43 protein-coding genes (2 of these 43 only partly in view) are annotated in these 57,671 nt (G+C 36.0%); 26 read left to right on the top strand and 17 right to left on the bottom strand.

Annotated features, from left to right (window positions below; all coding sequences use genetic code 11):
- The 3 genes from K350_RS0114945 to K350_RS0114935 form a co-directional block, all read right to left on the bottom strand.
- Nucleotides 1-926 carry the 5' end (the start) of a TonB-dependent receptor plug domain-containing protein gene (locus K350_RS0114945; RefSeq protein ID WP_028980601.1) on the bottom strand. The gene continues 1,264 nt to the left of window position 1, outside the view, so only the first 926 of its 2,190 coding nucleotides appear in the window; it begins with the start codon at nt 924-926; the stop codon falls past the left edge of the window.
- Nucleotides 927-1,349: 423 nt separating this feature from the next.
- The gene (locus K350_RS28960) at nt 1,350-3,005 is read right to left on the bottom strand and encodes a GAF domain-containing protein (protein WP_051313171.1); all 1,656 of its coding nucleotides are present in this window, start codon (nt 3,003-3,005) and stop codon (nt 1,350-1,352) included.
- Between the two features lie 31 nt (nt 3,006-3,036).
- Nucleotides 3,037-3,555 (bottom strand): YfiR family protein, encoded by a 519-nt coding sequence (locus K350_RS0114935; protein ID WP_028980600.1) that lies wholly within the window; start codon nt 3,553-3,555, stop codon nt 3,037-3,039.
- A gap of 378 nt (nt 3,556-3,933) precedes the next feature.
- Here K350_RS0114935 and K350_RS0114930 point away from each other — a divergent pair, with 378 nt between their 5' ends.
- The 6 genes from K350_RS0114930 to K350_RS0114905 are packed head-to-tail and all read left to right on the top strand — an operon-like array spanning nt 3,934 to nt 9,829.
- Nucleotides 3,934-4,761: a CheR family methyltransferase gene (locus K350_RS0114930; protein ID WP_037575765.1), complete on the top strand. Its 828-nt coding sequence runs from the start codon at nt 3,934-3,936 to the stop codon at nt 4,759-4,761.
- A gap of 7 nt (nt 4,762-4,768) precedes the next feature.
- Nucleotides 4,769-5,365 carry a chemotaxis protein CheB gene (locus K350_RS0114925; protein WP_028980598.1) on the top strand — a complete coding sequence of 199 codons (597 nt, stop codon included), beginning with the start codon at nt 4,769-4,771 and terminating at the stop codon, nt 5,363-5,365.
- Nucleotides 5,362-6,117, top strand: a complete 756-nt coding sequence (locus tag K350_RS0114920) for a GAF domain-containing protein (RefSeq protein WP_028980597.1) — start codon at nt 5,362-5,364, stop codon at nt 6,115-6,117. Before K350_RS0114925 ends, K350_RS0114920 begins: the two co-directional genes overlap by 4 nt.
- A gap of 18 nt (nt 6,118-6,135) precedes the next feature.
- A complete protein-coding gene (locus K350_RS0114915) occupies nt 6,136-8,838 on the top strand; it encodes a PAS domain S-box protein (RefSeq protein WP_156027051.1) in 2,703 nt (900 codons plus the stop codon).
- A 42-nt stretch (nt 8,839-8,880) separates the two neighbouring features.
- Nucleotides 8,881-9,423 (top strand): SiaB family protein kinase, encoded by a 543-nt coding sequence (locus K350_RS0114910; protein WP_028980595.1) that lies wholly within the window; start codon nt 8,881-8,883, stop codon nt 9,421-9,423.
- Nucleotides 9,424-9,466: 43 nt separating this feature from the next.
- Entirely contained in the window at nt 9,467-9,829 is a 363-nt protein-coding gene (locus K350_RS0114905) for a DUF1987 domain-containing protein (protein WP_028980594.1), read from the top strand.
- Between the two features lie 32 nt (nt 9,830-9,861).
- Here K350_RS0114905 and K350_RS0114900 read toward each other — a convergent pair whose 3' ends face one another.
- A complete protein-coding gene (locus K350_RS0114900; protein WP_028980593.1) occupies nt 9,862-11,220 on the bottom strand; it encodes an MBL fold metallo-hydrolase in 1,359 nt (452 codons plus the stop codon).
- Nucleotides 11,221-11,308: 88 nt separating this feature from the next.
- On the bottom strand, nt 11,309-14,245 hold the full coding sequence (locus K350_RS0114895; protein WP_028980592.1) for a T9SS C-terminal target domain-containing protein: 2,937 nt from the start codon (nt 14,243-14,245) through the stop codon (nt 11,309-11,311).
- A gap of 209 nt (nt 14,246-14,454) precedes the next feature.
- Here K350_RS0114895 and K350_RS0114890 point away from each other — a divergent pair, with 209 nt between their 5' ends.
- The 4 genes from K350_RS0114890 (at nt 14,455) to K350_RS0114875 (ending at nt 17,907) form a co-directional block, all read left to right on the top strand.
- Entirely contained in the window at nt 14,455-15,489 is a 1,035-nt protein-coding gene (locus K350_RS0114890; protein WP_028980591.1) for a PorP/SprF family type IX secretion system membrane protein, read from the top strand.
- A 158-nt stretch (nt 15,490-15,647) separates the two neighbouring features.
- On the top strand, nt 15,648-15,986 hold the full coding sequence (locus tag K350_RS0114885; protein WP_028980590.1) for a TM2 domain-containing protein: 339 nt from the start codon (nt 15,648-15,650) through the stop codon (nt 15,984-15,986).
- Nucleotides 15,976-16,386 (top strand): DUF2752 domain-containing protein, encoded by a 411-nt coding sequence (locus tag K350_RS33110; RefSeq protein WP_028980589.1) that lies wholly within the window; start codon nt 15,976-15,978, stop codon nt 16,384-16,386. The genes K350_RS0114885 and K350_RS33110 overlap by 11 nt, the downstream gene beginning before the upstream one ends.
- A 297-nt stretch (nt 16,387-16,683) precedes the next feature.
- Nucleotides 16,684-17,907 carry a DUF418 domain-containing protein gene (locus K350_RS0114875; protein ID WP_028980588.1) on the top strand — a complete coding sequence of 408 codons (1,224 nt, stop codon included), beginning with the start codon at nt 16,684-16,686 and terminating at the stop codon, nt 17,905-17,907.
- Nucleotides 17,908-18,003: 96 nt separating this feature from the next.
- Here the strand turns inward: K350_RS0114875 and K350_RS0114870 are convergent, their stop codons facing one another.
- Nucleotides 18,004-19,611 carry a Na+/H+ antiporter gene (locus K350_RS0114870; RefSeq protein WP_028980587.1) on the bottom strand — a complete coding sequence of 536 codons (1,608 nt, stop codon included), beginning with the start codon at nt 19,609-19,611 and terminating at the stop codon, nt 18,004-18,006.
- Between the two features lie 39 nt (nt 19,612-19,650).
- The gene (locus tag K350_RS0114865) at nt 19,651-20,328 is read right to left on the bottom strand and encodes a DUF4241 domain-containing protein (RefSeq protein WP_051313169.1); all 678 of its coding nucleotides are present in this window, start codon (nt 20,326-20,328) and stop codon (nt 19,651-19,653) included.
- Nucleotides 20,329-20,511: 183 nt separating this feature from the next.
- Here K350_RS0114865 and K350_RS0114860 point away from each other — a divergent pair, with 183 nt between their 5' ends.
- The 7 genes from K350_RS0114860 to K350_RS0114830 all read left to right on the top strand — a co-directional run bounded on the left by K350_RS0114860 (nt 20,512) and on the right by K350_RS0114830 (nt 28,093).
- Complete coding sequence (locus tag K350_RS0114860; protein ID WP_028980585.1) at nt 20,512-20,853, top strand: YciI family protein; 342 nt, start codon at nt 20,512-20,514, stop codon at nt 20,851-20,853.
- A 152-nt stretch (nt 20,854-21,005) separates the two neighbouring features.
- Nucleotides 21,006-21,590: a Crp/Fnr family transcriptional regulator gene (locus tag K350_RS0114855; RefSeq protein WP_028980584.1), complete on the top strand. Its 585-nt coding sequence runs from the start codon at nt 21,006-21,008 to the stop codon at nt 21,588-21,590.
- Between the two features lie 134 nt (nt 21,591-21,724).
- Complete coding sequence (locus K350_RS0114850) at nt 21,725-23,104, top strand: T9SS type A sorting domain-containing protein (RefSeq protein ID WP_028980583.1); 1,380 nt, start codon at nt 21,725-21,727, stop codon at nt 23,102-23,104.
- 404 nt (nt 23,105-23,508) lie between these two features.
- Nucleotides 23,509-24,084 carry an RNA polymerase sigma factor gene (locus tag K350_RS0114845; protein ID WP_037575762.1) on the top strand — a complete coding sequence of 192 codons (576 nt, stop codon included), beginning with the start codon at nt 23,509-23,511 and terminating at the stop codon, nt 24,082-24,084.
- Entirely contained in the window at nt 24,068-24,664 is a 597-nt protein-coding gene (locus K350_RS0114840) for a hypothetical protein (protein WP_028980581.1), read from the top strand. The genes K350_RS0114845 and K350_RS0114840 overlap by 17 nt, the downstream gene beginning before the upstream one ends.
- A complete protein-coding gene (locus tag K350_RS0114835) occupies nt 24,649-25,482 on the top strand; it encodes a hypothetical protein (protein WP_028980580.1) in 834 nt (277 codons plus the stop codon). The genes K350_RS0114840 and K350_RS0114835 overlap by 16 nt, the downstream gene beginning before the upstream one ends.
- Before the next feature lie 85 nt (nt 25,483-25,567).
- Entirely contained in the window at nt 25,568-28,093 is a 2,526-nt protein-coding gene (locus K350_RS0114830) for a T9SS type A sorting domain-containing protein (protein ID WP_162144179.1), read from the top strand.
- Between the two features lie 82 nt (nt 28,094-28,175).
- On the opposite strand, the gene K350_RS28955 is transcribed toward K350_RS0114830, so the two are convergent.
- The gene (locus K350_RS28955) at nt 28,176-30,515 is read right to left on the bottom strand and encodes an arylsulfatase (RefSeq protein WP_051313166.1); all 2,340 of its coding nucleotides are present in this window, start codon (nt 30,513-30,515) and stop codon (nt 28,176-28,178) included.
- A gap of 417 nt (nt 30,516-30,932) precedes the next feature.
- Between K350_RS28955 and K350_RS0114815 the strand changes: the two genes are divergently transcribed.
- From K350_RS0114815 to K350_RS31310, 5 genes are all read left to right on the top strand, one after another.
- Nucleotides 30,933-32,579, top strand: a complete 1,647-nt coding sequence (locus tag K350_RS0114815) for a hypothetical protein (RefSeq protein ID WP_156027050.1) — start codon at nt 30,933-30,935, stop codon at nt 32,577-32,579.
- Between the two features lie 472 nt (nt 32,580-33,051).
- A complete protein-coding gene (locus K350_RS28950; protein WP_028980576.1) occupies nt 33,052-34,065 on the top strand; it encodes a serine hydrolase domain-containing protein in 1,014 nt (337 codons plus the stop codon).
- Between the two features lie 40 nt (nt 34,066-34,105).
- Nucleotides 34,106-34,927, top strand: coding sequence for a hypothetical protein (locus K350_RS0114805; RefSeq protein ID WP_028980575.1), 822 nt, complete (start codon nt 34,106-34,108; stop codon nt 34,925-34,927).
- An 82-nt stretch (nt 34,928-35,009) separates the two neighbouring features.
- Nucleotides 35,010-35,507 (top strand): DUF3859 domain-containing protein, encoded by a 498-nt coding sequence (locus K350_RS0114800; protein ID WP_028980574.1) that lies wholly within the window; start codon nt 35,010-35,012, stop codon nt 35,505-35,507.
- A gap of 281 nt (nt 35,508-35,788) precedes the next feature.
- Nucleotides 35,789-36,610 (top strand): LuxR C-terminal-related transcriptional regulator, encoded by an 822-nt coding sequence (locus tag K350_RS31310; RefSeq protein WP_028980573.1) that lies wholly within the window; start codon nt 35,789-35,791, stop codon nt 36,608-36,610.
- A gap of 166 nt (nt 36,611-36,776) precedes the next feature.
- On the opposite strand, the gene K350_RS31305 is transcribed toward K350_RS31310, so the two are convergent.
- Complete coding sequence (locus K350_RS31305; protein WP_028980572.1) at nt 36,777-40,265, bottom strand: Ig-like domain-containing protein; 3,489 nt, start codon at nt 40,263-40,265, stop codon at nt 36,777-36,779.
- A 1,014-nt stretch (nt 40,266-41,279) separates the two neighbouring features.
- Here K350_RS31305 and K350_RS0114780 point away from each other — a divergent pair.
- Entirely contained in the window at nt 41,280-42,827 is a 1,548-nt protein-coding gene (locus K350_RS0114780; protein ID WP_028980571.1) for a T9SS type A sorting domain-containing protein, read from the top strand.
- Between the two features lie 139 nt (nt 42,828-42,966).
- On the opposite strand, the gene K350_RS0114775 is transcribed toward K350_RS0114780, so the two are convergent.
- Nucleotides 42,967-44,283, bottom strand: a complete 1,317-nt coding sequence (locus K350_RS0114775) for a leucine-rich repeat-containing protein kinase family protein (protein WP_028980570.1) — start codon at nt 44,281-44,283, stop codon at nt 42,967-42,969.
- A 554-nt stretch (nt 44,284-44,837) separates the two neighbouring features.
- Between K350_RS0114775 and K350_RS0114770 the strand changes: the two genes are divergently transcribed.
- Nucleotides 44,838-46,679: a T9SS type A sorting domain-containing protein gene (locus tag K350_RS0114770; RefSeq protein ID WP_081671015.1), complete on the top strand. Its 1,842-nt coding sequence runs from the start codon at nt 44,838-44,840 to the stop codon at nt 46,677-46,679.
- A gap of 161 nt (nt 46,680-46,840) precedes the next feature.
- On the opposite strand, the gene K350_RS0114765 is transcribed toward K350_RS0114770, so the two are convergent.
- From K350_RS0114765 to recQ, 6 genes are all read right to left on the bottom strand, one after another.
- Complete coding sequence (locus K350_RS0114765) at nt 46,841-49,576, bottom strand: T9SS type A sorting domain-containing protein (protein ID WP_028980568.1); 2,736 nt, start codon at nt 49,574-49,576, stop codon at nt 46,841-46,843.
- Nucleotides 49,577-49,865: 289 nt separating this feature from the next.
- Nucleotides 49,866-50,444 (bottom strand): hypothetical protein, encoded by a 579-nt coding sequence (locus K350_RS0114760; protein ID WP_156027049.1) that lies wholly within the window; start codon nt 50,442-50,444, stop codon nt 49,866-49,868.
- A 239-nt stretch (nt 50,445-50,683) separates the two neighbouring features.
- Nucleotides 50,684-51,382, bottom strand: a complete 699-nt coding sequence (locus K350_RS0114755; RefSeq protein WP_028980566.1) for a LytR/AlgR family response regulator transcription factor — start codon at nt 51,380-51,382, stop codon at nt 50,684-50,686.
- On the bottom strand, nt 51,379-52,464 hold the full coding sequence (locus K350_RS0114750) for a sensor histidine kinase (RefSeq protein WP_081671014.1): 1,086 nt from the start codon (nt 52,462-52,464) through the stop codon (nt 51,379-51,381). Before K350_RS0114750 ends, K350_RS0114755 begins: the two co-directional genes overlap by 4 nt.
- Before the next feature lie 91 nt (nt 52,465-52,555).
- On the bottom strand, nt 52,556-52,768 hold the full coding sequence (locus tag K350_RS0114745) for an LSm family protein (protein ID WP_028980564.1): 213 nt from the start codon (nt 52,766-52,768) through the stop codon (nt 52,556-52,558).
- Between the two features lie 245 nt (nt 52,769-53,013).
- Entirely contained in the window at nt 53,014-55,146 is a 2,133-nt protein-coding gene (gene recQ / locus K350_RS0114740) for a DNA helicase RecQ (protein ID WP_028980563.1), read from the bottom strand.
- 191 nt (nt 55,147-55,337) lie between these two features.
- Between recQ and K350_RS0114735 the strand changes: the two genes are divergently transcribed.
- A complete protein-coding gene (locus K350_RS0114735; protein ID WP_028980562.1) occupies nt 55,338-56,729 on the top strand; it encodes a deoxyguanosinetriphosphate triphosphohydrolase in 1,392 nt (463 codons plus the stop codon).
- 176 nt (nt 56,730-56,905) lie between these two features.
- Here the strand turns inward: K350_RS0114735 and K350_RS0114730 are convergent, their stop codons facing one another.
- On the bottom strand, nt 56,906-57,382 hold the full coding sequence (locus K350_RS0114730; protein ID WP_028980561.1) for a nucleoside deaminase: 477 nt from the start codon (nt 57,380-57,382) through the stop codon (nt 56,906-56,908).
- A 183-nt stretch (nt 57,383-57,565) separates the two neighbouring features.
- Between K350_RS0114730 and K350_RS0114725 the strand changes: the two genes are divergently transcribed.
- Nucleotides 57,566-57,671: the 5' end (the start) of a Crp/Fnr family transcriptional regulator gene (locus K350_RS0114725; protein WP_028980560.1), read on the top strand. 458 nt of this gene lie beyond the right edge of the window; only the first 106 of its 564 coding nucleotides appear in the window; its start codon is at nt 57,566-57,568; its stop codon lies beyond the right edge, outside the window.

Below are 57,671 nucleotides of genomic sequence, written 5' to 3'. Positions count from 1 at the left end.
GAGCCAGCACTAATTCCATACCATGCCCTGTTTTGATTATATCCGCTAGCTAAATGTATTTTGATATCTTCAGCTGGTCTAAGATTAACATTTAAATTACCTGCAGTTTTCTCAAGGGCAAGATCAGGGTTAGGAAGGTATTGCTTTCTGCTATCAGGGTTCTTATATGATTCAGTTGATGATGAATCCAGGTTGGTTATGAATTGTCTTTTTTCAAAATCATAAAAATCAACAGTACCTCTATGTCTGTTTTGATAATTAAAGGAACCTGATACATCAATTTTCTCGGATGGTTTAAAGCCTATATAAGCTTGACCTATATAAGTCCCAGGAGCACCTGCTTGTGCATGCGCGGTAGCTGAAATACCATTTTTGTCAAGGCTCTTGGTAATGATATTAATTACTCCGGTAACGGCATTAGGACCATATAAAGGGGCAGAAGGACCTAATACAACCTCAATTCTTTCAATATCTATAATGTCGATAGGAAGGTTTTGCCAATATGTGCCGCCTTGTAAATAATCGAATACAGGCCTGTTATCAATCATTACAAGAATGAATCTATTTGTATTGTTATATTGGTGAGTAGGAAGGTTGTCCATTCCTCTGATAGTTACATCATATGCGCCATTTGACATTTGTTTTACAAACAAACCTGGACAAAGTCTTAGCGCTTCGGGGATAGAAGTAGCTCCAGAGTTGAATATTTCTTTTCTCGTAACTACAAATGATGATAACGGAGCCTCAAATGCTTTCTCTTCAGATCTTGATGCTGAAACAATTTTAACATTCATCAAATCTTCGAGTGATATAGCTGTAATATCTTCTGATTGTTGAAATGTGCTGTCAGTTTGAGCATAGGAGATGGCGGGGATAGCCATAGCTAAGGCAGCAGATAATATGCAGTTCTTAAATTTTGGATTCATTATACGCGTCAATTAAATAAGTAAATAAGTAAATTTTGGGTGTTTGGGTTACATACTGATTATGTGTAAATATTTATAGTTATACTGGTGAAATATTTGAGATAATCATATTTCTTTAGCGCTTGATTTAACAGGCAACAAGAAGTGGCCAAAGTTCTAAAACCTTTGTAACATCAGGCGATATTTAATTAGGAGTTAACCAACTGGACATGATTTTTTTCTCCTGAATTGTTGGCAATCCAAAATAATATTCCAGAAAGTTAATTTGAATATGATGCAACTACAGGAGGTGAACAGTATCTATTAAAACTTTAGCTGTTGAAATTAAAAGATATACTGAAGCTTGAAGTTGCACGATGTTTATTGCTTTTAAAATTTTAATGGTTAATAAATGATTTTGCTTAGGTTTTCGATTGATTGATTTTATACTTTGCTCTTCAGGCTATCATTTTCTTTCATCAGTTCAAGTTCATGCGCTTTTAACTGCTGAATAAGAAGGTCAGTGTTTTCCTGTTTTCTTTTCATTTCTTCCTGAGTAGCTTGTAACTCTTCAAGATTTTGTCTGAGCTCTTCTTCCTGTTCATGCATCTGGTTTCTTTGCTTTTGCGATTCTTCCAGAAGTATTTTTGTTCTTTCGTTTATTTTCATAGTTGAAAGGGAAGAGGCAAGAGTTTCACTAAGCTTTTGAATGAATTCAACCTGATAAGGCTGGAATTCATTGAATGATGCGAACTCCATTACTCCGTTTATTGTATCGTTGACTTTTATCGGCACAATCAATATTGCTTTTGGATTTGAATCTCCAAGTCCAGATGTAATAGTTACATAACTATCAGGAACATCAGTGAGGTAGATAAGGTCTCCTTCGATCCATGCTTGTCCTGCAAGGCCTTCCCCTTTACCAATTCGTTTGGTCTGGAATTTTTTCCTGTCAAAAGCATAAACGCTTTTTAATTCAAGGTAAGGATCATTTTCATTCTCATCATTCACAATATATAGCCACCCTTGATTTGCCTGTACATATTTTACAAGTTTGATAAGGAATGTATCAAGCATTTCATTGGTACTATCATAATGATTTCTTAAGATCTCACCGAATGCTGCATAACCTTCATTTGACCAGTTTCTCTGCTTATCTTCTTTTGCAACTTTAACAAGATTGTCTCTCATCGTAATCAGAGCATTGCCAAGTACATCTTTCTCACTTAGCGGAGCAAATTCAGATTCCAGATTCCCTTTTCCAATTTCATTTGCGAAAGTGGCGGTAGTTTTTAGACCCTCTACCATTTTCTGTACATCACCCATCATTTCTCCAATTTCATCATTGGTTATCTTAATGGAAGTATTGTCCAGTTCACCTTTGGAAACTTTATTAACAAGATTGTGCAAAGAGTTGACCGGTTTTATTATTTGACTGGAAAGTCTTATTGTAAGTAAAAATCCAAGTATAATAATAAAGCCAAGCAGAATAAAATTAGTACGAGTCAAAAGTTGCATGTTTTCAATCATGCTTATTTGCTGGTCACTTGTGGTATGTTTAAGTTCATCAAGTATTTTATGTAGATGAACAGAAATACTATTGATGTTTGTTGAAATCTCATCGCTTTTACTTTCGCTTAATATTGGAGTGATGCCATCCTGATAGCTGTCAAAAGTGGCCAGGCTGGTCATAATCTCTTTCTGCATTATGAAAGTTTTGTCGATCTCTTTAATCAGGTTCTTTAAAGAATCTGCTAAGGTCTGGTCTTTCCAGTTTTTTTGAAGCGACGTTAATTTTTCCTTCAGCTGAGGATAATCCTTGGCATGTATCTGCTTAAGCTTAATTTTATCAGGATGATTTTCTATGTCAATTTTAACCCAATTGGTCATTAGATTTTTTGACTGAATAAGCAATAGCTCAAGCTCAGTTAAATGAGTAATACTTGGCTGATCCGTTGTATTTATTTGCTCAGTAGCCTTTTTGTTTTTAGTAAGCAGGTAGCTACTGATCACTCCATATGCACAGAATAAAAAGATGATTGAGAAGAAGCATAAAATTATCTTACCTCTTATTCCTTTAAATATATTACCTGATTTCATTTATTTTTAAATACTATTTTGGGAATGATGTTTAGTCAACTATTCTGGCCAGTTTCTGTAATTCAGAAGAAATCTTTAACCCGTTTTCTGCGGCATTTTTGTTAGAGATTTCGAACTTCACTTTACTGTCCTCTTCAAAGAAGTTTACAATTACTCCATTTTTGGTAGCTGACGGAGAATTACTTACGACTAAAACATGATGTTGTTTCGCTTTAGGTGCAATTTCTGAATATTTTGCTGATTGACTTGATGGCACAAATAATATCTGACATGCATCTACCTCAGCTACGTTATGAATTTCTTTGACGACAACTTTCATAGAGCCTGCCATCTTTCCATTAAGCGCCATCGCTTCTGTGTTCATTGGAGACTTCCCAAATACACCCAAAACAATTTCTCCACCTGGAGAAGGCCATTGGGTATATTTGATGAAATGGAACATCAGACCTGAGTATACCTTGTATTCAGTTTGAGCCTCTGACTTCGTACAGAATAACAGGGTAAAGGCCATGATTACTGCAAGCTTTGCTGGTCTAAAATTGATTTTCATGATTATTATAATATAGTAAGTAATTTGTTACAGGCGGATTTTCCTAACTGTATAGGATTCAAAATTAAATACGAATGGAGTCTGCATTAGTTGTAAAAAAATCTCAAAAGAATTATATTTTTTAATGTGTAGTTAAGCACAATGTAAATTTTTTTTAGATCTGTTTTTGTATGTTTATTGCATTGAAAATCAGTTTGATGAGTGCTCCAGGAAGATGCTTTGTTTTTTTGTTAGTCGGCACAATAATTCAATTTATAGGGACAGTTTTATGGTTTTATCTCACGGTAAATATTTTGAAAGATGATTGTTTAAAATTTATCCCAACTATCTTATCATTCATTCCGTTAGTATCCTCCAAATGTCATTTTTCTCATAACAATGCAAACAGCTCCGGAAATAGGAATAAATGAGCTTAGAAAGCTAATTCAGACAATTATTGAAAGGTTTGATTACGATTTTTCAAATTATTCAGCAGCATCTTTTAAAAGAAGAATTCAACGTTTTATAGAAATAAAACGATTGGGCTCTGTTGAGAATTTGGTTAATAAAATAATATCCGGAGAAATTAAGAAGAATGAATTATTGACAGAAATCTCAGTTAATGTCACTGAGTTGTTCAGAGATCCGTCTTTCTGGAAGCATTTAAGAAAAGTGCTACTAGAACAGAATTTATCACAGAATATCAAAATATGGCAAGTAGGTAGCTCATCAGGTGAGGAAGTATTTTCATTAATGATATTGTTGAATGACTTAAACCTGTTAAATAAAGCAGAAGTAATATCTACTGATTTTAATGTTGGGATAATTGAGAAAGCACAATCAGGATTGATTCCTGGTAAAAGCATGGAGCTGAATACAAGTAATTTTGTAAAGACAGGTTATAAGGGAGAGCTTACCAATTATTTCAAAGCCGAGGGCGAAAATTACAGTCTCACCAAAGATCTTCTGAGTAAGATAAAATTTAAAGAGATCAATCTTGTTAAAGATTCCTTTAACGGAAATGTTGATATCATATTATGCAGGAATATTCTTATTTATCATAACCCACAACTGCAAAATGATATATTAAAAAAACTTCATCAGTCATTAAATATGTCTGGCCTATTGATTCTGGGATCCAGAGAGACGATCGAATGGTCGGAGGTTGCTCCAAAATTTACAATGTTGGGCCCCGAGGAAAGAATTTTTAGAAAGAATAAAGTGTAATCCGGTAATGAAAGAAGTAGATCTAAACAGGAAATATAAAGCTATAGTCATTGGAGGATCAGCTGGAAGTTTTCAGGTTTTATGTAAGATATTAAACAAGCTTCCAGAAGATTTTTCGTTACCAATTTTTATATGTTGCCATAGGCTAAAACATATAAGAAACGGCCTTATAGAAGCTCTCTCTCTGAAGAGCATTAAAGAAGTAAAAGAGCCTGATCATAATGAACCTATTAAAAGAGGGAAAATATATCTGGCGCCAGCAAATTATCACATGAATATTGAGCTGGGTAACTACATTTCTTTATCCACTGAAGAAATGGTTAATAATTCAAGACCTGCAATAGATATAACCTTTGAGACCTGTGCATACGTTTATAAGGAAAAACTTATTGGAATCTTATTAACAGGAGCGAACAAAGATGGTGCTCTTGGAATGAAAAAGGTTAAAGATTATGGAGGGATGACAATCATTCAGGATCCTGAGGAAAGCGTGATTGACACTATGCCAAAGGCTGCTATGAGTGTTACAAAAATAGACCATGTTATGAAAGTAGAAGAAATTATAAAGTTTTTAATAGAATTAAATAAAGTGACTCAGCTATGAAAATGATTTTATCAAAAGTGCATGCTCTGGCGAATATATTGTTTATAGGTTTGGTTGTTTATTCAATTATCCTATTCAATAGTTTTTCCGGAGCTGATAATAATATCCTTTCAATTTTTTATATAACTCTTGCAGCGGGAATTATAAGCATAATTCTGAATTATGTATTGCTCAATACCAAATCATTTAAGGAAGTTGTATATGTGGACAGACTTAAGAACGAATTTATTGTTGATAAGGAAGAAGAAATTTTAAGACAGGATCAGTCTAATATTATTCATGAATTAAAAAAAGAAATTGATGCTATCATGAATAGTAAAATTGGCGGTAAAGATAAAATGGATAAGGCATTGTCAGTAATATGTAATAAAATTGATGCCGGACAATCTGTACTCTTCTTTAAAGATCAAGAAGAAAATAAATTAAAAAGATATTCTTCATATGCTTTGGCATTAGATTCAGCAAATGATATTGAATTTGCTGTGGGAGAAGGACTGGTAGGATTAGTAGCCAAAGAAGGTAAGACATTAGTGATAGATGATCTTAAGGAAAGCTATATGATACCATATTCTGGTTTAGGAACAACCAAGTCTGTTGATGTTATGATTTTACCTTTGCTTAAAAGTGAAGAAATTATTGGAGTCTGGGAGATTTCATTATTGAAAAAAGCAAATGAAAATGATAAAAACCTCATTCAAAATCTAACAACCTTACTGGGTGATTTTTTAGCAGTAGAAGCTCAGTATAACTAATAATTGAAAGTAGATCTTATGTTCAATAAAATAAAATTAAGTTTAGGCAGCAAGATTGTAGTATTCACTACATCTTTGGTGGCAGCTGCGTTATTGTTGATTTCTTATATTCAGTATTCTGTATTTTCCAAAATAGTATCTGAAGCACCAGCTGGAGGAGTGGCAGTGAAAGGATTTTCAGACGATTCTCGTTTGTATCTGATCATAGCTTCTTTGTTTGTAGTTTTGATTACTATCGTTCTTTCATTTTATCTGGTTCGATTTCTTACTCAACCTCTCTTCTCTCTAAAGGAGTATCTTAAGCTGACAGAAGAAGGTATACTTGCTAATGAAATTAATATTAATACCGGTGATGAGATTGGAGAGATGGCTTTAATTACAAATAATATCGTCAGATCTTTAAAACATACTGCACACTTTGCGCACACCATTGGTGAAGGTAATTTGAATACACAATTCAGGCCAGCAAGTGAAAACGATGTATTAGGGAACTCCCTTCTGAACATGCAGAAAAACCTCATAAGTGCAGAGATCAGAGAGAAAGAAAGGAACTGGATTGTTAACGGTATTGCCGAAGTAGGTGAGATATTGCGTAAACATAACTCTATTGATCCTTTAAGTTATGATGTGATAAAATATCTTATTGGAAAGATTGGCGCAATTCAGGGGGCTTTTTATGTGATAGAGGAAGATGATGATAATGAGTTTAAGAAGTCTATCGTGATGAAAAATCTCTATGCCTACAACAGAAAGAAATATAAGTCTGCGAAATTTAAAATGGGCGATGGCTTAGTTGGACAAGCAGCTATAGAAGGAGCTACCATTTTCAGGACTGAGATTCCAAAGGATTATTGCTCTATCACTTCCGGATTAATTATTGACAAAAAGCCAGATTCGATTCTCATTGTGCCCTTGATTACAGAAGAGTTAACCTATGGGGTTGTTGAGTTTGCTTCATTGAGAAAGTTTTCAACGAATGAAGTAAGGTTCATTGAAGAAGTAGGGCCAATTATAGCAAGGACGATCTTTAACATACATGTAAATGAACGTACTCAAAGACATCTTGAGCAATCTCAAAAGATGAGTGCTGAACTTCAACAGCAACAGGAAGAATTGAGGCAGAATGCTGAAGAGATGAGAGCTACTCAGGAAGACCTTCAGTTGTCTAATGAGAAACTTGAAGAACAGATTGAAGAGGTGAATAAAACTCAGAAGAGAATGCAGTCTCTGCTTGAAAATGCATCAGAGGTAATTGCAATCTACGAAAAGAATATGATCCTGAGGTATGTGAGTCCATCTGTAAAGAGGATATTAGGTATAGACCCATCTGACCTTATAAATAAAAAGGATGAAGCCCACATATATGAAGAAGACAGAGTAGCTTATAAGGCAATGTTTGATGAACTTTTGGCAGATCCTGAAAAGTCAATTACAATCCAATACAGATTTATAAAAGATAACGGAGAGCTTATTTGGCTGGAAGCAACAGGTAAAAATCTTCTATCAGATAGAGCTGTGGGTGGAATTATTCTTAATTCACGTGATATCACAGTGAAAAGGAAGGCAGAAATGGAAGAACGCATGAGGAAAAACATGCAGGCGCTTTCTGAAAACTCTCCTGATCTTATCACACGATTGAACTGTGATGGTGTAATCACTTATACAAACCCTGTCATTGAAAACTATACAGGATTAAAACCTTCAGAGTTTATGAATCAATCTCTGGAAACAGTTAGTTCTCAAAATGGCATTGTAGGTGTGTGGAAAGAAATTCTTCAGAATGTAATTAGTACAGAAAATAAACTTCACCTTGAAACTAACTATAATTCACATCTTGGTGAAAGGGTAATGCAGATCAATGCAATTCCTGAATATAATGAAAATAGTCTGGAGTCTGTCCTTGTTGTTTCCCACGATATCACTGAGATGAAGCTTATTGAAAGAGAGATTCAAGCTAAGAACAGAAGCATACATGAAAGTATAACATATTCAAAAAGAATTCAGAATGCTATTATTCCTGATAACAAATCTATTCAGAAAACACTGCCCGGTTCATTTATACTGTACAAGCCAAGGGATATCGTAAGCGGTGACTTCCCATGGTATATGGAAAAAGATAACTCTGTGTTTATATCTGTAGTGGATTGTACAGGTCATGGTGTGCCAGGAGCTATGTTGTCTCTGGTAGGATATTTTCAACTTAATAACATAGTCGAAATGTGTTCCGGATTAAATTCTGGGGCTATATTGGATGAGTTTGATAGAAAGGTTAATGAAACTCTTATAAAGGATACCAATGAAGAGAACATTAAAGACGGAATGGATATCGCATTTTGTAAGATTGATTTGTCTAAAAAGATCGTGGAATATGCCGGAGCTCACAGATCCTTATACCATGTTTCCGATGGAGAATTAACAGAATACAAAGGTGATAAATGGGCTATTGGTGGAGGAGTCTATAAAAACCAGACTCAGTTTACCAACCATAAAATCAAGATGAAAACAGGTGATATGATTTTCTTTTTCTCAGATGGATTCCCTGATCAATTTGGTGGACCTCAAAACAGAAAACTCGGCACTGTGAAAATAAAAGATGCCATCATGAATAATAAAGACAAATCTATGTCTGCAATACATGATGCTTTGAATATTGAGTTTGAATCATGGAAAGGTGAGCATAAACAGACAGATGATGTTCTATTAATTGGTATTAAGTTTTAATAATTTTTATAGAGTTTAAATTAAAGTCGCAATTAATTACGTATGAATTACATTTATAATATTCACAAAACTATGGTAGAAGAAAATATCATACTTGTATACGAAGGGGAGTTTACCCAGGAAATAACAAAAGCTGTATTGTCTATGGCCGAAAAGAAGCTTGATTCTAAAGGTGAAGAAGGCAATATTAAAAGAAAAGTATTCAATGTGATGGTTGAGTGCCTTCAAAATATATGTAAACATTCGGAGAGCTTATCCTTGCCAAATGAAAAGAAAGCTATTTTTATGATTGGTTCTGAAGAGGACTGTTATATCATTACTTCAGGTAATATGATTGCTAATAAAGATATCAAAGGATTGTCAGAAAAGCTTGAGAAGATTAATAGCCTGGATAAAGATGGTTTGAAGAATTTCTACAAAGAATTAATTCAGAATAATGAAATGTCAGATAAAGGTGGTGCAGGATTAGGATTTGTTGATATCGCGAGAAAATCAGGACAGAAACTTGAGTATAATTTTGAGACTGTTGATGCTGATTATTCTTTCTTTTCTTTCAAATCAAAAATTGCGAGAATCAGCGAGTAAATCCTTTTCCTACTTAAACCTATTTGATAATCTTTCTATAATTATGGATACTTTGAATATAAACGGAACTGAAGATACTCCTTCTGTCACATTGGACAAATCTAAAGGAGTATTTGAAATTTCCGGACGCTCACTCCCGGAAGATGCTGCCGGTTTTTTTAAGCCAGTGTTAAGCTGGATCGAAGCATATAAGGAGCAATCTAATCCAGCTACTAACCTTCAGGTTAAACTGGAATATTTTAATACTGCGTCTTCTAAATTAATATTGGACATTTTAACGAAATTTGAAAAAATCCAGGGAGCAAAAATCATCTGGTATCACTTTTCTGATGATGAAGATATGAAAGAGGCAGGACAAGAGTTTTCTGAGCTTGTTGAAATCCCTTTTGAGTTTAAATCTATGTAGGCCAAAGAGTGGGATAAATACCCGCTCTTAATCTACTTTTTCAGGTTATCTATTTTTGGTAGTGCTTCAAGTGATTTTATACTTTCGCTAATATCATATACTTTTTCAATTTGTGTACTTTCAAGTATACTGCTACCAATAGCTGATCGGTATCCTCCTGCGCAGTGCACTGCAATTGGCTTTCCGGAAGGTATGGAATGAACGTTTTCCCTAAGCTTGTTTAGGGGAATGTTTATTGAATTTAAAAAGTACTTTTCTGAAGCGACCTCGTTTGAATCTCTTACATCTATAATGGTGTATTTATCATCTGCTTTGATCACATCTTTAGCTTCTATTTTTTTTGATTGGATACCTGATGGTTTTTGCAAGACTATAGCTCCGGCTATTTTTGATTCGTATCCTATTTTAGCTGTTTTAAGAAGAACTTCTTCCAGTATATTATCATCGCTTGCTATAAGATAAAAGGTTTCGTCTGGACTTATAATAGAGCCTAACCATGTTTCAAATTTCCCTCCATTTGGAATATTAATTGCTCCTTGGATATGTCCACTCTTGAATAAATCTGAACTTCTGGTATCTACTATCAGAGCATCAGTCACAATTTCATTGATGCTTTCTATGTATTTAACTTTTTCAATACTTTCACTTAGTCTAGGAGCCCCAAGTTTGTTTATGAGAACATCGTATGTGAAATATTTCGGAATAAATGGCTGGTTAGCCAGAATAAGTTTTATAAACTGTGACTCACTCATGGATTGAAGAGCGTAATTTTCTTTTCTTTGATTGCCAAGCGTGTCGGAAAGGTTGTCACTCATTGATTTTCCACAGAGAGAGCCGGGGCCATGTGCAGGAAATATGATTATGTTATCCGGTAATTTTAATATTTTATCATGAAGCGAGTGATATAATTTACCTGCCAGTTTTTCTTTTAATGTTGCACTGTCCTTAGAATTCTCTCTTAAATCAGGCCTTCCTACATCACCAATAAAGAGTGTGTCTCCTGTAAATATCGCATAGGGATTTTCTGTTTCATCTTCAAGCAACACTGAAATGCTGTCAGGAGAGTGGCCAGGCGTATTGATAGCTCTTAATTTTATTGCCCCGATTTTTATCTCATCACCATCATCAAAGGTCACATGCTCATAATTGACTTCTGATAATTTACTTGCATAGATTTTTACCTGATGCAAAGAAAATTCTCCATGACTGCTTATGAAATCAGCATGAGGATGAGTTTCAATGACAGCTTTGATTTTGGCATTATATTTATTTTCTAAATGAAAAAAAGGAGATGGGTCCCTTGCTGGATCTATAAGGGCTATTTCTCCTTCACTTATAATAGCGTAGGTGAGCTGTGCCAGACCTTTATCAAAAAAACTTTCTATTTGCATTTGTTAAATTTTAATGATGAAAAGTGTATTCATTCCTAACTGGTGTGTGGCGGCTATGTTAATAATTGATTTAATTCGATTTTCTCAATTATCTTAGCACTGTCACATCTCCAGTTTTTGTCTGGCTTTTAGTTCCGCTAATGCTTTCTCCAGCATAAGTGAGTTTCCAGACATATGCACCTTCCTGTACAGTTTTTCCTCTATACTCTCCATTCCAGGAATTTTCCATTGAATTTGATACAAAGATCAATTCTCCCCATTGGTCAAATATTTCGAGTCTAAAAGAGATGATGTTGGCTCCTGAAATTCTGAATTCATCATTGTTTCCATCATCATTTGGTGAGAATATATTAGGGACAAAGACCCTTGCTTCACAGATATCCTGAACTAATGTATTGACTGTATTTTCGCATCCATGTTCGCTTTTGGCTGTCAAGTAATATATGCCCTCTGTAAATACAGTTATTGATTGAGTTGTCTGTCCTCCAGGAAGCCAAAGATAACTATCTGCTATTCCTCCATCAAGAAGCACAGAATCCCCGTTTTCACTACACAGTGCATAAGTTGGATTTAAACTGACATCTGGAGCCTCTTCAAATTCAATATTGATTGTATCGCTTCTTTGGCATTGATCACGATATATGGCTACACTGTATGTACCTGATGTTGTTGGATGAATCTGCCGGTTAATTTCATTGGTTGACCACTTATATTGAAATCCTGAAGGCACAACTCCAGCGTCTAACACGGGATTTGATCCTTCACAAAAGGTCGTGTCCGGACCTAATGAAACAATAGGTGGAGTGATAAAGGTAATATTTATCTGATCTGATTTTTGACATAAACCATTATTGCTAACTGTTGCAGCGTAAATCCCTGAAGTCTTTACCACTATACTTTGACTGGTAGCTCCGGTAGACCATGTATGAGTTAATCCTGGGTTTTGTGCATCCAGTTGAATTGAGTCGCCTGCACATAAAGTTTTATCACCCCCTAAGTCGAATGGGATAACAGGCGCAAAGGTAACAGTAGCTGTAGCGGTGTTTATACACCCTGCCCGACTGACTTCCACTATAAATGTACCAGATGTGTCTGTATTAATAAAGGAAGATGTTGATCCTGTATTCCATAGGTAGGATAAGCCAGGCCCGCTTAATGTTGCATCCAGTTTGTAGGTAATTGGGTCGCATATGATGGTATCTTTAATTGCTGGTGTTGGAGGTGTTTCCACAATTGTCAATGTTCTGGTCATTGTTGTATCTCCACATGCATATATTGCCCTGACAGATACATTATATGTTCCTGGTCCTGGATATGTATGTGTAGTTGTTTGCCCAGTTGCTGTTTGTCCATCACCAAAGCTCCATGTCCAGGTAAATACCGTATCAGGCGCATTTGCCTGAAATAAAGTTATGGAGCCGGAACAAGTATCTGCATAAGCTAAATTCCAGTCAGATGTATTAAAGTAGTTGGCTACAAAATTGGGTAGACCAGTATTGCTTTCTGTGCCAAGATCTACAGACTTATGTTGATAGTCTGCATCTGTGCTGTCTAGCGTAGGATTATTGATAACTCCAAGAAAGCCGCTTCCCGAACCTTTCAGAGCTACGTATATTTTTCCGTCAGGTCCTAACTGCAGGGCTTCATATGAAGCAGATGGATCAGTGCTTATAGTAACCTGTGAATTTTCGATTTCAGTGGATGTTGCCTTTGTGATATCATATTGATAAAGGTGACCATCACCGTTTGTGCTTACATAAAGTTTATTGTTGTCATCAGAAAATTCCAGGCCAAATGGGCTTGTAACATTTGTTATTGTATCGCTGATAGTAAGTTGACCTGTATTTTTATTAAAATCAAATATTTCAACTCTGTTTTGTTCAGCCAAAGCAACAGCTACTTTGGTTCCGTCTTTAGAAAACTTCATATAGCCCTGACCATTCGTTTGTACAGTACCTGATGAAGAGATTACTGGGGTAGGATAGAACCCGCTTGTTCCAATCTTATATGAGATGAAATTATTTGAATTAAGTTCATGTGCTACCACCCAGAAATTACCCTGATCATCTTTCATGCCTGATACTTTATTGGCAACGGGATTGTTAAGGGGGACATTGACATTGGTTACTCTTCCTTCTCCATTATTAAGTGATAAATCTACGGTTGTATAAGTTAATCCGGTCGAAGGGTTTACTGTAAAGATGTAATAGATATTGTTTGCTCGAGGATCTGGTACTATTATAGCGGATTGAGAAGAGTCTGAATTGCCTTTCAATCCAGTGCCTCCTTGCATAATTTTATTGTCTTTGTTATAAATATTTATTCCATCCGTATAGAACAAAAGATTTCCGGATGGATCCGATATTGAAGCGCTTCCGCCATTCGTGCTATTGGCGTTGGTATTGGTTACAGAGGGAGGGTTGTCATTGAAGTTTAGTCCTGCATTATTTCCAAATTGCCAATTATAATCTCCTTTGTTTCCCTGACCCCAAAAACGAATTGTCACCGTGTCAGATGTATAACATCCATTCTGATAAACTTTTACCCAGTATTTTCCGGCACTGTTTAGTGTATCAATTTGAGTCGTGTCTCCATCGGACCATTGGTAACTTAAGCCTGGTATCCCTGAATCAATATAATATGGGGCATCACAAACAACAGTATCTTTTAGGTTAATTGATAAGGGTGGATTAGGATTATTTTGAATTAATATGTTTTGAGTAATAGTTGCAGGATTCCCGCAAGCATCAGTGAATGAGAAGGTAACTGTATAAGTTGTATTTGTCTGAGAAAACGTATGCGTGGGATAAGCACCAAAAGCTGTATTTTGAGTTCCGGAACCTGGGTCTCCAAAATCCCAGCTCCAGGTGGTAGTATCACCGACTCCAATTCCTGTAAATTGTGTTAAATTATTGAAGCAGGTATCCCTGTATGAAAATCCGGCATTGGCAGGTAAACACTGAGCATTTGCTGGCGCAATATTGGTGCATAAAATGCAAATGAATATCAATAATAAAACTCTCATCCCTCAATTATTTAAAACCAGAATATCTGTTTTGGCAACCTAGAGCTGTATGTTATTCAGAATGAAGTATGATTGTCTTCCTGTTTTTTCTGTTTGTAGGGAAACTATCATCTCCTTTACTTCCCTTGAAAATCAATCATACTAGGAAGTTTAAAAGAATTTATAATAAAAGGAAAACTAAACAGAAGCAATAAGGTTTGATTTATTAAATGAAGATTCTAATACAGTTTGTTTTATCTATATTGATAATTAATACAAGTGTGTCATATGCACAGGATGTACAATTTTCTCAGTTCTATAATGCACCTTTGTATTTAAATCCTGCATTTGCCGGTACAAGCCATTCATCCAGGGCTATACTCAATTACAGAAATCAATGGCCTACTGCTGGAAAGCCTTTTATAACCTATGCTGCATCGTTCGATCATTTTTTCTCTAAGTATTCAAGTGGGGTAGGGTTGATGGTAATGCAGAATAAAGAAGGTACATCAAAACTTAAATCGACAGAGATATCCGGTTTTTATTCTTACCATATTGGGTTAAATGAAAATTGGACATTCATTCCCGGATTACAGGCTACGTATGTTCAGCAGAGTATTGACTATTCAAAAGTTATATTTCCTGATCAGTATGATGACAATGGATTTATAGGAGGTACCTCCGAACCATTAAACTTATCGAAAAGAAATTATTTTGATTTCTCATCAGGTGGATTACTTTATTCTGAAGTATTCTGGTTTGGGTTTTCATACCACCACATAAACAGACCTCGCCAATCCTTTTTAGATGATAATACTAGACTGCCCGCTGAAATGAATTTTCATGCAGGAGCAAGAATACCGATAGCCGGTAGTCCTAGAGGAAGATCAACACGGATTGAATATAAAGAAAAAGCATTTATGCCATCTATTCTTTATAAGACTCAGGGAAAATTTGATCAATTGGATCTTGGTATAAATGTTTTGCTTGAACCAGTGCAGTTCGGGGTGTGGTACCGAGGACTTCCTGTAAAACGTTATGAGTCTGGCTTGACCAATGCAGAGGCTGTTATTGGGTTGATAGGGGTGGTAATTAATGGTTTTAGTTTTTGTTATAGCTATGACTATGTTGTATCAAGGCTTAACAAAAGAACTGGTGGGGCTCATGAAATTTCTTTGATCTACATATTTGGTGAAGGTGATCAAAAAGGAAAGAAGAAAACTAAATATAAAAGGCTACCATGCCCTTCGTTTTATAAGTTGTAGTTTGGCTATTATGATCGAATAAGCAATTTATTTAGATGTTTTTTTTTGTATCTTTCATTAAGACAGAGCTTTAATTAATAATAATTTAAACCATAAGAAAAAAATTACGTAATTAGGTCCATATTTTAGATTTTAATTTTAACATAATTTTTTTTGAAATGGACCAAAACAAAGTTGATTTGTTCATTGCTTCAATGAACGAAAAGTTTCCGGCAGAAAAACTAGGCCTCATTAGAGAGCAACTCTCCAGGCTAGATGATAGTAAGCTTGCCGCAATTCAATCTATTCAATATAAAAATCCTACAACTATATTGATCGTATCTATTTTAATAGGCGGTTTAGGGATAGACAGATTTATGTTAGGCCAGACAGGTCTTGGAGTTGCTAAATTACTTACCTGTGGGGGTATGGGCATTTGGTGGCTTATAGATTTATTTTTAGTAATGGGTAAAGCAAGGGAAGTCAATTATAATAAGTTATCTCAGGTTGCTGTTTAAAGCATTCAATAATTTCTATTTAAAATACCTGCTTGCAATCTCTGTCATTGTAGGCGGGTATTTGTTTTTATATGTTTTTGATCACTATAATAATCACCAGCATTTCACCCTTTGTATTTTTAAACGAATCACAGGTATCCCTTGTCCTGGTTGTGGCATGGGTAGAGCTACACTTGAATTAATGAAAGGGGATTTTGCCGAGGCGTTTCTTTATAATATTCTCAGTATACCTTTTTCTATACTAATAATAATTTCATTAATTTGGATGTTCGTTGACCTTTTTAGGCAGAAAGATACTTTTTTTGTGTACATACAGAAGGGAATGAAATTACAATATAGAATTCTGATATTTGTGGTTCTTGTAATGAATTGGATTGTAAATATTATCAGAGGGATGTAATTTTTTTAAGAATCTCAAATTTTTTAATTATATATTTCTTAGATTCTTTTTGAAAATAATCCATAGGTATTGTTCAGGAATTTGTTTTTGAGAATTCCCTTTAAATGCATTTTTTGCGCATTTTTAATCGTTATTTTCCCGTAAAAAGGCAGGGGAAAGAGCTTAAATTACCTTCCTGTTTTTATAATTTTTCTTATTTAAGTTTAGTGGTTTTAATGGATTAATTGCACCTTTTGCAAAGTCGACTAATTCAGCTAATGTAATTTAACCCTAACCTAAAATTAACAATTGAATCCTATGGAAATACCTGTTTTAAAAAAGCCAACAGACCGGCTTGAAGTCATTGATGTCTTAAGAGGGATAGCTTTATTTGGACTATTCTCTGTTCATATGCAGGAACATTTTGAATTGTTTCTGTTTCCTGAGACAAATTCTGAAATATTAAAATCATTGGATAAAGGTGTCAATGAAATGATTTATTTTCTTTTCGCGGGAAAGTCATATGCGTTATTTGCTTTCCTTTTTGGATTAAGCTTCTTTATTCAGATGAAAAGTCAGGCGGATAAAGGAAAAGATTTCAGAGGTCGTTTTATATGGAGACTCCTCGTTTTAGGTGGAATAGGGTGGTTTCATAGCCTGGTTTATTCCGGTGATATTCTTACCTATTTCTTTATTATGGGATTTGTACTCGTAGTTATGGACAAAGTACCTTCACGAGTTCTTATTATACTTGCTGTATTTTTTCTTTTACAGACACCATTTGTTATAATGGTAATAAATAAAACTTTGAACCACAATTATCAGCGTAATCCACTTTTGGTTGCAATGGACGCAATTTATGGATCGAGCGCCGCTGTATTCTCCAAAGGAAGCTTGTTTGATGTCCTCTCATTTAATATTTCTGAAGCTCAAAAGTCCAAATGGTTGTATATGTTCTTATATGGACGTGTGTTTCAGACTTTGGGCTTGTTTATGATTGGTATAGTGATTGGAAGAAGTGGTTTTTTTAAAACAATTGGAAACTATAGAAAACATTGCCAGGTTGCTTTGGTACTTGCTGCCATTTTATTTGTTCCTTTGTATATATTTAATAGATTCTATCTGCCTGAAATTGCCCCAGAAAAGACAATCATTGAATCATGGACTATCATATTGTCTTCTTATGCAAACTTTGCTTTTGTAGTGATCATCTTCAGTAGCTTTGTTTTACTTTATCAGAATGAAGCAGTAAGAAAAAGACTTGATATTCTTAAATACACAGGTCGAATGAGCTTAACAACTTATGTGATGCAATCTTTAGTTTGGGTTCCTCTCATTTACGGGTATGGAGTTGGACTATATGACTCTATTGGATTCTTTTATAGTTTTCTTCTGGGAGTGGTTTACTTTGTTATTCAGTTAATTTTCAGCAAGTGGTGGATGAGCAGATATCACTATGGACCATTGGAATGGCTTTGGAGATCTGTAACGTATCTTTCACTTCAGGATGTTCCTTTGAGAAAGGAACTTGCTCGGAGTTAATACTCTATTTTAATATAATAAAAGTCTTGTAATATTTACAGGACTTTTATTATATATAATTTCAATTCGATTATTATCTATTTGATGGTTGTTATCTTAGTGCGCAGCACCACTGACCTTCATTTCATTCAGATCCAATTGTATTTCTGCTTTTCTAATTTCCTCATCGCTGAAGAACTTTTCTTTTCTTAATTGAAATAGTTCTATGCGCTGAGTTGCATAAATATCTAATAAGATTTTACGATAATCCTCTCTCTCTTCAATTTGAGTTGTATCGCATTCTAAAGAGGCAAGTCTTTTCTGCGAGGTAGCTACTTCGTGCTCAAGGTTTGTTTTTAGGATACTTACTAATTCATTTTCTTGTATCTCCAAAGCATATTTATCGCATAAGCGACGAAGGGCTACATTAGATAATCTTAAATTTATTCCAGTCTGCTGTTCATCTTCAGGAATGATATTATCTATTTCTTTTAACTTAATGAGTTTAATGATCAGGGGTAGTGTAAGTCCCTGGACTACAAGGGTGACAAATATTGTTATGAATGTGATAAAGATAATCAGGTTGCGGTGAGGGAAAGCAGTACCATCGTTCATGAGCATTGGAATAGACAATGCAGTAGCCAGAGAGACTACTCCACGCATTCCTGCCCAACTTACTACTAAAGGACCTTTCCAGCCCGGATTGGATTCTTTGCGAATTTCTGCATTAAGCCATCGGGGAATATGGGTTGCCGGAAATACCCATAAAAATCTGAGCAATATAATGATACCACTAACTAATAAGCCATATTTTATTCCTTGAGCAATTGAATATTCTCCCAGTCCATTGATTATTTCTGGTAGTTCAAGACCAATCAGAATAAATACAACAGCATTCATAATAAATATCATGGTAACCCACACACCAAGCATATTGATGCGGGTAGTGCCCGTAGTGAAAACTTCATGTGAACGGTAAGAAATAAAGAGCCCACCACTTACAACTGCCATTACTCCGGAAAAATGAAACTGTTCTGCTGTGAGGAACAGGATATATGGCGTCATTACTGTTAATGCTGCATCTATTGCAGGTGTTGTAGGAAGGAAACGATGTATGACGTACATTATATGAGCGCCTGCAAGCCCAACAACAACTCCCATTGAAGCTACAAGGAAAAATTGTGCGGCAGCTTCATGAAAAGAGAAGGTACCAGTAAGTATTGCCGCCAATGCAAATCTGAAGACAATCAGTGAAGATGCGTCATTGACGAGACTTTCTCCTTCAAGAATAGTTAAGACACGCTTTGGTACTTCAAGTCCCTTTAATACAGCGGTTGCAGCAACAGCATCAGGTGGAGATATAATTCCTCCCAAAAGAAAACCTAGTGCTAATGTAAATCCAGGGATTATACCGCTAGAGAAATAAGCTACTAAAGTGGAAGTGAAAAATACAAGTCCAAAAGCGAGCAAGCTTATGGGGCGCTTCCATTTCCAGAAGTCTTTCCATGAAGTGTACCATGCAGCTTCATAGAGCAAGGGGGGCAGGAAGATCAGGAAAACGAGGTCTGGTTCTAACTTAATGATAGGAATACCCGGAATGAAGCTGATTGCCAGACCTGCCAGTACCAGAAATATAGGATATGCAATTTTTATCTTTTGTGCCAACATCACAAGGAGAAAAACTGCAAAAAGAAGACTGAGTATTAGTAGTAAGTTGTGATGCACTTTTATTTGATTCTTTTATTACTCTGGAATTTATTTTTTTTATTGTTCATCTGGCAATAATAAAACCAGGAAGTCAATGACGAGAGAAGTGACTTGTCCATCTTTGTCTATTCCCCAATATGCAGGATATACGCCATCTCCATAGCCAGACTGGAACATTGTAATGTTCAGATCCGAATCAGGTAGTTGGAAATTTATCCAGTCTCCATAGTCTTGCGGATCATTTTGGTCAACAGAATTCTTCTTGAATTCAGCTGCAAAGAAATCGTCATAGATATTACCTTCTGGATTTTTTTGGACAAAGGCTTCTATAAACTTATCATACTGAAGAGCAGCATTATAATCCATAAAACCACCAAGGCCAGCATCGACGGGAAAACCAAAGAAGTCACCCTTTTCCTTTAATTCACTAACATCGTCATCGTTTCTCAAAGCGAGCACCCATTTTTCTGCTCTTTTGTTACTTAGTTCCAGTTTAGCTACTGCATAACGATCTCCAGCGTCTTCTGTTTTCGCGACATAGATCTTAACAGGATAAGTACCAGGATTTATTTTTCTGCTTAAAGGCACTATATCATGAAATACGAGGGGATCACAAACGATGATTTCGCCGCTAGGGGCATTCAGGTAGCCTATTTCCACAAGTTCAACTGGTGTTCCTTGTACTTCTTTGTTTTCAAATATGATATTGTAATCAGCGTGGGATACAAATTCCATGAGATTTAGATAAATGATTATAGATCAAAAATAAAAAATCAGTACAGGGAATACAAGGTTTTGCTAATGATCTGCAATCTTATGCTCAATAAAAAAAATAAGCAGAAAATGATTTTTTACTAAAATAGTTTTACAAAACATCTTTAAATTGGTCTCAATTATTCAATGTTATTTAATCTTCCTATGAAAAATTTTATTGTGCTTTTAAGAGAACCTGATGGCCGAAGAGATGCGCATCAGGAAAATGAAATTAAAACACACCAACTCAACTGGAAAAACTGGCTTACGAAATACCAGCAGGAAGGTAAACTTGTTGGAGGAAGCAGTCTTACGCTAAAGGGTAATTTAATAAAAGGCAACGATGCCAAGGTGACGAAAGGTTTGCACGAAGTCGGGACAGAGATTGTAGGAGGTTTTTTATTATTAAAAGCTGAAGACCTGAATGAAGCAACTGCTATTGCTCAAACTTGTCCTATATATGAGTTTGATGGTTATGCGGAAGTAAGAGAGTTTAAGCAGCAGTAATTTCATTTACAATAAAAGAGGGGCTTTAATAATCTGTTATTTGAGGCTTACCGCCCTATATAGAACTGGGTATTATTTTGCTGAATGTAGGTTACCTATCTTTTCTTATAAGGATATATACCGGTTTTCTATATTTCCTTATGTCCCAGGATATGTTAAAATTGTTTCTCCATTCTTTGGAAGAAAAAGGTATTTCTATAAGTAAAGAAGATTTTAAAACTGTTTCAGAACGTACGCGAACAGTTTCTATAGAAAAAGGTACAACTTTTATGAAGCAGGGTGTGCCTGTTAAAAGACTTTACTTTTTGATCAACGGTACAGTCAGATTATATGTGGCTCATGAAGCGCATGAAACAACAATGGATTTTATCTCCTGGAATGATTTCGTTTCTACTTTTGTATATGTTCAGAATGAAGTTCCTTCAACAGTTGCACTTGATGCATTAACGGGTGTTACAGCACTGTATTGGGAAAAAGATGATATTATATTTCTGAAAAAAAATACAAAAGTATTTAACCATATTGAGAATGTTATGCTGGATACTTTACTTCAGTGGAACCTAAGAAGAGAAATAGATTTCAGAAACCTTAGTCCTGAAGAAAGATATCTTAAGCTTTATGAAAATCAACCAAGAGTAGTGCAGCAAGTACCACTTAAATATATTGCTTCTTATCTGGGAATACATCAGGATAGCCTGAGTCGCATCCGTAAAAAGATTATTTTGAAACGCGCTTAACTACAAATATTTAGAATGATTGTAACCCCTGAAAATCTGACCTCGGTCAGGTTTTAATAGATTTTTAATATTTTACTTTGCTGAAATTCTATAATGGAGGGAGTTATAATTGGTTTATTTTAAAACGACATGCTATGAAATTGATTTTTAAAGTTGTGGCTTTATGGTGCTTATTTACTTTGTCTGGGAATGCTCAGCAAAAGATATTCAAGCCATTGAAAGAAGAGGTTTATTATAAGGTTGAAGAATCGTGGTCTTTATCAGGCACTTATCTTTATGCCTACAACAAGGCTGGGGATCAGATTACAAAGACAAGTAAAAATGCTTTAGGTGTATTCATTTCCAAAGACTCTCTTGTTTACAGAGATGACAGGAAACTTCTTGAATCTTATTATTATATCTGGGATCCGGCAAACGGAAAATGGCAACCAAGTTCAAAGGAAGTTAATTGTTATAATGAACAAGGAGGAAATTGCGGAAGCTCTATGTTCCTATATCAAAACGGATGGGTTTTAAATTCTGCAACTGAGGAAGTAAGGTCTTTCCCCCAATCTGATGAAGAAGAAGTCAAAATGAGGATGTATGAGAGTGATACCAAGCAATGGAATGATATAACTAAATACCTTATTAAGTACGATGCTCAAAGAAGGATATTAAGTCAAACTTATTCTTTTATAGATCCTGTTTCAAAAAACTGGACATATTCATCAAGGATCACTTATAATGGATGGCTGGATTTTGAGAATGATATTCATACCCAAAAGGTTACTGAAGATTTCAAAAATAATGCTTGGGTGGTAAGGGACTCAAGTTCTTATAGGGATTTTCAGGACCTTTGGATAGAAACAAGGAAAGTATTTGACACAGATGGAAGCTTAAAGGAGACATTGCAGATCTCGAAATCCAAGGATGGAAATTTCAGGGAAGTTATGAAGGCTTCCGGTTTAGGATGGCTTTTAATATCCTCATGGGATAAGGTTGGCCTGAAGGAAACAACTGTTGTGAATACATTTGACGGTGATCAGTTGCTGTCAAGTGAAAAATCAGAATATGATTTAAACAACGACAGAAAGCTGTTGCATAGTCTGAATGTTATTAAAGATGGGACAGGAGAAGTTGTTGACTATTTTGAAACGGATTATGAATTGATCTATGATGAGAATAATAATCTTGCAGATGAAATAAGAAGCTGGAGAAATAAGGATTCTGATCCTTACAAAGAGTTCCAGGCAATAGTTTATTCCGATTACATTGAGCTTGATCCGGTGACGAGTATTGAGGAAAAGCAAAAAGATGAGGTTTACTTATATCCTAACCCCAATAAAGGTCTCTTTAATATAAGAAATCTGAAATCGGACTGTCATATGGAGGTAATAAATCCTTCAGGTATAGTTGTATTCGAAACAGATGCTTTTCAGAACAATATAGATCTTTCCCATTTGTCTTCGGGAATTTATTTAGTGAAGATCATTAACAATGAGACAGTCATCAGTGACAAACTGGTTATTGAATAATAAGTAAATAGTGTGTTTTAGCAACAAAGCCAGATTTAAGTCTGGCTTTTTGCTTTTTATAGGAGATTATTTGATGATTAGAAAATTTGATTGCTAATCAAAAGAAAATTGGCTTTTCAAAATCCTTTTCTTTAAAACATTATTCCTTAATTTTATGAGTGACCTGGAAGGTCTTTTTGTCTTGTATTTGACTAGCTTCTAATATGCAGTATTCTAATTTTTCCTCATATCGTGACATTAGGTAATATTTTACAACTTCTGGATTATTTTTATATTAATTGTTTTTTTTATTTTGTTGTTTATCAGGGCTATATCGTAAATAGAGAGAGGGTAATCTCGCCATCTAAAATTTTTTCACCATTTTTATAGAACATTTTTAAAAGTCATACGCCTTCATTGAGGATATGGACGAAAAAGAACTTATTAGGGCTTGTAAAGAGCGTTCCATTTTTGCGCAGCGGTTATTATATACCAGATATGCACCTTTGTTAAGGGGGGTATGTGTACGGTATTTAAAAAATCCTGATGATGTCAGCGATGTTTTACAGGATGGGTTTATTGAAATTTTTAAATGCCTGGATCAATACAAAGGCGATGGTTCTTTTGTAGGATGGCTCAAGCGGGTCATGATACATTCAGCTATTGATTTCATAAGAAAAAATAAGAAGTACAAACTGGAAGATATCAAAGAAGATATGGATTTGGCTGAAGATTCTTTTGACGAAGCCGAATATCTTAAGCTACTTGATATGCCCGGTTATGAAGTATATATGTTAAAGGCACTACACAGTCTGCCAGAGATTCTTTCCACTGTATTCAGCATGTTCTACGTCGATGAGCTCAGTCATAAGGAGATTTCTTCATTGCTTGAAATAGATGAGATTACTTCAAGAACAAGACTTAACCGTGCCAAGAAATTATTAAAAGAATATTTGTTGAATTATCTAAAATCTACTCAGGACTATGCGCGATCCAATTAAAGACATGTATAAAGCAGTCTTTGATGATTATACAGTCAGAAAAGACGGCGGTGAGTGGGAGGCTATGGAAAGCCGCATTCAGAAACAAAACTTTCTACATTTTAGATGGACACATTTTAATATTTATTATGCTGTTTCTATTGTAACAACTTTATTTCTGAGTTCAGTTATTGCAGGACATTACTTTTATTCCAACTTTATAAAGAATAAATCTGTCGCAAAGGCTGAGATCATTCAGCATATTCAGAATAAAAAACCATTATCCATCAAAGGACAATCAATTAATGATTTTCAAGAAGAGGAAAGAGACGTTAAGGTATCCAATAGTACTTCTGTTTCATCTGAACAAATACAGAATAAAGCTTTAAGTCCTTCGCTCCGCAAAACACAGGAGGAGAGACGCATAACAGTATCTGAAGAGAAAATTTCAGAATCTGCTTTAAATGCTTCAGAAAATATTCCTGAAGAATCTCCCAAGTCCCCATTTGTAAAGGTGCAGAAAGTTTTGATTGTAAAACAGGATACTATTCATAAAGTGGACACTATTAAAACGAAAGGAAGGTTTTGGAAAAGGCATTAAAAGTTTTAAGGCTCATTTTTTTTAGTTTATTAGCTTGTGTCCTGGTCATACCTTCTCTTTATGCACAGAGAGATACTGTTGTTGTTTATGATACAATAATTGAAGTTAAAGATCCGGTTGTGATCAGACATGAATATTATAGCTCATCAGATAAGCAATTAAACAGAATACGGTTAAATAAAATTTATTGCGGAACTGGGTATTCCCGGGATTCATATAAAGATAAGAATGTTGAAAATAGTAATTCAAGATTTGCTTCAATAGGAGGCAGTATATGGTTGTCTAAAGTATTCTTTGCAGAACTTGGCATTAACTATCTGCTTGGAAAAACAAAAGTTCACAGCACTGAAAGTAACAGATATACAAAAGAAATAAACTTTATAGAATATGATACTATTGGTAGTTATATCCATACTGTAGATGGTGTTTCAACTGAGATTCCTATTGTTGATGAGATCTCACGAACAAGGACAGATACTTTAGTTTCCATCGATCATGTAGCTTATAATAAACAAGTAAAATCGATAAGCATACCTATTTCTTTTGGATATATATATTCTAAAAATCGCTTTTACTGTGGTCTTCTAGTTCAACTAGCTCCCATCTTTTTATCTGTAAGTAAAGAAGGAGATGGAAAAGAAATTCACGAAAGACAGATCAGGCTTGGAACAGGCACAGAATTTGGATTTAAATTAACCAATGCCTTTGCAGTTTCTGCTCGTTATATGTTACAGAACCATTACCAATATAAAATCTCAGATAAAGATCTTTCGGTTACGCAACATCAGGTTTCACTTTTATTAAATTATTTTTTCTAAAACTATAGAACGTTATTATACATCCCACGCCTTATTAATGAAAACGTTTTCAGTTTCACTTTTTAAAACTTATAAAAAGAAAATCATGAAAAAAATTATATTGATTTTATTATTCATTGTAAATGCATTGGCAGGTTATAGTGGATCTGTATATTTACTAGGAAAGAACAATCATAGTGGTATTCACATAGAAGTATGGAGATATGATGGAACTTTGGTAGATACCACATCAACGAATGGTTATGGCTATTTTACCATAAGATATGCAGATACTTATACAGATTATAAATTGATAGCAACGAAACAAGGATATAGCTCTATCGTTGTTGACTCTGTTCGTGCTTCTGGCAGTGCATATAGTTCTGCAGATGGATTAATTCGTCCGATAGACTTTAAATACAATGATGAGCCTGTCTTAAGGCCAGTCAATGGATTGAAAATTCTGAAAGGTTATATTGATGAAAACCTGATGGATACTACAGGGTTTTACCTTGTTGAGAGTAAGTGCAGAATTGCCAAGGATATTAAAGTAGGAGCAGGAGTGAAGATTTGTTTTATGAAGGGTACTTTCTTTTACACGGAAAACAGATACAAAATTTCTTTTGAAGGAACCCAAACTGATTCTGTTAGATTTATTGCTTATCCAAATTATAATGGAAATGTAGGAAGCTCTATTGACCTTTACAAAAATGCCTCTGCTGATTTCTCATTCTGTAGCTTCAATACCATATTTAATATTCAGTTAAAGGATAATCAAACAAAAGCAATTATAAAGAACTGTAAAATTCAATACCTGACTCTTAAAGTGCAGGGCATTGCTGAAATTAGAGATAATACAATCCTGAGCTTAGCGATCAATAAAGAAGATGATTTTGTCTATAATGATAATAATCTTCCAGAAATTAAAATTGAGAATAACAAGATAAACTCATTAACTTCTCGCATTATAGACGGCCCTATAATCATACAGGGCAATAAGTTTTCAGGTCCATTACAAATAGATACGGTACTTTCCAAGATGCGAGTCGAGGGCAATATTCTCCAGAATTGCTATTTAAATTATCTTAGCGGACTTGATTTAAGTTGTAATAAAGTTCAGGGGAGTTTCACCATATCCAGTTACACTACAGAAGGTAAAATTGTAGTTTCGGACAATGCTTTTGTTAATAAGTCAGGCGATATTATTATTCAAAATGATCTTGCTGGTATTGAGATCAGGAATAATTATTTTTCAATAAAAAGAGGAAGACTTAAGATACGACCGGGAGATTATCAATGGGTGAGCACAAGAGCAGCATTGTTTGAAAATAACACTGTTTCGGGTGATGTCATTTTTTTAAATGATTCTGAGAATATAACAAGGAATGTAGCCATGTTCCGGAATATATTCGGAGGAGAGGTGATGGCAGGAGAAATAAACCTTGAACATAATGATAATCTTTTTAAAAAAGATGTTTGGTGTTTTTGTAATGTAGCAGCTGAATTTACTAATACATTAGGCTATAAAACTGACAGGTTTAATAATATCTTTAGTGAAAGCATTTCTTTTATCAATGATACCTTACCTTTTTTAAAAGAATCTTCCGAAGGTATTGAGCGCCGTCTTGGTGTTAAAATTGAAAGTTCTTGTTTGAATGAGTATTATAAAAACGCAATGGTGTTTTCTGATGATCATAGTATATCAGGAAAAATTTCTTCTGAATCTCCCGACTTCACTTTAGCCTATGTTGCTGCTATCAATATAAAGAATGGAAAAACTTCTATTCAAAAAACAAATAATGATGGAACATATAGTATTAAAGGATTAAAAAAAGGTGAATATATACTTTATGCAATACCTCGTGACACGGGGTATTTAGTAAACAATAAGTATGTGATTACAACCCTTCAGGAGGATTATTTCCCAACATACTTTTTAAATAAGTTGGATTTAAAGTTAGCCAATAAACTTATTTTAACGGGTGACATTACAGAGGCTAATATTTCTTTGATAAAAAGAATGCAAAGTAATAATACAAATGATGTTGTTATGGGTTCTATCTTCTATAAAGACACTACATCCAGTGATGCTGGCACAGATTGGATGGGCTCTTCAATAGGTGATAATCCTTTTTTTGCTCCTGATACCAAACATTATGCATGTCTTAACCTTATACTTTATGCAGTAGATGAAAATGGTCTAATTGTAGATTGGGCTAAAACAAATAGTGGTGGAGGGTTTATATTTGCAAACCTTCCTGCCGGAAAATTCAAAGTAAAGACACAACGTTTTGGGTACCATCTAGAAAACGAAGAATCGTTTATTGTAGAGCCTGGTATGACTAGAGTTATAGGTTATCTTGTAAAAGATGATGTGAATCCTACTACATCTATTTTCCCGGTTATAAATGAAAGAACGAATAATGTTAGCCCCAACCCTTTTCAGGAGAGGTTTATTCTGAAAGACTTGACCAATGATGAGGAAGTTACTGTTTATGATATGATGGGGAACCTTGTACTAAAACAGGTTATACAGGATGAAGAAATACTTTCAATTGATGGCTCTTTATGGCCAGCCGGAATATATATTGTAAAAACAGGAGATAAAATCAATAAAATAATTAAAGAATAATACCTGGGGAGAACAAGGTGTTTGCACAAAATGAAAGAGGCAGATTCGGATTGAATCAGCCTCTTGTGCATTTTAGCTGAAACTATTCTCGGCTTTTTTCCTGAGCTTCTCTGTTATTCTGAGGATAGTTGATTGTAATATTATTCAACTTGCCCGTAAATTTAAATGGGGATTTGTATTTATCAGCAACAGGTGTTAGCTGGTCTCTGCCAACATCAAGACCTTCGTCATATGCAAATATATACGCATGGACAGGAGTGATATCCTTTTCTGCAACTTTCTGATTATTGATATACAAGATTTCTTTACCTGCAGACTCTCCCTGAGCTTTAGGTTGTGTAAAATTGAAATCAAAACGTAATGCAACTTTTCCTGTTGGGACTGGTCTGTCAGAGACAAGGTAAGTTACTTTAGAGTTATGATTATGCGCTACCTGGAGTTTTCCTTCTTTTACAAAGAAACTAAAACCTTCAAATCTGCTTCCTACGGCGAGCAGAGCTCCTTCATTTGTTTTATCTGTAATTTCAACATCTGCAGTAATGCTGAATGGTCTTGCTGTCAATGATGGTCCTGATGCTCCGAAAATCTGAGCTACTCCCGGATATAATACAACTGTAGATTGTCCTTCATAAGCACTTTGTCCTGCGCCAAAGCTGGTAGATAAGCCGTCTTTTAATGGATATACATTGTATTTTTGGGCTTCACTGTCAAATATGTCCTGAAGTTCTTTTAGTTTTTCGGGATTTTTGGCAGCAAGATCAAAACGTTCGTTATAGTCTTCATTCAGGTTGTAAAGCTCCCATTTGTCTTTCTCAAAAGGAGTTCCTGGCTTGTGTAATGTACCTGCTTTCCAGCCATCTTTGTAAATGGAACGTGTTCCTGAAATTTCATAATATTGAACATTATGCCTGCTGGGAGCTTTCGGATTATCAATAGTATAACCAAGGCTTATACCTTCTGCTGGTTCCTGAACATAACCGTTAATCACCTGTGGTACTTTAGCTCCTATCAATTCTACTGTAGTTGGCCATACACTGTTAACGTGCGTATATTGATCACGTATTCCACCTTTGTCTTTAATTCCTTTTGGATAAAAAACAATTAAAGGGTTTCTGGTTCCACCTTCTGAGTTCGCGTCTTGTTTCCAGTATCTGAAAGGCGTATTAGTCGCTTGTGCCCATCCAAGAGGGTAGTTGGGACTAGAATATTCAGTTCCTATTTTGTCATAGCTCTTTAAAAGGTTTTTGATTCTTTCGTCATACTTTGGACCACTATTCTCTCTGTTGCCTTCAAAATATTCGCCAAGGCCATTAACAACTCCTCCGAAGGTTCCTTCTTTGCTTGCACCATTATCCCCAACAACAAGAACAATCAATGTATTGTCAAGCTGATTAAGCTTTTTAAGATGCTTCACAATTCTTCCGATTTCATAGTCAGTCTGAGAAATAAAGCCTGCATATACTTCAAAGAATCTTGTGAACAATTTTTTCTCATCAACAGACAATGAATCCCAGCTTTTGATACCAGGGTTGTGTGGAGGCAATACTACATTCTGAGGAACGATGCCCAGTTTCTTCTGATTGGCTAATACCTGCTCACGATAATAGTCCCAGCCTTGATCAAACTTACCTTTGTATTTGTCTATCCATTCCTTTTCTACCTGATGAGGAGCATGACCTGCACCGGTTGCCAGATACAGGAAGAAAGGCTTATCCGGTGATGTAGATTTCTGATCGGTGATGTATTTTATTGCTTTGTCGGCAAGTAATGTATTAAGGTGTGTGCCATTGTCAGTTTCAACCGGTGTAGTTCCTTCCACAAGCTGAGGATGGAATTGGTCCGTTTCGCCATAGAGAAAACCATAGTATTTGTCAAAGCCTCTGCCTGTTGGCCAACGATTAAACGGACCGGCCTGAGTGGCTTCATTAACAGGTGTAATATGCCATTTTCCCAGAGCAAATGTATTGTATCCGTTTTCACGCAATACTTCAGCAATGGTTGCTTTCTCAAAAGGAATTCTAGCATCATAACCTGGATAGTTAACAGCGGTTTCCGGAAATAAGCCCATATGAGCCGAATGTTGGTTACGTCCTGTAATCAATGTGGCACGTGTAGGAGAGCAGATTGCGGTTGTATGAAAGTTGGTATATTTGAGTCCGTTGTTGGCAAGACTGTCAAATGTTGGTGTTTGGATAAGTCCTCCGAAAGAGGAGATGGCTCCGAAGCCAACATCATCAAGCAATATCCAGACTACGTTTGGAGCTCCCTTCGTAGCTTTTACTATTGGTTCGGCTTTGTAGGGCTGAGATTCGGGAAGGGTTTTACCTATCTTGCCATTCCATTGCTGAGTGGGGTCATATTGGGCATGTAAGCCTTGTGAAAACAGCCCCAGCAAGGCGGAGAAGAGTATAGATTTATTCATCAATGTAAATTTGTTTTTTAAAGGTTAATAAAAATGAAATTCTACTTCATTTTGGTGGTTGAGAAACTGAAGGATTATGAATATTAATCAAATAGTATTTTACTATTGGCAAATGATGTTGAATGCCAGTAATTTAATACTCAATTGTGGTGGTAGACAAAAGTATGTGTGATTATTAAATTTGCAAATAACAAACTAAAAATTTTGGGAACCGTATCACTAGTTTTTGAATTAGGGTTAAAAAATTGGGTAGGTGTTTTTTATTTTTTATGTACAATTATTTGGAACATTTTAAGTAGGTATAAAAATGGCCTTTGTTTTCAATGTTCTATTATAGAGGAACAGAGAAAAATTAATAGTGGGATAAATCAATGATTATAAATGAAACAGAAAAGAAAATTTAAAAAAGTGCCTCTGGTGAAATGCATAATTTTTCTTATGACTATTGTTGGTATCAGCAGTTGTTCTAAAAAGGAAGATGCTAAGCCAGATGTCACGAATACTTTTACTAATAAAGCAATAGCAGAAAAGACGGATGTGAAGACTTTTGAAATTATTAGCCTTCAAACTTCAATAGTACCTTCTGAGAAATATATTGGTACGTTTGGTGGTGCACCTGTTGAATTATTAAAAACTTCAGACAGTACACTTACCTTTTTTGTACCTGATGTTTATGTGGGGGAGCAATTATTAGATTTTGAGTTGGCAAAAATTAAGTTTAGTGTTAGTAAAACGCAAGAAAAAAATGCAGACCAGCTAGTAACAAGTTTATTTCAGAATTTTGATACGCAGGTATCTCAATTAAACCTTGCTGAAGAAGAAAAGGGTAAATTAGATAGTCTTAATGCCTATAAACATGAAGTTCAAAGTTTATTTAACTCACTGTCAGCTGAACAAAAAAGACAAACAGCACTTTTTTATGAAGCAAATAAGTCAGTTTTTAAATCAGCTCTGAATGATGTATTCGCAAACTTAGACGGTTCTACAACATTCAGGCTCCAAGCTCAATCAGATTGTCCACGGATAGATTTTAAATCATTTTATGGATGCACGGCAGAAAATCTAGGCAATTCCGCAAAAAGCTTAGGGAATGCATCAAAAGAATTTTTGAGGATGCTTGCTACCGCTGGTATAATGGCAGGTGTGGCGGCAAATACTTCTGTGCTTGGACCTGCAGCATGGGGAATTACAGCTGTTGGAATTTCTTTGCCATTAGGAATGGCTGGTTATCTATTATTAGCAGAAGTAGGTCCTGCATTTTTGAAATTTAGATCAGCTGCAGGTACATTTCTAGGCGCAAATTGGATTTTTACAAAGGCTTTATTTTTATCTACTGTCGAAGTTTTTAAAGATGATGAAAATACAAGTCTTAATTTAAAACCTACGTTCCGGTCTATAACTTCTAATGACAGTGATGTAAGCTATGGTAGCGGATCTTTTATTAGTTCAATGGCTTCACTAAGTCTTTATTGGAATAAATTATCATCTTTTTTTGGTCGTTTCCCAGCATACAAAAATAGTGAAGAATCAACCACACTTGCGACAAATGAGGTTTTAGTTTCAAATGTATCAAATCCTTTTGTAAAATTATTTAGCCAATCAGGAGATCAGGTGAAGTTTAAATCGCTTTCCGGAAAAGAAGAAAGTTTCAGTTATAAAATCAAGGTTTCAAAACAAGGGTTTGTTGAAGAGAAAGAACTTCAGGGCAAAGTTTTAGCTCCTGTAGATTCAATGCCTATATATAAAGCTGCTGTAGTTGGTAATTGGACCATGACGTGGAATAATGGCGAAATTAATAAATATACTTTTAATGAAGATGGTACAGGAATTTACTACTGGATGAAATGTTCAACTTGCAGTGAAGGTCAAAATATTGAACCAGGCAATGCGGTATATAGAGTGACTTGGAGAGTAGAAAAAGTAGCCAATGGTATTTGGTTTTTACGTTATGATAATCCCGATAGAGGCTGGTCTACTTCTGTACGCTTGTTTTTGACTCCTCAACCTCATTGTGGAGTACCGAATCCTGATGCTGGACTGTGGATTTTAGGGGATAAAGACTAAATATATTGTCGAAACAGGTTTGGTAATAAAATTTGCAAAATGAAAAGTGCGGTAATTTATAACTGCACTTTTTTTATTTATGCCGATTTTGTTCCTATGGACGATAAAATAGTTGAAAATCAAACTACTTCGATCCTGTTGATATTTCTACAAAGTAATTGATAGAACTTGGCGATATTTTAATGAGCTTTCTCAACTATGTTCATGGATCTTCTTAAGCAGCACGTCTTTATATATGCCTCTGGTAACTAAATTTAGTGTTTTAGACAAGGTCTCCTGGCAGATTCTATCTTTTTCTAGATTAATTAAATAGGTGGCATATAAAATAGGTTGGATCAGGGTATTTGCAAATATTCACCAAAAGAAATCGGGGATCGTATCACTAAGTATTTAACGAAGTATTTTTTTTATAAATCATTTCTGCATTTTTTTATAACTATTGGATTGATTAATTTCAATAAATTGATTTTCTATGAAACAGCTTTTCATAATTTTTCTATCATTCATTACAATCTCCTGTCAAAGTCAGAATAAATTAAATCTTGAAGAACTTGAGACCATTCCTGGTTTATATTCAGCTGTTGTTCTTCAGAATGATACGGTGGCATTCAGAAAGTTTTATAATGGCAAGGATGATGAAACTTATTTTCATATTCATTCAGAAACTAAAAGTATCATGGCACTACTTATTGGTATTGCTATCGATAAGGGTTTTATAAAAAGCGTAGACCAGACCATTTCAGATTTTTATCCTGTAATTCTGGATGATACTTCTAAACTGAAAAAACAAATAACAATCAGACATCTGTTGAATCAGACCTCTGGACTTGCTGCTATTGAATGGCCAAATTCAATGTGTGACCAATGGCTTAATAGTCCGAATCCATCATTGTTTCTATTGTCATTGCCAATGGATGCTGTTCCTGGAAGTAAATTTTCTTATAGTACACCTGCTTCTCATTTGCTTTCTGGTATTGTAACAAAGGCCACTGGTATGGAAACTGCAGACTTTGCTAATAAATACTTACTTAATCCTTTAGGTATTACTGATCATAAATGGGTTAAACTTCATGATGGTTTCTATGATGGAGGAGGAACTGCTGTTCAGTTTAAGACAGACGACATGCTTAAAATTGCCAGGCTAATCCTGAATAAGGGAACACATAAGAGCAAAGTTTTAATATCTCAAAAATACATAGAACAGGTTTTTCCCAAAGAGAAAAAGATGCTTGCGCCATGGGGATTGAAAAATTCATATTATAATTTTTGCTGGTACAGCGCGGACTTTGAGGGGTATGAAGTCAGGTATGCAATTGGATATGGAGGGCAATTTATTTTTATAATACCAGCTCTTAATACTGTTATAGCAGTGAATCACAATACAAGGGTTGTTGATCCAAATAAGCAATCGGGAGTGTTTCTGGAGAAAAGTTTCCCCGTGATATTTAAGAAAGTGCTGGCAGCTTCGAAGGGAAGAGGAGAGTGAGTATGGGAACATATTTTGTTTATTACATTTTATGTAAATCATGTTCAGGAGAATTATAACTTTTTTATTGGTTATAGCAGTCGCTGGTTGTTCTGCAAAGAAGAACAAGGTTATTAAGTCTGACCAGAGAAGTTTTTTGCTTGTAAATCTCAATCAGGAATTTCCTGTAATTAATTTCCCTTTAACTTTTCTTAATAATGATTCTCTAGGTCTTAGATGTATAAAGTGCGAGCTTGATCCTTTTGTGCAGAAGATTATTAAAAAAAATGAGTCTTCAAGAGTCGGAAGAATCTATATCAACTCAATGTATGTGAGTTGTGAGAATAAAAATATCACTTATCGTACTTTAGGCATGAGAGCTTCGTATTCTTCCAATTATGACAGCAATTATAGAAGATTGAGAGGGAGCATCATTTCATGTAGAGATTGGGATATTTCACATAGTTATAAAGATAGCTCTGATAAAATTTACCAGTATTCAAGAGTTGATGATTTTAAAACGGATACTACAATTTTCTACCTTGATTCACTTGGAAGAGTTTCTGCGGCAGAAGGAATAGACTATGGAGATTTATATAAAAGTCTATTTACAAAAAAAGTATTTTATTCGGGATCGGGTTCTATACCTGATTCCATTGTCAGCCTTTTCAAAAGGGGAAAGATAATAAGCGAAAAAAGAAAGGAGATCTTTTATTTTACAGATAATAAGGTTGACTCAATTCGAGTAGAGGCTGATGGTTATTTATCAGGTCTGATCATTTTTGTTAATCGATTCGATGAGAAGGAAATGTTAGTTAGCAGAACGATTTTGCGGCCTGGGGAGCAATCGGAAACATTTGTTGTCGAGAAGATTTTTAAATGATGATAATGTATATTAAATTGTTCACATGAACGTTAATGCTTCCGGCAAGACCTAAACTATTATACGCAGTTTTAATAAATATATGAAACAAATTTTAATTCTTACTATCGGAATATTAGCTTTAATTAACCCCCAGACTATAATTGCTCAAGGTGAAAAAGTTTTAAAAGTTAGGGAGATAAATTATGGGGAATCCAGGACTGAAAAACAATATGAGTCTAAAATGAAAAATTCACCAAGTGGACATCATAATACTACATCATATCAGCTACAAATAACTGAACGGACAGATACTATTAATGCAAAATTAGGGGCACAATTTGGCATAGAATACGAATTGATTAGCAACCAAAAAGAAAATACTATTATACAGATTACATGGATATTTCCTGATGGAATGAAGGATCAAAAAGGTAAGACCTTAAAAGAATTAACTTATAATGCTCCTAAAGTAACTAATTCATATACATATTCTAATTATACACTTGAAGGAGAAAATGAAGTAGTAAAAGGACAATGGATTTTTATAATAAGTAAAGATGGGAAGGAACTTTATCGAAAGATTTTTTTTCTAATTTAATAAAAATAAAAACTGGCTTATAAGATTTATAGCATTAGAGGGATAGGATTGATCGTAAAGATAGATGCCTCCTTGTGAGCAAGACACCTTCAAAAATGAGACTGGAAAATTTTCGCAGTCTTTTTTTTGTTCTCTTTCTTTTGAGGTTCTTTTGGTTCTTGCTTTTATTATGTGAGTTAAGTCATATTCTGGCTACAATTAGAGTAGTCGTTCTTAAATTATCCAACAATTACCTGCAAAAATGGATTTTCTTTTGCAATTTGACTTACAAAAACTATATCATGAGCACAATCACTCGGCCAATTTTGGGAAACAGATCATATTATCAGATGCAAAATGAGCTTAACCACCTTGTGAATAAATTCTCAAGTAAAGAAGAGCTTAGCAGAAGAGATAGAGAAACTCTGCTCAGGAATCCTGCCTTCTATGAATTTCTTAAGAATAGTGCTGGGGTTGTCGCGATTACGGATTTTCAGACTAAGGAATATGTTTTCCTGAGTGAAAATTTTGAAGAAATTACCGGACATAAAAGAGCAGAATTTTATGAATCTGGATTTGTTAAAACTATTTCCATTTTTCCATCTGCACATGCGGATATAATTATCCATAAAATCTTCCCGACAATGTTTGATTTTTTTCAAAAAAGCGCGGATGCTGGAATTATTGAAGATGTTAGAGTATCTTATTCAACCAGGTTTATAAGAATTGACGGTACAGAAGGCTGGTGTTTGCATCAGATGAAAGTGTTGCATACTGATGAAAACAACAAAATCCTGTTTGGTCTTAAGATGATGTTTGATATCACCGATATAAAAAAAGACGAGACGATAAATCTTGTACTCGCAAAACGTGACGCAAACGGTATATTCCGCAACACGAGTGTGCTATCTTTTCTCTGCGGTAGTGATCCTTTTGATCTCTCTGCAAGAGAAAGAGAAGTTTTAACTATGATAGGTGAAGGGATGAGCAGCAAAGAGATTTCCAATGCTCTGTTCATTAGTAAACACACAGTTTACAATCACAGGAAAAATATGTTAAAAAAGATGGATGTAAAAACTACCGGTGAACTTCTGACAAAAGCAATGGCTCACGGAGTAATTTAACCTGCATTACCCTTGCGTGAGGAACATTATTCATAAGTTTTAGCATTGTAACTTTTCCTGTATATTGAGATTACGGAGTCAAGAAGAGTAGTATATACAGATATAAAAAGCAGGAAGCATTTTAACTACTTCCTGCCTTATTAAATCTTCAAACAGTATTATTGTTTTATTCCTTGATTAGCTTTACTGTCTCTGTTCTGCCATCAAAGTTTAATCTCACAAAATAGAAGCCTGGCTTTAGGTTATTTCCAAACTCAAATGAACCTATCGCTGCAGTTTCTATAATGATTGAACCAGCTGCATTAAATACTTGTATGTTTGCAGACTGATTGGCATTCGGAAATGTAATAGTAGTAGAGCTGGTAAATGGATTCTGATAAGTCACTGCACCCATAGTATTTCCGATCATATCAGATTCATCTTCTCTTGCACCTGTGCATTTGGAAACACTTTTACAGATTTGTAAGTAATAAGGTGCTCCGTTATAAGAGATTCCGACACAAACCTGACCAGAGCTGAAATTATTACCTGTGTTTAATTTTGCCTTATAATTTTCTGTAGAAGATACTACAGCTATACCTTGTGCTGACCCATCAAACCACCAGTTGTAATTATAAGCGTTTACTCTTTTAGATGCTGCTACTTCAAATTGAAGAACTGAATTGTTGGCTCCACAGTTTGGACCTGTAATATCACCTCCAGAAGGGTTGATTACTGTTATATTAGAAATAATATGTGATGCAACTGCTCCAAGGTTGTCCGTTGATTTTGCAGTAATGGAATATGTACCTGCGGCTACATTTGACCATGTATAAGTGTATGGTGATGTAATGTCTGTTCCAATTAAAGTAGTGCCGTTGAAGAATTCTACTTTAGACACCGCACCATTTGCATCGGCAGCATTTGCTGTAATTGTAATAGTTGCCGGGGCATTAAAGCTTGCATTTGCGGCAGGACTTATAATGCTTACAGTAGGAGGAGGGTTGGGAACGACAATGATATTAGAAACAGTATGTGAAGTTGTTGCCCCTGCATTATCCGTTGCTTTTGCAGTAATTGAATATGTACCCGCAGCTACGTTAGACCAGAAATAGCTATATGGAGATGTATTATCTGTACCTAATAAAGTAGTTCCATTGTAGAATTCCACTTTAGAAACTGTTCCGTTTGCATCTGCTGCATTGGCAACAATTGTAATATTAGCCGGAGCATTAAAGCTTGCATTGGGGCCCGGGCTTGTGATACTTACAGTAGGAGGAAGGTTGATTGCAGGTGATCCGATAAATTCTATTTCAGAAACATTTCCTGCTCCATCCACCGGGCCCAAGTATCTGACATATCTGAATGAAGATGTATTTGAAACAGCTGCGCAATTCCACTCATATGCAGGATCTGCTGTTACAGTGTGTAGATCTGTAAACGAAGTGAAATCTGCAGTATTGCTTCCCTGGAATTTACCTCCGATCATACGATAGGTCAGCCCTTCTCTCGGAACAAACCTGATTCCGGTTACTTTAAATTCTGAACCAAGGTCCAGACCTGTCCATGCAACATTTTGCAGAGCATCATAATATGTCTGAATATTATTATCAAAAGCTTTCTCACGTGTTGCGTCTGAATTGTTCCATGATCCGTCATCTCCGATGCTTGTTCCTGTAAGCTTCGAACCGGCAAATATGCAGCTATTGACAATGTTTAACTGTACATTGTCAAAGGTAGCTCTGGCGGCATAGCCGTCTTTTGCACCTGTGCTAAAAAGACCTATATAAACCTGTTGAGGCAGACTTAATGTCTGTGCTGACATTACTTTCCAGGTTATACCATCGAGTGAGCAGGAGGTGGTAACATTGTTCCCGCTTCTTTGTATTTTAAGGTAGTTATAAAGCTCATATACGTGCAGGCCCTCAATGTGATCAGGATTTGATGCAATAGCTGTGCCTGAAGAGGTACGCTGTTCAGCCAATACTCCTTTGAATGGAATTCTTGAAATCATAGATTGAATTCCATCTGTAGCAAGGGATGCCCTGAGCATAAGCCCGATCTTGTTTATTTCCCATGTTGGTCTGTTGTGTTCTGCTAAGCGTGCAATAAGTGTAACATCTCCTGTTACTGCCTGATACAAGAAGTTACAGTTGTCTGTTATGCCCTGAACATAGCTGCCATAAGATTCGATATAGAATTTTCCTGCATTTTCTGCACCAAAGCCAGATTGTGAGTTTACACCAATGTCTGTACTGGCCCAGCCTGAAGGCAGAGGAGTCTGGGTGGATTTTCTTTTATATGTTACCTCAATGGTTTTAGAACCGCTTGTACCTGTAAGTGTGTATTGGTTTCCTGTAGGAGTTACTGAAGCGCCATTTACTTTTACTGTATTAATTTCGTAACCGGGGTTTGGTAAAAATGTAAATACCTGATTGGTTGCGTTAATGACTCCTTTGGGTGAGATAGTACCATTCTGGTCCGAGCGTGCTATAAATGTATTGGCTCTTGCATAAACTGTGAATGTCATAGTGGCGCCAGGTGCAGATATATTTCCAATGTGCAGTCCAAATTCACCTCCGTCTTTCCAACGGAATGGAGTACCATTGGGAAATGTATTTTTTACGTTATCGAAAAGATCATCATAATCACCACTGGTTCTGGTATAAGCAAGTCCGCCTCCCTGAAAAATTCGAGCACCGACAGCCTCGTTATTCAGATCGATCTGATTGTCGGCAGCTATTAATTTAACAAAATAATCTTCCTGTTGACCCTGGAGTTCGGGCCCGCCTAGTTCATCTACATACCAGATAGCCAGTCCCTGGTCTACAATTCCATCCCATCTTACTCTTTCAGGATAATATTTTCCATAAACCTGAGGATGTATCAACAGATATTCTTTAGGGTTGTATGGATTGGTGTATTTAAAAATGGTATTGTAGCTGTTGGATACAGCAGTGATTGTTGTGTCGTAGCTTTTATTCCCTATTTCAATCACATTGTTTATCCAGTTCTTCTGCAATCTTAGTCCGGGATTGACTGCAGTCGGCTCAAATTCGCTTCCTCCCATTCCCATTATACAATAATTTCCCAGATTGGACCAGGCAGTCTGGTAATGGTCGGGCCATCCAAATATATTATGTCCTGCCTCATGGCATATAACACTGATTTCAGGTTTCTGTCCTTGGGCATAATTCACAAGGTGACCCCAGCCGAGATTTACATTCACACCGTTATTTTTTACAGTGTGATTACCTTGTGGGCCGAATGCCCAGGCTCCTCCACCTACTTTGGTCAATACGTTAAAGTGGAATATAGAATTGTCAGGGTTTAGAGTAAGATCTGTAAATCCTGCTGGATATTGCTCGTTAATTGCAGCTGGAAGGTCTTTAAGGTCGCCAGAGGCAAGATGTACTTTGATTGTAGTACTGGTCAACAAATATTTTCCATCAGATTGTGTGTAATAAAAATCACGTACCGATCCCTTCTGGCCCCAGCCTGCAAATCCTGGCTGATTCATCATTTTTGAAACAGAGTCTGCCGATTCGGGAAATGGTGCAGACGGCATGTCAACAGCCACTGTAAGGCCTTTTACCACTATAGTCTGAGCTATGCCCTGGTAAGCCAGCATCACAAAGGCCAGCAGGGTGGGCCAGATTGTTTTTTTTGTTCTCATAGTTTTTTTGTTTAAGTGAATCTCCAATGGCTTTCGTTAAAATTATTTTTAATAAATACCAAGGGGTAATCAAATATATCAGAGGCCGTCATGAATCTGATTCTTACTTCATGTATTGGGGGAATTGATTTACAAAAGCAGATTGTGGCTTTATTAACATGAATACATCAGGAGTCTACTATGAAAATTTGTATTGAATGCTTTCATCATCACTCAATTACAATCCCTAACGAAATTTAGAAGTCCTATGTAGGAATCCTCTTTTCCTATGTAGGAATCCTCTTTTCCTATGTAGGAAATCTCTTTTCATATGTAGGAAATCTCTTTTCCTATGTAGGAATCCTCTTTTCCTATATAGGAATCCTCTTTTCCTATGTAGGAATCCTCTTCTCCTATGTAGGAAATCTCTTTTGCTATGTAGGAAATCTCTTTTGCTATGTAGAAATTTTCTTTTGCTACGTAGGAATCTTCTTTTCCTATGTTGGAATCCTCTTTTCCTATGTAAGAATTCTCTTTCCCTATATAGGAATTCTATTTTCCTAGTTAATAAATTTTGAATATTGTATTTGCTCTAAGAATACTATATATATTCTTTTAAAATCCGGTACAAGAGAATGAGATAATTATGACGCAATTGATATTATCAGTGTGTTCGAGATAAGATTATAAATAGGAGATTCATGTGAATGCAATACTTCCACTGAAACTAAGGCAAAATCATCCAGTTGTTAGAAACTGATTTTTGTATGCTCTTTATAAACATGGCTTCGGCAGTTTATACAGAACACTTTTTTGTATGCAAATTTACAAATTAATAGACATTTGTCCTTGCATCGAAATGCAGCTGGCACGCGCTATAAGCGCGTGCCAGCTGCATTTCGATGATTCTTTATTGCCAGGGTAGCACATCTCATTTCATACGACTCTTTTATTAAGCAATAAGATGTGTTCTTAAAATGATTAATTATTCTAATCCGACGCTTAATACATTTATAAAAAAATCAACCTATAATAATGAAAAAAAACATCTTAACTACAGCAATACTTCTTGCAAGTATTGCTGGCACTGCATCGGCACAAGGAGTTGCTGATAACTTTATACTTCCAAAGCATTCCTCGCTGAGTGCTGGTGATAACTTTGGTGCTTCTATTTCAAAGTTTGACAACTACATTCTTGTAGGTGCACCGGATGACGACAAAAATCCTGCAACTGATTGTCAGGGGAGATTTCAGATGACAGGTGGAGCAGTCTTGTACAAAGATGGCCAAGTAATCAGAAAATATGAAGGTACTTCTGTTTTTGTACACAATTTTGAAATTGGCTCCAAATTAGGACAATCGGTAGCCGTAGCGGCTGAATGGCTTGCAATTGGTGCGTCAAATGACAGCACTACCGGCGCAGTATTGCTTGTAAAGAAAGACAACACGGGGGAGTTCAGTTCATCAGTTTTCAAGAAACTAAAAATGCCAACGAATGCCAACATCACCCCTGGAGCTGCAAACAACTTCGGAGGCGCGGTTGCATTGGGCAGAAATACTCTTGTAGTTGGTGCGAAAAGAGCAAACGTCAATGGAATTGATTGCGGTGCTGTTTTTATATACAAACTGGTGAATGGTAACTGGAACCATGTATCTACTCTTGTTGCGCCTAACAATGGCCTGGAAAGTGGGTTTGGGGCTTCTGTTGCAATAAGCAATGATGAAACGAAAATAATCGTGGGTGCACCTAATGACTTTCCGACATCGCAAGGTACTAATGGTTCTGTCAACATCTATCATAACACAGGAGGAAACAACTGGACATTGAATAGCGGAATTGCCGGAGGATTTGGTATTCAGGACGGCAGGTATGGAACAACTGTGGACATATCCAATGACAGAGCAATCATTGGTACAGTGGGTAATGTTGTTCACCTTATAAAACTAGTGAGCGGAGGCTGGCAGGATGACCAGGTGATCCAGTCATCTGGTGATATATTGGATGTAGCCATTGAAGGCACTAAAGCGGTTTACGGCCAGTTTGTAGATGGTGGAAGAGTAGTACAACTTGAAAGAGCCGGTACTTCTGCAAGTCCATGGGTTCGCAGGTCTGCTGCAGGACTAACCCAGGCGGGAGCAAGAATGGGCTGGTCTGTCGACCTTTCAAACAACGTAGTGGCTGCTGGTGCATTTGGTTATGACTGGCCGGATCTTGTTGATCCATGTTTTACTTCATCAAACGATGAGGCAGGTGGAGCTGTAGCATACGGTTTTGATCAATTCAATGGGCAATACTTCCAGGGACATAATTTCTTCAGATCTGCAGATGAGGTTGAAACAGGCAATCTGAATGCTGTTAAAACAGTAACTGTTTCACCAAACCCTGCTGAATCTGGATTTATAGAAATTAACTCAGGTGCTAATGTAAAAGAGATATTTGCTGTAAATGGAATGGGTGTTAACAACAAGCTAACGTTACAAGACAATAACATGGCAGATATATCAACCCTTGCGCCAGGTATATATATATTACAGATATTTACTGAAGATGGTAGCTATACAGACAAACTTGTTGTTAAATAAAGCAGGAGTGTAATTTAAACTGTGTCAGTTTAAATTTTATAAGACAAATTAAAGTTTCTAATATTATTATATTGAAGTTGGTATGTGAGTAGATCTTTTTCAGATTTATCCATATATCAACTTCTTTTTTAATGGATGGCTAGTTAGATATTGGTACCATTGCTTGTATCCTTTTACTAATTTCATCAAAACCTGGCCTGTTCATCACCTCTGCTTGCATGCACTCGTTTTTTAGCTGTGTAAAGTTCTTGACTATTGGCAAATCAACATCAGTAGAAGTGATATGATTCAATAAATCTTCCAGCAAACAGCCATAAGCTCTTACTTCCAGACGTTCCAATGCGGGTGCTACTTCAGAGCTAATGTCGTATAAAACTCCTGCACCAAAGTCACCCAAAAGGGCGTGGGCTTCGTGGTCTATCAATATATTGTGGGCATAGAAGTCCCCATGCATCAGACCTCGGGCATGAAGATGGGTGCAAACAGAAGCCATACCAGCAGCAATATTCACCAGTGCATTTACTGTAAAACTTGTTCCTTCGGTATAATTATCTCTGGTACAGGATTCATAGCTTGGAGGCCCGGCAAGGTTGGTATAGTGGGAAGGAATGAGCCTCAGCACCAAACCCTGTTTTAGTTCGGGATGATGGTTTATTTTGCCCAATATCTGTACCAAATTCGGATGTGTACCTGCTGCTATAGTCGCCTTCATCTCGTCCGAAGGCAGGCCATCGCTGGTTACTTCGCCTTTGAATATTTTTACCGCTACTTCCAAGGGAGGCTGTTTTTGCCAAACAGCTTGCGAGATGTTACCCGAAGCTCCCTCACCCAGTTGTTCTTTTATTTCTAGGTCTTCCCAGGCGATTTCGGCCAGATGATCTTCTCGTTGACTTTCCTGGCAGAATGGATTGCCTGCAATAGCGAGCCATGATAGTTTTGGCAAGCTAAGTAACCATGAAGGCAATGCTTCAAAACGGTTAGCCGAAATACGAAGTAGTTCAATATTCTTACAATGAGCCATTTCGATAGGCAATTCTTTCAATCGGTTGCCTGCCAACATGCATTTCTGCAAACGAGTACATAGCCCAATAGAAGCTGGAATAGACTCTATTTTATTATTCGTCAGGATCAGCCAGCGCAAATGGGGTGAAAGTGCTTCTGCAGGAATGTTAACAATCTGGTTGGCTTTAAAACCGACCATTTCCAAATTTGGACAATGGGGTAAAACTGTTGGATATGTGGTAAAGAGGTTGTCAGAAAAGAACGCAATCTTTAGATTTTTCAAGCGACCAAAATCAGCTGGTAAACTTGAGAGCTTGTTACCTGATAGGTCAAGTATCTCCAGCGTATCAGCTAGTTCGAATATTTCGGAAGGGAATTCTGAAAGACCACAAGAAAGTTTGATGCTTTTGGATCCGTGAAGTTGACCTGATTGTAATTGTTGAAGTGTTTGCATTAAAACCGTTAATAAAGAATGGAAAAAGGTCTGTTTTAGAGAATGTCCTTTTTCGGCCTGTGAATATATTCTTTCCTAATCACTCTACATAATATTTGCCAAATTTCTACTTGACCTACCCTGATTGAAGGTGTACATGGCCTGGAATTAAGGGGAGCTTATACCGGGACAAGAGAAGGAGATAATTATGTTGCAATTGATATTTCAGTGTGTCCGAGATAAGATTTTTAATATCCAAAATATCCAAAAAGGTGCTGGTTAAATTGTTTAATTTTTATTGAGACTTGTTGAGCTTGGGAGAGAGAGGGCATGCTTTACAAGATCGTGCCTCCACAGAAAAAATTATCTGGGTCCCATTTCAACAGGACGGGTATGATCAATCCTTTAACGTTTAAACATTCAAGTGTAACCCCAGTTAAAATATCATTAGCAATAATTTATTTAAAAAAAGAGATGGGCTTAGTTTCATTCATGGAGACGCTTAATAATCCATGTTTGGAAATACAACACATCTCCTCATTAAGTTTTATTGATTCAACCTAAACAAACCAGCTATGATTAAAAAACTACTTTTATTCACTTTATTCTTTGGGACAATTCATATTACAATGGCTCAGCCTCAAAAGCTTGCCAATTTGGGAGTTTCAGGACAATGCTTTAAAATAAACTCCACCGTTCTTTTCGAAGATGGTAATCTTTGGAAAACAAATGGAACACCCGAATCTACCCTCAAATTAACATCATTCGGAACTCAGAATCAGGTCAGGGAGCAGATAGCTTCAGACAATGTCCTATATTTCACAGTTGACGGTGATGGTGGATATATAAATCAATTATGGAAATCTGACGGTACAGTTTCAGGCACAGTGCCAGTGAAAATATTCACCCCGGCAAACGAAAATTCAATCAGCAACCTCTATTACTGGAATGGAACTACCTATTTTTTGGTTGCGGACCGCCTTTATAAAACTGACGGAACTGAGGCTGGTACAGTACAAATAAAAGATTTGGCTCCTACAACTACGTCTGGCAGTGCTGATGCCTTATTCTATATAAAAAATACCTTGTTTATCGTCTTTCAACATCAATTATGGAAAAGTGATGGTACAACCTCAGGAACAACCTTATTACGTTCATTTGATTATATGAACTACCTTAATTCTTTTGGTGATTATGCCATGCTTGAAGTAATAGACTCAGCTCATGGAAGAGAGCCCTGGAAACTAGATGAAGCCGGGAATACTCAACTAATTAAAGATATTAATCCTGGCCCGACTGGTTCTGTAGGTTGGGGCTATAGCAATTCCGGTTATGAGTTTAATGGATATTACTATTTTACGGTTTCAAATCCTTACAGACTCTTTAGAACCGACGGCACAGAAGCTGGTACGACAGAATTTATGGATGGCATCGTTGATGTCAGACCTTTAAACGACAAACTCTACATTTTTAATAACAATGAACTATGGAGAACAGACGGAATATCCTCTCCTCAACTTGTCAGAGCATTTGATAAAGTCCTGGGTACATACTGTACAATAGGCGATTTAATAATAACTTCAGAAGGTGGAAAAAAACTGTGGGTATTCAACAGCAACAATGATTCATTCAAATTCATCACAGAATATCCGGATACCGATACGGATACTCTAAGAATGCCTGATATCGGGAGTATAATTCCCGCAGGTAATGATGTTTATTATACCCTTCAGACTGAAGAGGTAAAATTTAATGAGTCCGAAGACGATTACACCAATACCATCTATGAATTCTATAAATATTCTCCCTTTCAATCAGGAACAACCTCTCTCACTCTTGTAAATGCAGCAACTGAAGCCGATATTCGTTCACTAAAATCAGTGGATACTGTTTACACGGATGAATCTGTAAATATCAGAGCAAATCCTTTTGGCACGTTTACTTCAGTGCAATTCTATCTTAATGGCACTCTCTATAAAACAGCCACTTCAGCTCCACATACACTTGGTGATTATAGCTCAGGTGACTATCTGCAATGGCCAAATCAGGAAGGTGTTTACAAAATAAAAGCTACCACTGTTAGCGATAGTAATAATTTGCCTGCTACCATTACTCTTCATGTCATAAAAAGAGATATCACCTCCACAATTAAACCAAACACCAGTTATTCTGCAATGGTAATTTACCCTAATCCTGTTATAGACAATATGTCAATCAAGATTGATGACATTGATGAAGTAGCTTTAATTTCCATTACAGATTTGAATGGAAAGGAATGCTATTCAGGAAAAAGGCAAATAGATTCCAATGGTATTATTGAAACGGATTTATCAGAATTACCAATGGAATCAGGTATCTATGTTGTAAAAGTTATTACAGCATCAGGAATGCGCATTTCCAAAGTATTAAAAAAATAATACTGAATTAGGAAAGATTTTTAATAGCCAGTTTGCTAAATGAAGTTAATGGAAGGTAACAACCCGTAAGTTAATAATCTGGCTTAATTCAACTGATGCCTTCGCTTCAAGCGAAGGCATCAGTTGAATTATTTCTCTTAAATCAACTGTAGAGTATTTATCTATTCTTTAATCACCTTTTGAATTGATATTCCGCTTTCAGAGTATAGTTGAATTAAATACAATCCTTTTGGCCAATGATCTCCTAATACCACAGGAGAATCTCCCGAAACCTTACTCTCTTCAATTAAGATTCCACTGGCATTCACAACTGAATACTTAGATGCTCCATTTGTCTTTAAAGAAAAACGATCCTGAAATGGATTCGGCATCACAGCTGTGTTATTATTTGTAGTACCAGTAAGTGTAGATGTAATGCATCCATTACTTAAAGTAACAGGTACTCTGTTACAATATTTCTGCGCTACTGAAAATTGCATATTGAACATATAATGTCCGTATTGATTTACGTTTGGAGGAGGAGTCCCAAATTGATCAGATCCTGTCCACTGAACAATCTCGGCATTCGGTATATTATCATTATATGGATAACTTGCCTGACAATTCTGATAGTATTGAACTACACCACCTGATGTAAGAGCAAGAGCGTAAGTAACTCCTGTTTTACTACCTTTTAAACTTAAACCAACCGGAATCCTTCTTAATGTCTCATTGGCAGTAGCAGAACTTGTACTGAGATAAAGTGGTGCATCTGAAATTTTGTTATTTCTGATTAACGCTCCACTTCCAGGGAATGGCTTTGTGTCGTAAAGGCTAAACTGCCATTTAGTATTCACATTATTGGCAATAAATTCTTTTTGATATACATCTATACTATCTATTGTTATATCCTCAAAAACTTTTATAAGCACATCTATTGACTTTGCTTGATCCAAGGGCAGATAGTTACCCTGGCAAGTTCCAAAATTATTATTGGCAGGACCAACAATTCCTCTTGCACTAATTGCTTCTTCAACCCACACTGAAACATCATTATCTCCTACCTTAAAAAGATCACTTTCTTTTAAAGCAACAAGATCATTTCCGTTTGACTTTCCAATTGGTAAGGTGCTGCTACTATTTGGATACCAATAATATTGAGATTTTAAACTTGGATTGGCAGGGTTAACATATACTGTATAATTAGGAGAACAGTAAATCAAATCACCTGGAACCGTGAAAGAGGCAGGATATGCCTTTACAGTAAAAGTATCTGTTGCTGCAGGATAGGATTGACAACCAATATTAGTACCAACGTATTCAATTTTTGCTACATAAGAGGCCGCACTCTCTACTTTTAAAGTTTGTCCTGTCGATGCATTTAGTTTATCGGATATAATTACTCCATTTTTAAACCAAGTTACTTTATAGCTAGCAGCATTTGTAGATATATTAAAATTAGTATTTAAGGTGATCCCGTTTAAAGGCATTTTTTTCTCACAAAGTATTGTATCTGATGAAGGAATAAATACATATGGTGCAGGGTCAGGTGTATTGGCTGGAAGAGTTATTTTCACGGCTCTATATTGGGGTGTTGTAGATCCAATACCAAGTTGACCAAAATTATTAACACCCCAAGTCATTATAGAATTATCTGACTTGGTGTAAAATCCTCCCAAATCGCTTCTGCTGATGGATACAACATCTTTATCTGTAACACCTGCAGAATTTATAATATAAACAGGATAAGGAATACTGGAAACATTTATAATTCCATTTCCTAATATACCTCCAAAAGTTGGTCCATTGTTTCCCCAGGAAACCGGTTTTCCATCTAAAGTAACTGCCATTCCTATACCTTGTCCTGCAGCTATAGACTTTGCCTTTAGGTAAATTCCATCTGTACCGCTTCCTGTCACATCCCCTTTAATTACTTTTCTTGGCTCAGTATGTGCCCCTGAAAAACTAGCGCCTTGTCCTGTGCAACCACCCCATGCATTATTTCCCCAAGCCCAAACATTTCCTTCTACATCCAGGGCAAGACAAAATACATCACCTGCTGCTATAGAAACTATATTCTTTAAGGGTTTTCCATCTCTAAAAGCTACAGGACGAGCCACTGTACTTTTACCACTTACGAGTCCGCTACCGTCAGAACTAATGCTATAAGGCCCTCCATTAGGAGATCTTCCAAGTTCACCATTACCGCCATTACCCCATGAATACACAGTTCCAGTGCCATTGCCATCGCTAACTAACGCGTATGCAACTGATTCACCTGCCTGAACTTGAATAACTTTTTCTAACTGAGCATATGAACTCCCTGCCGCTTTTTCGCCATTTAAAACATAAACAGGAGTATAGCTATCAATTTCAGTATTATTACCCAGCATTCCATTATTTCCACCAAAAGCCCCCATAAAATTCGAACCCCAGGCAACAAGTTTACCATCAGTTAGAAGTGCAAAACTATTAGATGAACCTCCTGCAACAGAGCTCACATTCGTTAAGTTACCTTCACTGTCTGCCGGTCCCGATCCAGCCTTCACTTTGGCTGGGGCTACAATGGTCGGAATAGAATTTGTACCATTTCCCAATTGCCCTGATTCATTCATGGTACTCCATGCCCAGGCATTTCCTTTGCAATCCACTGCAAGGAAATGACTTCCAGATCCTGGACTTAATTGCTTAATTGAAACTCCAGTTGGAAAAGGCACCTGAGTTGGTTGGGTAATAATTGGAGCATTTTGTCCGGTACCTAATGTTCCATATTGGTTTTGTCCCCAAGCATATACTTTACCTTCTGTACAAATGCCGGAAATATCATATCCTCCGGAGATTATTGAGGGTTGCGGATTTTGAGCATAGCCATGCAATGCAAGAGCTAATGCGCTTACTGTAAGAATTTTAAACTTCATAGATTTAAAATAGATTGTAAAAAAATAAAAAACGATATGTAAAATATATTAGATACAATAAAAACAAAAGTCAAATATAAGAAATAGACGAGATATTCTAAAAAATACGATTTTATAAGAGAATAGTTTAAGCCATCTGGGTGTTTCGTAAACGCTTTAGGTTGAGAAGCTTCATTGATGAAAATTGAAGCTTCTCAACTATTCCCAGCCAAGGATATGAAAACAAAACTACAACTTTATGCTCCCTCCGCAATGCTACATACCTTCTTGTTAGCACCATTTCTTTTACTCATTTCTCAACAAAGTCCTTTACGTCAAAATATTCGTCAGGTCTGAAGTTATCCGACTTTGTTAAGTGTTCTCGATAGTCGTCAGGTGGACTAAGTCGTCTTTCTTTTCCATTTTTTAGTTTCTGAATTAGTCCCTCCATGTCAGATGAAGCGCCTTCAGAACCAAGTTTCACTTTGTCATTTAAAGACAGATTACCTACAAGTGAGAAATTGTCTGTCAATAAACTGTCAAGGATATACTCTGCATCTATTCCAATCTCAAAGCCTTTGTCGTTTAGTGAACTTTGAATTTTTCGTCCAAGAAATCTTCTATTAAGAATAGAGTCAATTGTAGGCTTGTTTCTTGATTCGTAATTCGTCAAAAGTAATCCGTACCAAATTCCACTCTCGTCCTTTGAAAAATCAAAGACTACACCAACTCCATAAGTCAAACTGTCGATTTTAAATTCAAGGCAATCTCCCTTCTTAAATTTTAGCTCGCTTGGGTCAACTGTCGAACGAGTCGCATAGTCAGATGGTATTCCACTTCCACAACTCATTAAAAACAATGTCCACAGTCCCAATAAATATTTTGTCATAAATTGTACTCCGATCAATAATTGTGCTAACTGTTAATATATGTGTACACAGATGTACATATTGATCATTTTTCTCTACTAAAATATTCATTTTTGGAGTAATATTCAAAATTCATTTTCCCGAATAGGGATGTGGACCCAAAGCTCACCTCCAAAGGCATACGATAAAACTAAAAGGCTGCCTTCGTAAAGAAGGCAGCCTTTTAGTTTTATTGGATCGAAAATAATATAAGCCTCTCTCAACTATTCTCATTAATAATCTTAAATAACTGCTCTTTATAAATTTCTCCCACAGGCAGCTCTATTCCTGCTATTTTGACCATGTTCTTCTGAACGGCTTCAATCTTTTTTAATGATATAATATAGGATTTATGTATCCTTAGAAAATCATTGGTAAGCTTACTTTCAATAGACTTCATATTCTGATGAGCGAAGATAGGCTTTGCTCCAGCGAATATTTTTACATAGTCCTTTAAACCTTCTATGTAAATAATATCATCCAGGTTTATTTTTACCATCTGATAATCTGACTTAACAAATATGAAGTCTTTTAAAGGATTCTGTTCTGCAGTGCTTTTTTGCAGTGACAGTAGATCTTTTACTTTGTTTACAGCCTTTAAGAACCTTTCAAAGGGGATAGGCTTTAAGAGATAATCTGCTACATTTAACTCATATCCTTCCAAAGCATATTTTTGATAAGCTGTAGTAAAGATTACAATAGGAGGATTTGGTAAGGCTTTCAGAAGCTGAATGCCTGAAAGCTCCGACATTTGTATATCTAAGAATAGCAGATCGATAGTATTCTTATTCAATACTTCCAGTGCTTCCAAAGGATTGGTATAACGGCCTTCCAGTTGGAGTTCAGGAAGTTTGGATATATAATTTTCAATGATGTCCAATGCCAGAGGCTCATCATCTATAGCGATACAGCGAATCATGACCGTAAGTTAATTTTTAATTCAACAACAAAAACATCATTCTGACCATTCAACTTTAAGGTGTATCTCGATGGATATAACAAATCAAGCCTTCTCTGGATATTAACAAGGCCAATACCAGAAGAACTGTCTTTCTCTTTATTCTTGTCAAATGGATTTTCAACCTTTAAAAATAATTCCTGATCCTTCAGTTCAATCAGAATTTTGATTACGGATTTTTTGGAATAACTGATACCATGCTTGAAGGCATTTTCAATAAAGGGAATCAGTAGCATAGGAGCGATCTCTTTTGTTTGAAAGTCGCCATCGGTATTATATTCGATAGTGACTTCATTGCTGAATCGCATCTTTTGAAGCTCAATATAATCATTGATATAATCAATCTCTTTGTCAAGGTTGACAGAGGTTTCATTGGTTTCATAGAGCATATACCTGAGCAGGTGAGACAACTTTAATATAGCTTCAGATGCCTTAGGTGTATTGCTTAGAGATAAAGAATAGATGTTATTAAGTGTGTTAAACAAGAAATGCGGACTCACCTGTGACTTGAGGAAAGAAAGCTCTGAAACAAGGGTTTGGTTCTCAAGTTCATTTCTTTTGCGTTCACTCGTAAAGTAATCATAGAGCAAACGATAACTGGTGCTCAGTGCAAGTATAAATAATGCTGAGAAGAATGGTCTTGTCGCTTTCCTTATTGGATTGTCCGGTGGGCGATGATAATGCTGGAAGCTAGATTGCCTATTAGGTCTGGTAGATTTTATTTTTGTCACTTCATGCACATTAAAATGTCTTGAGGTAAAAATATCTGCAGAGACAATAATGCTAATCATGAAAAACACAGAAGACAGGTATAATACGATACGTCCTTTTGTTAGGATCTTCGGTATCAGAAAGTCACTGTTCAGATAAAAGAATACAATGAGAAGGGAGGTATTGAAAAGGATTTTAAGGAGAATATTTTCCATTACCGGTATCCCCAGAAAAAATGGGTAAAGGATAAATATTGTCCACCATACGATATGAAGAAAAATCTTAAAATAATTTCTCTTGAAAATAACCTCTTTCATGGATATAGAATTCATTATCCAAATTTAAAAAGGTTTTCGGACAACCGTCAGATTAATATACAAGATTGGAATTTTTGTATACCAATTGATTTATAAATCAGGTTTTTTAAACTTCAAATCTCCCTGGCTCAATTCCGGTAATGTCTCCAAAAGGTACGTCTACATATGTGGTATTAGGGAGTAAAATAAACAGATGAGAAAATTCCTGAGAATCCGGTTTGTTCTTAAAGCCTACAAGTTGTCCCTGATAGTGATGATTATCTTTGGTAATGACAATAACCTCTTTCCCTCGGTAATTATTTATTTCTCCAGAGTCCATAGGATTATTTTTTTGATACAGATTCTAAACAATTTTTTGATAAAATTGTTCCATTGTTACCGGTAATATTTTGTGATACTAAAAATGTGTTGAAAACCAATAATTTTCAGCTTAACAAACGGCGTAACTCAAACTCAGTTTAATCTCTTCAATTCCTGAGCATATGTAAAAAGGATTTATCCTACCTGTTTCAGATAAATTAAAATGTTGTGTTCCAGGATAGGGAGACGCCATGCATGGCGTCTCTACGAACTTAGCTCTTTTGTCATAATTGCAGCAGCAAGTCTTATTTTATGATATTCATACTTGCCGTTTAAGTGTTCAAATATTGGTTTTACTTGATTTTTATCTATCCCAACAACATTAATTGCTTTAATAATTTCAGTCAATTCAACATCTGTGATATATTTCCTTAAATCAATATCATATCCTTTTTCATAAAGATAGGCAAGGTGTGAAAATATGGTTACCTGATTTAAGTTGCGTCTGGCAGAAATTTCTTCTATGCTGAGATTTTGTTTCAGCATTTCATAGGTAAGAACATACGTACTTCCTTTTATTTTAGCGCCTTCTCCAGCTTCCTCCTGAACAAAGGAAATAATCTCATTTAAAAATTCATGACCATATCTCCTGAATTTCTCTTCTCCGATTCCTTGAATACCTTTAAGTTCAAGCGGACTCACTGGTTTTCTTGCGACTAGCTCTGTGAGTGTTGCATCGTTAAAGATTATATAGGCTGGAACTGCGAGAGCGTCAGCCAGACTCTTACGAAGCTTTTTTAGTCTTTCAAATAAGCGCTCATCTCTAAGTTCCTTGTCAGATTTCTCATTGGTCTTTTCACTCAGTTCAGCCATCTTTTCAGCCATAGGCCTGAATTTTACAAGCGATACTGATTTTTCTCCTTTGAGAACAGACTTGCTTTTTTCATTGAGTTTAAATGAATGGCCATCATCATAGGCGATGTCTATCACACCCATGTTCAGCATTTGCATGATGTATTCGCTCCACTCTTCGTATCTAAGTTCTTTGCCAGCCCCAAATGTCTTGATCTGCTGATAGCCTTTCTCTAAAACGTTTTTGTTCATTGAACCTCTCAGAATGTCAATGAGCATTCCCAAAGCTATTTTCTCATTTGATCTGGCAATGGCTGACAGAGCCTTTTGTGCAAACACAGTTCCTTCAAATCTTGATGGAGGATTTTTACACACATCGCAGTTGCCACAATCTTTTTCCGTGTTTTCATTAAAGTAGCTTAATAAAATTCTTCTTCTGCATATATCTGCTTCCGCATACTGCTTCATTCTCTCAAGTTTGGCAACCTGAAGCTGTTTTCTTTCTCCTGTTTTTTCCTCAAGCAGGTCAAGCTGCCAGGTATAATCTCGGAAGCTGTAGAATAAAACAGTATCCGAAGCCAATCCATCTCTGCCTGCTCTTCCTATCTCCTGATAAAAATTTTCCATGTTCTTGGGAAGGCTGTAATGTATTACCCAACGAACGTTTGGCTTGTCAATACCCATACCAAAGGCAATGGTGGCACAGATAATTTGGATTTCATCCTTTATAAAATTTTCCTGAATCTTAGACCTTGCATCTGCGTCCATACCTGCATGATAGTATTCAGCATTAAATCCATTTTCACGCAGTTTTCCGGCAAGCTTTTCACATTCCTTTCTGCTCAGGCAATAGACAATACCAGCTTGTGTTCCTCTTTTTGAAATGAAATTGGAAATGTATTTATATCGATCTCTGCCCGGTAGTACTTTCAGGCTGAGATTGGGTCTGTCAAAACTGGAAATGAAGGTCTCGGCGTCTTCCATGCCGAGTTGGTTCAGAATATCTTTTCTTGTTACTTTATCTGCAGTTGCAGTAAGGGCAATGAAGGGGACATTAGGAAAAAATTCTTTCAGTCGTTTTAACTGTGCATATTCCGGTCTGAAATCATGGCCCCAGAATGAAACGCAATGAGCTTCATCAATTGCAATCAGATTGATTTTTAAACTTTCCAGAAAATGAATGAAACCAGTATTTGCAACTTTCTCGGGAGATACATACAGTAACTTTACTTTTCCGTCGAGACAGTTTCTCTCGATGGACATCAAATATTCAGAAGGAAGGCTGCTGTTATAAAATTCTGCTGCGATACCATTGGCTTTGAGTGCTTCCACCTGGTCCTTCATCAGTGATATAAGAGGAGAGACCACTATTGCCATACCTTCCATCATTATTGCTGGGAGTTGATAACAAAGAGATTTACCTCCTCCTGTAGGCATAATGACCATTACATCTTTTTTCTGCAAAACCAGTTCTACTATTGTTTCCTGGTGGGGGCGAAAGGTATCATAGCCCCAGTATTGTTTAAGGTATTTTTTTTTGTCCATTTTTATATAGCTGGTTGAATCAGTTTCAAATATAAATAAAAGGCGGGAAATATCTTATAAGCAAGTGAGATTGAAATACAACTTTAAAGTATTACAAATTAGAACATTTGGAGAATGTTGTGTAAAGCGATTATTTAGTTTTAAATTTACAGGATAAACTGCGGTAAACTTATCTGCCGTAATTGCTTATTATGCTTGATTGGAAAACATTGTATAGCCCGAAAAGACTGGGGCAGGAACATAAATACACAGAAGGTCAGGATTCTGTAAGAAATCCTTACCAGATAGATTATGACAGACTTATTTTTTCTTCGCCTTTCAGAAGATTGCAGAATAAGACTCAGGTATTTCCTTTGCCGGGAAGTATTTTTGTGCATAACAGATTAACTCACAGTCTTGAAGTGGCTTGTGTGGGCAGGTCATTAGGAAGTATTATAGGACAGAGAATTGCTGAAAATCATGAACCTAATAACCAATCCTTCCAGAGGTTTTATAACTATGAGCTAGGTTCCGTTATCTCAGCTGCTTGTCTGGCCCATGATATAGGAAATCCGCCATTTGGGCATTCAGGAGAAAAAGCTATCTCAGCCTATTTTCTGAATCTGCCTGATAAAGAAAAATCTTTTATCCGGGAAAACCTCACGCACAATAAATATAAGGATCTCACCAATTTTGAAGGTAATGCCAATGGTCTCAGACTATTGACGCATCACTTCAACGAAAATACCCCAGGTGGTATGAGGCTGACTTATACCACGCTTGCTTCTATGATCAAATATCCATGTGAGTCAGGGGCGGGCATGAGCAAACAGGTTTTAAGCCGCAAGAAATATGGGTTCTTTGATTCTGAAAGAGAAACATTTTTAAAGATAGCCAATGAGTTTGGGCTTATCTCAAATTCAAGTGGGAGTGAATTGATCTATGCCCGCCACCCATTCGTCTTTCTGGTAGAGGCAGCGGATGATATCTGCTATCAATTGATAGATTGGGAAGATGCTTACAGGTTAAAGATCATTACCCTGAAAAAAGCAATTGAAGTGCTTCTGGAATTCTTTCAGGAAAATGCAGAGAGGGATAGCAGAAGCAAAATCAAATCGGTTGTTGATGCTATTGTAGATGACAAACAGAAGATAGCATTCCTAAGAGCTAAAATTATTTCCATTCTGATTGAAAGATGTTCTGATATATTCTGGGAAAACAGGGACGCCATTCTTTCCGGAAAATATGAAAAGAGTCTTACTGATGATCTTGGAGGACATATCAGTAAGCCATTTCAGGAACTGAAACAAATCTCCAATGAAGAAATTTACAATTACCGTTCAGCAATAGAGATAGAGCTTGCCGGTTATAAGATACTAGGAGGAATACTTGAAGAATTTGTACCTGCCATTACTCAACCTGATAAGGCTACATCGCCTAAACTGATGCGTCTGCTTCCTGAACAGTTTAAGTATAAGGGGGATGATGATAATCTTTATTTCAGATTACAGTCAGTCGTGGATTTTGTATCAGGTATGACGGATATCTATGCTGTGGATCTATACCGTAAGATTAAGGGAATTTCATTGCCTGAGCTCAAGTAGAGACGCCATACATGGCATCTCTTTAGCCACTGGCATTTCACTTCAATTTACCAGGATACAATGAACGAGAACCAATATTGTATGCACTGTTTTTCCTATTGCTGTTTTTTATTAAAGTTTAGAGACGCCATGCATGGCATCTCTACATAATATTCTAGGGATGAGGTTTATTATAACTAATATTCAGTTTTATCTCCTTTTGCTTTCCATTCATGAAATACTTTGATGGCGTGTTCCTGTCCGATCTGCATAATGGGGATTTTTCTTTCCACTATTAATTTTTTCATCTCATCATAAATCATTGAATCGTCAAAACCAATTGCAGCCGCATCTTCACGTGAATTTCCAAAGTATATTTTATCCGGCCTGGCCCAATATATAGCCCCAAGACACATCGGGCAAGGTTCACAGCTGGTATATATCTCGCACCCTGTAAGTTGAAAATTATTCAGATTCTTGCAGGCATCTCTGATGGCAACTATCTCTGCATGTGCTGTAGGATCATTTGTTGATGTAACCTGATTATAACCTCTACCAACTACTTCATCACCTTTGACTACAATAGCACCAAACGGACCACCTTTGTTATTTCTGTGTCCCAAATGAGAAAGCTCAATGGCCATCTTCATAAATTTTAATGCTTTCTCTTCCATTTCAGTATTAAAAATTTTCTCTTATTAAAGTACGGAAATTGATGAAAAAAATTACTTTTTTATCAGGAAGTAAAAATATAAATGCTTATTAGAATGATTATCACAAATTTAAGCCTTGTAAATATTTATCTAATTTCATAATTCTGAAATATCACGAATTACAAAGCTATATATTGCAGCAAGATGTATAAGGAATTAAGACAACATTTTGAGAAAATTATATCTCTGACAGACTCTGAGTTTGAATATATATGTTCTCATTTTTCGGTAAAAAAACTTAAAAAGCATC

The sequence above is a fragment of the Sporocytophaga myxococcoides DSM 11118 genome, from assembly GCF_000426725.1.
In the GTDB taxonomy this organism is placed as follows: Bacteria; Bacteroidota; Bacteroidia; order Cytophagales; family Cytophagaceae; genus Sporocytophaga; species Sporocytophaga myxococcoides.
The sequence above is the reverse complement of the archived record's forward strand: the minus strand, read 5'-3'. Positions and strand labels throughout refer to the sequence as shown.

Coding starts and splice junctions, on each gene's coding strand:
- K350_RS28960 (WP_051313171.1), bottom strand. CDS start 3,005: ATGAAATCAGGTAATATATTTAAAGGAATAAGAGGTAAGATAATTTTA.
- K350_RS0114935 (WP_028980600.1), bottom strand. CDS start 3,555: ATGAAAATCAATTTTAGACCAGCAAAGCTTGCAGTAATCATGGCCTTT.
- K350_RS0114930 (WP_037575765.1), top strand. CDS start 3,934: ATGCAAACAGCTCCGGAAATAGGAATAAATGAGCTTAGAAAGCTAATT.
- K350_RS0114925 (WP_028980598.1), top strand. CDS start 4,769: ATGAAAGAAGTAGATCTAAACAGGAAATATAAAGCTATAGTCATTGGA.
- K350_RS0114920 (WP_028980597.1), top strand. CDS start 5,362: ATGAAAATGATTTTATCAAAAGTGCATGCTCTGGCGAATATATTGTTT.
- K350_RS0114915 (WP_156027051.1), top strand. CDS start 6,136: ATGTTCAATAAAATAAAATTAAGTTTAGGCAGCAAGATTGTAGTATTC.
- K350_RS0114910 (WP_028980595.1), top strand. CDS start 8,881: ATGAATTACATTTATAATATTCACAAAACTATGGTAGAAGAAAATATC.
- K350_RS0114905 (WP_028980594.1), top strand. CDS start 9,467: ATGGATACTTTGAATATAAACGGAACTGAAGATACTCCTTCTGTCACA.
- K350_RS0114900 (WP_028980593.1), bottom strand. CDS start 11,220: ATGCAAATAGAAAGTTTTTTTGATAAAGGTCTGGCACAGCTCACCTAC.
- K350_RS0114895 (WP_028980592.1), bottom strand. CDS start 14,245: ATGAGAGTTTTATTATTGATATTCATTTGCATTTTATGCACCAATATT.
- K350_RS0114890 (WP_028980591.1), top strand. CDS start 14,455: ATGAAGATTCTAATACAGTTTGTTTTATCTATATTGATAATTAATACA.
- K350_RS0114885 (WP_028980590.1), top strand. CDS start 15,648: ATGGACCAAAACAAAGTTGATTTGTTCATTGCTTCAATGAACGAAAAG.
- K350_RS0114875 (WP_028980588.1), top strand. CDS start 16,684: ATGGAAATACCTGTTTTAAAAAAGCCAACAGACCGGCTTGAAGTCATT.
- K350_RS0114865 (WP_051313169.1), bottom strand. CDS start 20,328: ATGGAATTTGTATCCCACGCTGATTACAATATCATATTTGAAAACAAA.
- K350_RS0114860 (WP_028980585.1), top strand. CDS start 20,512: ATGAAAAATTTTATTGTGCTTTTAAGAGAACCTGATGGCCGAAGAGAT.
- K350_RS0114855 (WP_028980584.1), top strand. CDS start 21,006: ATGTTAAAATTGTTTCTCCATTCTTTGGAAGAAAAAGGTATTTCTATA.
- K350_RS0114850 (WP_028980583.1), top strand. CDS start 21,725: ATGAAATTGATTTTTAAAGTTGTGGCTTTATGGTGCTTATTTACTTTG.
- K350_RS0114845 (WP_037575762.1), top strand. CDS start 23,509: ATGGACGAAAAAGAACTTATTAGGGCTTGTAAAGAGCGTTCCATTTTT.
- K350_RS0114840 (WP_028980581.1), top strand. CDS start 24,068: ATGCGCGATCCAATTAAAGACATGTATAAAGCAGTCTTTGATGATTAT.
- K350_RS0114830 (WP_162144179.1), top strand. CDS start 25,568: ATGAAAAAAATTATATTGATTTTATTATTCATTGTAAATGCATTGGCA.
- K350_RS28955 (WP_051313166.1), bottom strand. CDS start 30,515: ATGAATAAATCTATACTCTTCTCCGCCTTGCTGGGGCTGTTTTCACAA.
- K350_RS28950 (WP_028980576.1), top strand. CDS start 33,052: ATGAAACAGCTTTTCATAATTTTTCTATCATTCATTACAATCTCCTGT.
- K350_RS0114805 (WP_028980575.1), top strand. CDS start 34,106: ATGTTCAGGAGAATTATAACTTTTTTATTGGTTATAGCAGTCGCTGGT.
- K350_RS0114800 (WP_028980574.1), top strand. CDS start 35,010: ATGAAACAAATTTTAATTCTTACTATCGGAATATTAGCTTTAATTAAC.
- K350_RS31310 (WP_028980573.1), top strand. CDS start 35,789: ATGAGCACAATCACTCGGCCAATTTTGGGAAACAGATCATATTATCAG.
- K350_RS31305 (WP_028980572.1), bottom strand. CDS start 40,265: ATGAGAACAAAAAAAACAATCTGGCCCACCCTGCTGGCCTTTGTGATG.
- K350_RS0114780 (WP_028980571.1), top strand. CDS start 41,280: ATGAAAAAAAACATCTTAACTACAGCAATACTTCTTGCAAGTATTGCT.
- K350_RS0114775 (WP_028980570.1), bottom strand. CDS start 44,283: ATGCAAACACTTCAACAATTACAATCAGGTCAACTTCACGGATCCAAA.
- K350_RS0114770 (WP_081671015.1), top strand. CDS start 44,838: ATGATTAAAAAACTACTTTTATTCACTTTATTCTTTGGGACAATTCAT.
- K350_RS0114765 (WP_028980568.1), bottom strand. CDS start 49,576: ATGAAGTTTAAAATTCTTACAGTAAGCGCATTAGCTCTTGCATTGCAT.
- K350_RS0114760 (WP_156027049.1), bottom strand. CDS start 50,444: ATGACAAAATATTTATTGGGACTGTGGACATTGTTTTTAATGAGTTGT.
- K350_RS0114755 (WP_028980566.1), bottom strand. CDS start 51,382: ATGATTCGCTGTATCGCTATAGATGATGAGCCTCTGGCATTGGACATC.
- K350_RS0114750 (WP_081671014.1), bottom strand. CDS start 52,464: ATGAATTCTATATCCATGAAAGAGGTTATTTTCAAGAGAAATTATTTT.
- K350_RS0114745 (WP_028980564.1), bottom strand. CDS start 52,768: ATGGACTCTGGAGAAATAAATAATTACCGAGGGAAAGAGGTTATTGTC.
- recQ (WP_028980563.1), bottom strand. CDS start 55,146: ATGGACAAAAAAAAATACCTTAAACAATACTGGGGCTATGATACCTTT.
- K350_RS0114735 (WP_028980562.1), top strand. CDS start 55,338: ATGCTTGATTGGAAAACATTGTATAGCCCGAAAAGACTGGGGCAGGAA.
- K350_RS0114730 (WP_028980561.1), bottom strand. CDS start 57,382: ATGGAAGAGAAAGCATTAAAATTTATGAAGATGGCCATTGAGCTTTCT.